Source organism: Undibacterium sp. TC4M20W, assembly GCF_049340245.1.
Classification (GTDB): Bacteria; Pseudomonadota; Gammaproteobacteria; order Burkholderiales; family Burkholderiaceae_D; genus Undibacterium.
In genome coordinates this window covers 113776-171446 of record NZ_JBMPPI010000011.1, presented here as the reverse complement: position 1 = coordinate 171446, position 57671 = coordinate 113776, and the positions used below count along the sequence as shown (strand labels likewise).

Annotated in this window: 54 protein-coding genes (2 of these 54 only partly in view); 25 read left to right on the top strand and 29 right to left on the bottom strand. The window is 52.2% G+C overall.

The window, feature by feature from the left end; all coding sequences use genetic code 11:
• The 3 genes from kdpB to kdpF all read right to left on the bottom strand — a co-directional run.
• On the bottom strand, positions 1-86 hold the beginning of the coding sequence (kdpB, locus tag ACO0LL_RS15620) for a potassium-transporting ATPase subunit KdpB (protein WP_422951779.1). The gene continues 1951 nt to the left of window position 1, outside the view; 86 of the gene's 2037 nt are visible here — the first part of the coding sequence; the start codon lies at positions 84-86; the stop codon falls past the left edge of the window.
• Between the two features lie 217 nt (positions 87-303).
• Positions 304-2112 carry a potassium-transporting ATPase subunit KdpA gene (kdpA, locus tag ACO0LL_RS15615; RefSeq protein ID WP_422951771.1) on the bottom strand — a complete coding sequence of 603 codons (1809 nt, stop codon included), beginning with the start codon at positions 2110-2112 and terminating at the stop codon, positions 304-306.
• Positions 2112-2201, bottom strand: coding sequence for a K(+)-transporting ATPase subunit F (gene kdpF / locus ACO0LL_RS15610; protein ID WP_422951770.1), 90 nt, complete (start codon positions 2199-2201; stop codon positions 2112-2114). Before kdpF ends, kdpA begins: the two co-directional genes overlap by 1 nt.
• A 419-nt stretch (positions 2202-2620) precedes the next feature.
• Here kdpF and ACO0LL_RS15605 point away from each other — a divergent pair, with 419 nt between their 5' ends.
• Positions 2621-5605 carry a bifunctional diguanylate cyclase/phosphodiesterase gene (locus ACO0LL_RS15605; RefSeq protein WP_422951769.1) on the top strand — a complete coding sequence of 995 codons (2985 nt, stop codon included), beginning with the start codon at positions 2621-2623 and terminating at the stop codon, positions 5603-5605.
• Here the strand turns inward: ACO0LL_RS15605 and ACO0LL_RS15600 are convergent.
• Positions 5588-6481: a Dyp-type peroxidase gene (locus tag ACO0LL_RS15600; RefSeq protein WP_422951768.1), complete on the bottom strand. Its 894-nt coding sequence runs from the start codon at positions 6479-6481 to the stop codon at positions 5588-5590. The two genes, ACO0LL_RS15605 and ACO0LL_RS15600, sit on opposite strands and share 18 nt — an antisense overlap.
• Positions 6482-6671: 190 nt before the next feature.
• Between ACO0LL_RS15600 and alaC the strand changes: the two genes are divergently transcribed.
• Positions 6672-7925 (top strand): alanine transaminase, encoded by a 1254-nt coding sequence (alaC, locus tag ACO0LL_RS15595; protein ID WP_422951767.1) that lies wholly within the window; start codon positions 6672-6674, stop codon positions 7923-7925.
• Between the two features lie 20 nt (positions 7926-7945).
• Positions 7946-8524 carry a hypothetical protein gene (locus ACO0LL_RS15590; protein WP_422951766.1) on the top strand — a complete coding sequence of 193 codons (579 nt, stop codon included), beginning with the start codon at positions 7946-7948 and terminating at the stop codon, positions 8522-8524.
• A 63-nt stretch (positions 8525-8587) separates the two neighbouring features.
• Here ACO0LL_RS15590 and ACO0LL_RS15585 read toward each other — a convergent pair whose 3' ends face one another.
• The gene (locus tag ACO0LL_RS15585) at positions 8588-9754 is read right to left on the bottom strand and encodes a mandelate racemase/muconate lactonizing enzyme family protein (RefSeq protein WP_422951765.1); all 1167 of its coding nucleotides are present in this window, start codon (positions 9752-9754) and stop codon (positions 8588-8590) included.
• A gap of 107 nt (positions 9755-9861) precedes the next feature.
• Here ACO0LL_RS15585 and ACO0LL_RS15580 point away from each other — a divergent pair, with 107 nt between their 5' ends.
• Complete coding sequence (locus ACO0LL_RS15580) at positions 9862-10752, top strand: LysR family transcriptional regulator (protein ID WP_422951764.1); 891 nt, start codon at positions 9862-9864, stop codon at positions 10750-10752.
• A gap of 31 nt (positions 10753-10783) precedes the next feature.
• On the opposite strand, the gene ACO0LL_RS15575 is transcribed toward ACO0LL_RS15580, so the two are convergent.
• On the bottom strand, positions 10784-11521 hold the full coding sequence (locus tag ACO0LL_RS15575) for a siderophore-interacting protein (RefSeq protein ID WP_422951763.1): 738 nt from the start codon (positions 11519-11521) through the stop codon (positions 10784-10786).
• A 38-nt stretch (positions 11522-11559) separates the two neighbouring features.
• Between ACO0LL_RS15575 and ACO0LL_RS15570 the strand changes: the two genes are divergently transcribed.
• From ACO0LL_RS15570 to ACO0LL_RS15560, 3 genes are all read left to right on the top strand, one after another.
• Entirely contained in the window at positions 11560-12030 is a 471-nt protein-coding gene (locus tag ACO0LL_RS15570) for a MarR family winged helix-turn-helix transcriptional regulator (protein ID WP_422951762.1), read from the top strand.
• A 174-nt stretch (positions 12031-12204) separates the two neighbouring features.
• Positions 12205-13269, top strand: a complete 1065-nt coding sequence (hisC, locus tag ACO0LL_RS15565) for a histidinol-phosphate transaminase (RefSeq protein WP_422951761.1) — start codon at positions 12205-12207, stop codon at positions 13267-13269.
• Positions 13270-13796: 527 nt separating this feature from the next.
• Entirely contained in the window at positions 13797-15074 is a 1278-nt protein-coding gene (locus tag ACO0LL_RS15560) for a M16 family metallopeptidase (protein ID WP_422951760.1), read from the top strand.
• 186 nt (positions 15075-15260) lie between these two features.
• On the opposite strand, the gene ACO0LL_RS15555 is transcribed toward ACO0LL_RS15560, so the two are convergent.
• Positions 15261-15755, bottom strand: a complete 495-nt coding sequence (locus tag ACO0LL_RS15555; protein WP_422951759.1) for a hypothetical protein — start codon at positions 15753-15755, stop codon at positions 15261-15263.
• A gap of 57 nt (positions 15756-15812) precedes the next feature.
• Positions 15813-16298: an asparaginase domain-containing protein gene (locus ACO0LL_RS15550; protein ID WP_422951758.1), complete on the bottom strand. Its 486-nt coding sequence runs from the start codon at positions 16296-16298 to the stop codon at positions 15813-15815.
• Between the two features lie 147 nt (positions 16299-16445).
• Here ACO0LL_RS15550 and ACO0LL_RS15545 point away from each other — a divergent pair, with 147 nt between their 5' ends.
• Positions 16446-17222: an L-asparaginase gene (locus ACO0LL_RS15545; protein ID WP_422951757.1), complete on the top strand. Its 777-nt coding sequence runs from the start codon at positions 16446-16448 to the stop codon at positions 17220-17222.
• Positions 17223-17361: 139 nt separating this feature from the next.
• Here the strand turns inward: ACO0LL_RS15545 and ACO0LL_RS15540 are convergent, their stop codons facing one another.
• From ACO0LL_RS15540 to ACO0LL_RS15520, 5 genes are all read right to left on the bottom strand, one after another.
• Entirely contained in the window at positions 17362-17802 is a 441-nt protein-coding gene (locus tag ACO0LL_RS15540; protein WP_422951756.1) for a GNAT family N-acetyltransferase, read from the bottom strand.
• A gap of 24 nt (positions 17803-17826) precedes the next feature.
• Positions 17827-18342, bottom strand: a complete 516-nt coding sequence (locus tag ACO0LL_RS15535; RefSeq protein ID WP_422951755.1) for a TlpA family protein disulfide reductase — start codon at positions 18340-18342, stop codon at positions 17827-17829.
• 173 nt (positions 18343-18515) lie between these two features.
• Entirely contained in the window at positions 18516-19103 is a 588-nt protein-coding gene (locus ACO0LL_RS15530) for a YdcF family protein (RefSeq protein ID WP_422951754.1), read from the bottom strand.
• Positions 19104-19173: 70 nt separating this feature from the next.
• Positions 19174-21105 (bottom strand): putative bifunctional diguanylate cyclase/phosphodiesterase, encoded by a 1932-nt coding sequence (locus tag ACO0LL_RS15525; protein ID WP_422951753.1) that lies wholly within the window; start codon positions 21103-21105, stop codon positions 19174-19176.
• A gap of 317 nt (positions 21106-21422) precedes the next feature.
• On the bottom strand, positions 21423-22400 hold the full coding sequence (locus ACO0LL_RS15520) for a D-2-hydroxyacid dehydrogenase family protein (protein ID WP_422951752.1): 978 nt from the start codon (positions 22398-22400) through the stop codon (positions 21423-21425).
• A 383-nt stretch (positions 22401-22783) separates the two neighbouring features.
• Here ACO0LL_RS15520 and ACO0LL_RS15515 point away from each other — a divergent pair, with 383 nt between their 5' ends.
• Positions 22784-24634, top strand: coding sequence for a phosphoenolpyruvate carboxykinase (GTP) (locus tag ACO0LL_RS15515; RefSeq protein ID WP_422951751.1), 1851 nt, complete (start codon positions 22784-22786; stop codon positions 24632-24634).
• A gap of 139 nt (positions 24635-24773) precedes the next feature.
• Positions 24774-25553, top strand: coding sequence for a substrate-binding periplasmic protein (locus tag ACO0LL_RS15510; RefSeq protein ID WP_422951750.1), 780 nt, complete (start codon positions 24774-24776; stop codon positions 25551-25553).
• A 52-nt stretch (positions 25554-25605) separates the two neighbouring features.
• Here the strand turns inward: ACO0LL_RS15510 and ACO0LL_RS15505 are convergent, their stop codons facing one another.
• On the bottom strand, positions 25606-26028 hold the full coding sequence (locus ACO0LL_RS15505) for a DUF2798 domain-containing protein (RefSeq protein ID WP_422951749.1): 423 nt from the start codon (positions 26026-26028) through the stop codon (positions 25606-25608).
• 59 nt (positions 26029-26087) lie between these two features.
• The gene (locus ACO0LL_RS15500; protein ID WP_422951748.1) at positions 26088-26405 is read right to left on the bottom strand and encodes a hypothetical protein; all 318 of its coding nucleotides are present in this window, start codon (positions 26403-26405) and stop codon (positions 26088-26090) included.
• Between the two features lie 159 nt (positions 26406-26564).
• On the opposite strand from ACO0LL_RS15500, the gene ACO0LL_RS15495 reads away from it, so the two are divergent.
• The 7 genes from ACO0LL_RS15495 to ACO0LL_RS15465 all read left to right on the top strand — a co-directional run bounded on the left by ACO0LL_RS15495 (position 26565) and on the right by ACO0LL_RS15465 (position 37440).
• A complete protein-coding gene (locus tag ACO0LL_RS15495; protein WP_422951747.1) occupies positions 26565-27539 on the top strand; it encodes a LysR family transcriptional regulator in 975 nt (324 codons plus the stop codon).
• Positions 27540-27738: 199 nt separating this feature from the next.
• Positions 27739-29748, top strand: a complete 2010-nt coding sequence (locus ACO0LL_RS15490) for a sensor histidine kinase (protein ID WP_422951746.1) — start codon at positions 27739-27741, stop codon at positions 29746-29748.
• 65 nt (positions 29749-29813) lie between these two features.
• Entirely contained in the window at positions 29814-30521 is a 708-nt protein-coding gene (locus tag ACO0LL_RS15485; RefSeq protein WP_422951745.1) for a riboflavin synthase subunit alpha, read from the top strand.
• A gap of 46 nt (positions 30522-30567) precedes the next feature.
• Positions 30568-31002 carry a YybH family protein gene (locus tag ACO0LL_RS15480; RefSeq protein WP_422951744.1) on the top strand — a complete coding sequence of 145 codons (435 nt, stop codon included), beginning with the start codon at positions 30568-30570 and terminating at the stop codon, positions 31000-31002.
• 47 nt (positions 31003-31049) lie between these two features.
• Positions 31050-31604 (top strand): protein tyrosine phosphatase family protein, encoded by a 555-nt coding sequence (locus ACO0LL_RS15475; protein ID WP_422951743.1) that lies wholly within the window; start codon positions 31050-31052, stop codon positions 31602-31604.
• Positions 31605-31719: 115 nt separating this feature from the next.
• Complete coding sequence (locus ACO0LL_RS15470) at positions 31720-32130, top strand: hypothetical protein (protein WP_422951742.1); 411 nt, start codon at positions 31720-31722, stop codon at positions 32128-32130.
• A gap of 156 nt (positions 32131-32286) precedes the next feature.
• Positions 32287-37440 carry an MG2 domain-containing protein gene (locus ACO0LL_RS15465; RefSeq protein WP_422951741.1) on the top strand — a complete coding sequence of 1718 codons (5154 nt, stop codon included), beginning with the start codon at positions 32287-32289 and terminating at the stop codon, positions 37438-37440.
• 446 nt (positions 37441-37886) lie between these two features.
• On the opposite strand, the gene ACO0LL_RS15460 is transcribed toward ACO0LL_RS15465, so the two are convergent.
• Positions 37887-38009: a hypothetical protein gene (locus tag ACO0LL_RS15460; RefSeq protein ID WP_422951740.1), complete on the bottom strand. Its 123-nt coding sequence runs from the start codon at positions 38007-38009 to the stop codon at positions 37887-37889.
• A 29-nt stretch (positions 38010-38038) separates the two neighbouring features.
• On the opposite strand from ACO0LL_RS15460, the gene pbpC reads away from it, so the two are divergent.
• The 4 genes from pbpC to ACO0LL_RS15440 all read left to right on the top strand — a co-directional run bounded on the left by pbpC (position 38039) and on the right by ACO0LL_RS15440 (position 42674).
• Positions 38039-40408 (top strand): penicillin-binding protein 1C, encoded by a 2370-nt coding sequence (gene pbpC, locus ACO0LL_RS15455; protein ID WP_422951739.1) that lies wholly within the window; start codon positions 38039-38041, stop codon positions 40406-40408.
• Positions 40409-40498: 90 nt separating this feature from the next.
• Complete coding sequence (locus ACO0LL_RS15450; RefSeq protein WP_422951738.1) at positions 40499-40825, top strand: hypothetical protein; 327 nt, start codon at positions 40499-40501, stop codon at positions 40823-40825.
• A 103-nt stretch (positions 40826-40928) separates the two neighbouring features.
• Positions 40929-41606, top strand: coding sequence for a DUF2314 domain-containing protein (locus tag ACO0LL_RS15445; protein ID WP_422951737.1), 678 nt, complete (start codon positions 40929-40931; stop codon positions 41604-41606).
• Positions 41607-41735: 129 nt separating this feature from the next.
• Positions 41736-42674 (top strand): hypothetical protein, encoded by a 939-nt coding sequence (locus ACO0LL_RS15440; RefSeq protein WP_422951736.1) that lies wholly within the window; start codon positions 41736-41738, stop codon positions 42672-42674.
• Positions 42675-43079: 405 nt separating this feature from the next.
• Here ACO0LL_RS15440 and ACO0LL_RS15435 read toward each other — a convergent pair whose 3' ends face one another.
• The 4 genes from ACO0LL_RS15435 to ACO0LL_RS15420 all read right to left on the bottom strand — a co-directional run bounded on the left by ACO0LL_RS15435 (position 43080) and on the right by ACO0LL_RS15420 (position 46120).
• Positions 43080-43355 (bottom strand): type II toxin-antitoxin system Phd/YefM family antitoxin, encoded by a 276-nt coding sequence (locus ACO0LL_RS15435; RefSeq protein ID WP_422951735.1) that lies wholly within the window; start codon positions 43353-43355, stop codon positions 43080-43082.
• A 265-nt stretch (positions 43356-43620) separates the two neighbouring features.
• A complete protein-coding gene (locus ACO0LL_RS15430; protein ID WP_422951734.1) occupies positions 43621-43893 on the bottom strand; it encodes a hypothetical protein in 273 nt (90 codons plus the stop codon).
• Position 43894: 1 nt separating this feature from the next.
• Complete coding sequence (locus ACO0LL_RS15425; RefSeq protein ID WP_422951733.1) at positions 43895-44956, bottom strand: serine hydrolase domain-containing protein; 1062 nt, start codon at positions 44954-44956, stop codon at positions 43895-43897.
• 75 nt (positions 44957-45031) lie between these two features.
• Positions 45032-46120, bottom strand: a complete 1089-nt coding sequence (locus ACO0LL_RS15420) for a DJ-1/PfpI family protein (RefSeq protein WP_422951732.1) — start codon at positions 46118-46120, stop codon at positions 45032-45034.
• Between ACO0LL_RS15420 and ACO0LL_RS15415 the strand changes: the two genes are divergently transcribed.
• A complete protein-coding gene (locus ACO0LL_RS15415; protein ID WP_422951731.1) occupies positions 46111-47199 on the top strand; it encodes a GlxA family transcriptional regulator in 1089 nt (362 codons plus the stop codon). The genes ACO0LL_RS15420 and ACO0LL_RS15415 overlap by 10 nt on opposite strands.
• Positions 47200-47213: 14 nt before the next feature.
• Here ACO0LL_RS15415 and ACO0LL_RS15410 read toward each other — a convergent pair whose 3' ends face one another.
• The 9 genes from ACO0LL_RS15410 to ACO0LL_RS15370 form a co-directional block, all read right to left on the bottom strand.
• Positions 47214-48005 (bottom strand): LytR/AlgR family response regulator transcription factor, encoded by a 792-nt coding sequence (locus tag ACO0LL_RS15410; RefSeq protein WP_422951730.1) that lies wholly within the window; start codon positions 48003-48005, stop codon positions 47214-47216.
• 20 nt (positions 48006-48025) lie between these two features.
• A complete protein-coding gene (locus tag ACO0LL_RS15405; protein ID WP_422951729.1) occupies positions 48026-49228 on the bottom strand; it encodes a sensor histidine kinase in 1203 nt (400 codons plus the stop codon).
• A 57-nt stretch (positions 49229-49285) separates the two neighbouring features.
• Positions 49286-50755 carry a carotenoid oxygenase family protein gene (locus tag ACO0LL_RS15400; protein ID WP_422951728.1) on the bottom strand — a complete coding sequence of 490 codons (1470 nt, stop codon included), beginning with the start codon at positions 50753-50755 and terminating at the stop codon, positions 49286-49288.
• Between the two features lie 12 nt (positions 50756-50767).
• A complete protein-coding gene (locus ACO0LL_RS15395) occupies positions 50768-51193 on the bottom strand; it encodes a DUF2141 domain-containing protein (protein ID WP_422951727.1) in 426 nt (141 codons plus the stop codon).
• A gap of 390 nt (positions 51194-51583) precedes the next feature.
• On the bottom strand, positions 51584-52342 hold the full coding sequence (locus ACO0LL_RS15390) for a DUF4304 domain-containing protein (protein WP_422951726.1): 759 nt from the start codon (positions 52340-52342) through the stop codon (positions 51584-51586).
• Positions 52343-52491: 149 nt separating this feature from the next.
• Positions 52492-53235, bottom strand: a complete 744-nt coding sequence (locus ACO0LL_RS15385) for a LytR/AlgR family response regulator transcription factor (protein WP_162044066.1) — start codon at positions 53233-53235, stop codon at positions 52492-52494.
• 19 nt (positions 53236-53254) lie between these two features.
• Positions 53255-54325: a sensor histidine kinase gene (locus tag ACO0LL_RS15380; RefSeq protein WP_422951725.1), complete on the bottom strand. Its 1071-nt coding sequence runs from the start codon at positions 54323-54325 to the stop codon at positions 53255-53257.
• A 150-nt stretch (positions 54326-54475) separates the two neighbouring features.
• Positions 54476-54976, bottom strand: a complete 501-nt coding sequence (locus ACO0LL_RS15375; RefSeq protein WP_422951724.1) for a cupin domain-containing protein — start codon at positions 54974-54976, stop codon at positions 54476-54478.
• A 27-nt stretch (positions 54977-55003) separates the two neighbouring features.
• Positions 55004-55435: a carboxymuconolactone decarboxylase family protein gene (locus tag ACO0LL_RS15370; protein WP_422951723.1), complete on the bottom strand. Its 432-nt coding sequence runs from the start codon at positions 55433-55435 to the stop codon at positions 55004-55006.
• Positions 55436-55749: 314 nt separating this feature from the next.
• On the opposite strand from ACO0LL_RS15370, the gene ACO0LL_RS15365 reads away from it, so the two are divergent.
• The 3 genes in view from ACO0LL_RS15365 to ACO0LL_RS15355 are tightly spaced (at most 34 nt apart) and all read left to right on the top strand, a layout consistent with a single transcriptional unit that may run on beyond the window.
• Positions 55750-56259, top strand: a complete 510-nt coding sequence (locus ACO0LL_RS15365; protein WP_422951722.1) for a TlpA family protein disulfide reductase — start codon at positions 55750-55752, stop codon at positions 56257-56259.
• Positions 56259-56510 (top strand): DUF4266 domain-containing protein, encoded by a 252-nt coding sequence (locus ACO0LL_RS15360; RefSeq protein ID WP_422951721.1) that lies wholly within the window; start codon positions 56259-56261, stop codon positions 56508-56510. Before ACO0LL_RS15365 ends, ACO0LL_RS15360 begins: the two co-directional genes overlap by 1 nt.
• Positions 56511-56544: 34 nt before the next feature.
• Positions 56545-57671 carry the 5' portion of a DUF3570 domain-containing protein gene (locus ACO0LL_RS15355; protein WP_422951720.1) on the top strand. 4 nt of this gene lie beyond the right edge of the window, so only the first 1127 of its 1131 coding nucleotides appear in the window; it begins with the start codon at positions 56545-56547; its stop codon lies off the right edge, out of view.

Below are 57671 nucleotides of genomic sequence, written 5' to 3'. Positions count from 1 at the left end.
CTGCCTACATACACGACAAACATCACCGGGCTACGCAATTGTGTGCGTGGGCTGAGTTTTTTGAATGAATCGATGACGGCAGGCATGATCAGGCTGCTGTCAAACAGCGACAAGCGTGGCTTGCCGCCGGATATGGAGTCGCCAGCTTGTCCAGCGCCAGGTTTGGCGGCTGTATTGACTTTGCTGTCTATCGACTTTTGTACACTGGTACTAGACATTTTAATCCCCTTAAACTACGAGTGAGTCTGAATGACCGCGCCATCAGGCAAGCCGTCATTCAGAATCCACAAATTATTCCGCGCGTTATTTCACTATCAGCTGCAAATGTTCAACCACCGGGCCCAAGGCCAGGGCAGGCACATAATTGAGCACACTGATGAGCACCACCGTACCCACCAGCAGGGCGATGAACATGGGACCATGGGTGGGCATGGTGCCAGCATTGGCTTCCAGCCTTTTCTTGCCTGCCAGTGAACCGGCTATCGCCAGCACAGGCACGATCATGGCAAAGCGGCCAAACCACATGGCGATCGCCAGCATGATGTTGTAGAAAGGTGTATTCGCACTCAAGCCAGCGAAGGCGCTGCCATTGTTGTTGGCGGCTGAAGTAAAGGCATACAGCACTTCAGAAAAACCATGGGCACCCGGGTTCAAAATACCGGCCTTGCCTGCCTCCGACATGACCGCGATGGCCGTGCCCGCCAGCACCAATACTGGAGTTACCAGAATGGCGATGGATGTCATCTTCATTTCATAAGCCTGGATTTTCTTGCCCAAGTATTCTGGTGTCCGGCCTATCATCAGGCCAGCGATAAACACCGCCAGTATCGCGAAGATCAGCATGCCATACAGGCCACTGCCTACGCCGCCAAACACCACTTCACCAAACTGCATGAGTACGATAGGTACCAGGCCGCCGATAGGCATGAGGGAATCATGCATGGCGTTCACTGCGCCGCAAGACGCTGCCGTCGTTACCGCAACAAACAGGCTCGATGCGCTGATGCCGAAGCGGGTTTCCTTGCCTTCCATATTGCCACCGGCTTGCAGTGCTGACGTGGCCTGGTCGATATTCATGCTGGCCAGTACGGGATGAGTCTGCTGCTCTGACAGCATCACAGTCAGCGTCATGGCCACGAACAGGACTGTCATTGCCATCAATACCGCCCAGCCCTGGCGCATATCACCGACCATGTGGCCAAAGGCAAAGCACAGCGCGGCGGGGATCAGGAAGATGGCAATCATCTGCATGAAATTGCTCAGGTAGCTGGGGTTTTCATATGGATGTGCCGAGTTGGCATTGAAAAAGCCGCCGCCATTGGTACCCAGCATCTTGATGGCTTCTTGCGAAGCCACCGGGCCCATGGGCAAAGTCTGGGTAGTCGTCGTCAGGGTTTCCATGACAGGTGCGCCCTTGTCATCTTTTAAAGGCTGCGCATCAGGGCCGAGCTTGGGCTGGCTATAAGTGACAGGATCAATCAACTGTACATCTTTATAGCCAGAGAAATTCTGGATCACGCCCTGGCCCATGAGGAAGACGGCGAATATCACCGACAGTGGCAACAGGAGGTACAAAGTAGAGCGAGTTATATCAGTCCAGAAATTGCCTATGGACGTGGCTGAATGACGGCTGAAACCGCGTATCAGTGCAAACACCACGGCAATGCCGGTTGCTGCGGAAAAGAAGTTTTGCCCGGCCAGCACCAGCATCTGGGTCAGGTAACTCATGGTGGATTCACCGGTATAGCCTTGCCAGTTAGTATTGGCGACAAAGCTGACCGCGGTATTGAAAGAAGAATCCATGCTGACATTGGCCAGGCTCTGAGGATTCAAAGGCAACCAGGCTTGCAGGCGCTGCACTGCATATACCAGCAGCGCGCCAAGGGTATTAAAGATCAGCAGGGCGATGGCATATTGCTTCCAGCCCATACCCGCTTCAGTTTTGACGCCTGCGAGGCGGTACAGGCCTTTTTCCAACCAGCGCAACCAGCCCATGCCTGGTACAGCAGCCTTGTCATCCGCTATCCTGGCGATGAAGCCGCCCAAGGGGTATGACAAGAGCAATAGCGCGACCAGGAACAATACCAATAAAACAATTGCTTGCGTAGTCATCACAGCTCCTCGGCATTCAACAAGGCTGCGATCAGATAGATGAACAGGGCGGCAGCCACCACCGTGCCCAGGATGTAGAAGGGATTCATGCTTTTGCTCCCAGAGTGTCGCAGGCCAGCACTAACGCCCAGACCAGCAGGAAGAAAATTCCCATGCCTGCGAGATATAAAAATTCCATCAGATATTCCATGTTTTGCTCCTTCGTTTTTACACAGTGAAGCATAGTCAGAAGCATGTAAAAAATTCGTAAAGACTTAAACAGGGGGCGTAAACAAAGTGTAAAAATTCAAAATGTAAAAATTCGGCAAAATTCAGCAGAATTCGGCAAAATTCGCAATTCAAAGGCAAATTGAAAGAACGCGGATATTGATCTAAGATTAAGAGAGGCTGTCTTGATGCATTTTTGTCAGGATTAGACGAATGACAAAGAATGTTGACTTATCAAAAGTTAACTAACGCCAATCTTGCTTTGCCGCATAATTGCTCAAGTCTTTTAAAGTCTTTATCCATGTACAAGCCTGAGCAATTTGCCCATACCAGAAATTTTCGCCAGGAAATACGGCTGGGGCATTTTCTATTGATCATGCTGGCCTACTTTGGTGCCGGGCGTATCGGTTTGTCTATTCCCTATGTGAATCCCAGCGTCAGCCTGATCTGGCTGCCAACCGGCATCGCCATCACGGGTTTGCTGCGCCATGGCAGGCTGGCTGCAATCGCCGTGTTTCTTGCCGCCTGGCTGCTGGAAATGTCGGCAGGCTTTAGCGTACTGGTAGCTGGCAGCCTTGCGATAGGCAATACCCTGGGGCCAGTACTGAGCAAATGGCTATTGCGCAAGCAGGGTTTCAGGCGTGATTTTTCCAGGCGGCGCGATGTCATTGGCTTTGGCATGGCTGTCATGCTGGGCATGTGCATATCGGCGACAGGTGGCACGCTAACGCTATGGCTACATGGCCTGAACGCCGATCCGGCGGCAGTCTGGCTGACCTGGTGGGCGGGCGATACAGTAGGTGCCTTGCTGGCAGCTCCCTTGCTGTTGTCTTTTTCATTCAAGTCCCTGAGCGGTCTGTCCAGACGCAGGAAAGAGATTTTTGGTTTTCTGCTGGTGTTTGCACTGGCCAACTGGCTGATTTTTGCGTCCCCTTATAGCCATCTGCACCTGACCTTCATCATGGTGGGCATCATGATCTGGGCAGCCATGCGCTTTGGCATTACCGGTGCCTCTTGCGCAGTATTGATCACTTCTTTGTTCTCGGCCTGGGCCACGTCGCAAAGCATGGGGCCGTTTTATGACGGTGGCCAGGCCAACCTGCTGATACTCTGGGCCTATATGACGACCATGGTGCTGATCACCCTGATCATCACGGCCCTGCAGTCAGAAAGCATAGACGCCACCCGCCAGATACAGGAAGCTTATCAACGTATCAATAAAGTCGCCTCGCGCCTGCCCGGCCTGGTCTTGCAATACCGCATACGGCCCGACCATAGCGCCAGCATTCCTTTCGCCAGCGAAGCCATCGTGCAGATGTTTGAAGTCACGCATGAAGAAGTCAGGGACGATGCCCTGCATTTGTTTGATCGCATAGACCCGCAGGATATAGAAAAGGGCACTGCGTTGATACGTGATGCCATGCGCAACCTGGCGCCCTGGCAAAGTGAATTCCGCATGCATCGCAAGGATGGCACAGTACGCTGGCTGTATCTCGATGGCTTGCCGGAGCCAGAACCCGGCGGCTCGATGTTATGGCATTGCTTTATCACCGACATCACAGAACGCAAACAGGCTGAACAGGATTTGCGCATTGCAGCCTGTACCTTTGAATCACAGGAAGGCATCTTCGTTACAGACGCCAACTGGATCATGCTGAGGCTAAACCAGGCTTTCACCCGCATTTCTGGCTACACGACAGAAGACCTGATCGGCAAGCGCCCGCCCCTGCACAAGACCAAGCAGCAGGACAGGGATTTTTTTGAGCAGATCAATCTCTCACTGGCAGAACACCGCTACTGGCATGGTGAGCTATGGAGCCGCCGCAAGAATGGTGAAATCTATCCGCAAATGGTGACCCTGACAGCGATCACCGATAACCGTGGCGAAGTCAGCAATTACATAGGTTCTTTCAATGACATCAGCCGTCACAAAGGTTATGAAGCAGAGATACGCAATCTGGCTTTCTATGATCCGCTGACGCAGTTACCAAACCGCCGTTTGCTGATGGACAGGTTGCAGCATCTGATCTCCATCAGCAACCGTAATGAAACCCATAGCGCCATCCTGTTTATCGACCTCGATAATTTCAAGACCCTCAACGATACCCGTGGTCATGATGCCGGTGATCTGCTGTTGATAGAAACCGCCAGCCGCCTGCAAACCTGCGTACGCGACAGCGACACCGTGGCACGTCTCGGTGGTGATGAATTTGTCGTGGTACTAGAAGAGCTGAGCATAGAAAAAGAAGATGCCCTGCGCCAGGCTGACCGCATTGCCGAAAAAATACGCAAGTTGCTGAGCGAGCCCTATCAGATCACCGACTTTGAACATCATGGATCGAGCAGCATAGGTGTCTGCCTGTTCCAGGGTGGCGATATCACAGTCAAGGATTTATTCAAGCGCGCCGATACTGCCATGTATGAAGCCAAGACCGCTGGCCGCAATGCGGTGCGCTTTTTTGATCCGGCCATGCAGGCCATACTGGTGGTGCGCATGTTGCTGGAATCGAATTTGCGGGTGGCACTGGCGAATAATCAATTCCAGCTGTACTACCAGGTGCAGGTCAATTCCGAAGGCAAGCTCATCGGTGCTGAAGCTCTGCTACGCTGGATACATCCTGACCGCGGTTTTATTTCACCGGCAGACTTTATCCCGCTGGCAGAAGAAACCGGCCTCATCATCCCTATAGGTTTATGGGTGCTGGAAACTGCCTGTGCCCAGCTCAAGCAATGGGAAAGCAGCAAAGAAACCCGTCATCTGACCCTGGCCGTGAATGTCAGCGCCAAGCAATTCCAGCAAGCGGATTTTGTCGAGAGCCTCAGTGAAATCATACACAGGCACAAGATTGATGCAACACGCCTGAAGATAGAACTCACCGAGAGCACCGTGCTTGACAATGTCGATGCCACCACCGAGAAAATGCATGAATTGAAAAAGCTGGGCATCGCTTTTTCCATGGATGATTTTGGCACTGGTTATTCTTCACTGGCTTACTTGCAGCGTCTGCCGCTGAATCAGTTGAAGATAGATCAGTCTTTTGTACGTGACCTCAGCCATGATGAAAACGATGCGACCATTGTGCGCGCCATCATCTCATTGGGCGTCAACCTGGGTTTGAACGTGATTGCCGAAGGGGTGGAAACCAGTGCCCAGCGGGCGTTTTTGATTGCGCATAACTGCTATGCCTTCCAGGGCTATTATTTTTCCAAACCCTTGCCGCTGGAAGGCTTTCTGGCGTTATTGAAACCACCAGAGATAACGCTGGAATCAGACGAGATTCAATAAACGCACATCAAGCTTGCCACCCTGCATCGGCGGGCACCAGAAATAGCTGCCCGTCTGCGGCATGGTGAACTGGAACAGGGCATCAGTGACACCATCTTCTGCACCCGACATGCGTTTCAACTGCACTTCAAACGGGTAGAAAGAATTGGCGAAAGCAACAAAATACAGGCCCGCCTTGTCCAGCGCAGACCAGGGCATGGAACGCCTCAGCATGAAAGCCTCAGGCGTGAAATCTTCCTGTGCAGTACGCTTGACGTGGGCTGATTCTGGCGCATCTTCGAGTTCTTCATTATCGCTGCGGCGGCGGCCAACTGCATTGTCCTGGTCTGCTGTTGCCATGGCATCAAAGCGATCAAATTTGTGCAGCCATTGCTGGATGGCGACAAAGCTTGAACCTGTCAGGCCGGGCGTGTCGCCCACAACAAAAGCTGCAGCGATGGCAGCATCGTCATGCGGATTTTCTGTACCGTCTTCATAACCGCTGAGGTCACGGCCCTCCTTGTATTTGAAGGCATCAACCTGCTGCTGCAATTCAAATGCCGGGGCCAGTACAGGCATGAGCTGATGTAATTGACGCACCAGGTCACCACGTTCATGCTGGCGCAACCAGCACCACAATGCGGCAGGTGTCGCCGGCAGGCGCATGCGGCTGCCTTCTATGCCGTGGAATTCTTTCATGCCTGCGATCTCGCTGCCCAATACTTGCAAGAGGCTGGCACCGAAACCGATGACCAGATTCTGACCATCGGTTTTTTCTGCGAGATCGCGTACTACCTTCTTGACGCTTGCTGCATCAGTACCTGCCTTGATATTCAGACTGAGATAAACGGCATGGGCAGGGGCTGCCTGCAATATGCCTTCCTGGAATAAGTTCATGTACTGCTCCACTTTTTTCGAATTGATTGAATAGCGACAAATTTGTTTAGCAAGCATAACGCATCTTGCTGAAATTCAGATTGCTCGCTACAATCAAACGCGAGGCAAATCGCTTCAACGTCGCTCGGACGGTTCCGGGCGCCCGTTCTTGCAGTCTTATGGACTGTAAGGGCTACGTACAATTCAGATGATGACAAATACAACTACTCCGCCGGGCCGGGGTTCTGCTGTTGAAGGCTCTTCTACGCCTGCAACAAAGTTCTCTTTCGCTCGTATCAACCGCCTTCCCCCTTACGTATTCAATATCACTGCCGAGCTGAAGATGGCTGCACGCCGTCGTGGCGAAGACATCATCGATATGTCCATGGGTAATCCTGATGGTGCGACACCTGCGCACATTGTTGAAAAACTGGTTGAAGTGGCACAGCGTCCTGACACCCACGGTTATTCTGCCTCCAAGGGCATCCCCCGTTTGCGTCGTGCAATTGCGCACTGGTACAAGAGCCGTTACGAAGTCGATATCAATCCTGACAGCGAAGCCATCGTCACCATAGGTTCGAAAGAAGGTCTGGCGCATCTTATGCTGGCGACGCTGGACAAGGGCGACACCGTGCTGGTGCCCAATCCCAGCTACCCCATCCACATCTATGGCGCGGTAATCGCCGGTGCCGATATACGCTCCATACGCATGAGCCCGGGCGTGGATTTTTTTGCCGAACTCGAAAGAGCGATACGCGAAACTTATCCCAAGCCTAAGATGATGATCTTTGGCTTTCCATCGAATCCCACCGCGCAATGCGTGGAGCTGGAATTTTTCGAGCGCGTGGTCAAGCTGGCCAAGGAACACAATATCCTGGTGGTGCATGATCTTGCCTATGCCGACATCACCTATGATGGCTGGAAAGCTCCGTCCATCATGCAGGTGCCCGGAGCACGCGACGTGGCCGTCGAATTTTTCACGATGTCCAAGAGTTACAACATGGCGGGCTGGCGCATAGGCTTCATGGTCGGTAACAAGGAACTGGTGGCAGCACTGGCCCGTATCAAGAGTTACCACGACTATGGCAGCTTCACGCCCGTGCAGGTGGCGGCGATTGCCGCACTGGAAGGTGACCAGAGCTGTGTCAATGAAATACGCGACCAGTACCAGCGTCGTCGTGATGTACTCGTCAAAGGCTTGCATGAACTGGGCTGGATGGTGGAAAAACCCAAGGCATCAATGTATATCTGGGCACACATCCCTGAGCATTATCGCCATCTGGGCTCGCTGGAATTTGCTAAGCAGGTTTTGGAAAAAGCCAAACTCTGTGTCTCACCCGGCATAGGCTTTGGTGAATATGGCGATGAATATGTGCGCTTTGCCTTAATTGAAAATGAGTCACGCATACGTCAGGCCTTGCGTGGTTTGAAAACCATGTTCAAGGATGATGGAGTGACAAAATAAGCACAATCACTATTGCTGTCTTGCGTGACTTGCTGTCACCCTGGGGAGAGTTGCGCCCGCAAGCAGCAAGTGAATGGCAGGGTGAAGTAGCCCTGCCTGCTGCCCTTGCCAGCTTCTATGAACAGCTAGGCCCCTGGGGTGAAATAGTCCATGAAAAAGTCGGGCCTACTGGTCTATCACTGAGCGCGGGCGGTAATCCTGTTGATATACCGATACTCAAAAACCTGTGGTCCCGCCAGGCTTGCTATCGCTGGCATGGTAATACTGGTGAGAGCCTGCCTGAGTGGCAAGAGCACTGGCTGGTGGTAGCGACCGAAGGCAGCAATCCCTTCATGCTCGATACCATATCAGGGCAAGTGTATTTTGCCCTGGCTGGTGGCAAGCCTGATTTCCAGTTGTTTGCACCAGATTTGCTGACGGCTTTTGCAGCCATCGCCTGCGTCGCGAATACCATGCGTGAACTGGATGAACAGGCTTTTGATGACACTTATGAATTGACAGCTTCTGCGCGTGCGCGAGTCACTCTGGATTTGAATAAACTACTGGCTGGCAGCGCAGATGCGAGTCAGATGCTGGCAGCCTGGCGCTGGTATTGCTAAGCGAACTATCAGTCTAAGGCGCCCGGCAGCCAAATTGTGCTGGCTGCCTCCAACGCCTGCTCTTTATTCCGCAATCTTACGCATCTCCGCATACAAATCTGCCTTACCTTCAAAACCTATGCCCGGCAATTCTGGCAGCATGATGTGGCCGTTGACCACCTTGACACCATCCGGGAAGCCGCCATAGGGCTGGAACAGGTCAGGGTAGGATTCATTACCACCCAGGCCAAGACCAGCGGCAATATTCAGCGACATCTGGTGACCGCCATGCGGGATGCAGCGTTTGGCTGACCAACCATGTTCACGCAGCATATCCAGCGTACGCAGGTATTCGACGAGACCATAGCTGAGGGCGCAATCGAATTGCAACCAGTCGCGGTCTGCGCGCATGCCGCCGTAGCGTATGAGATTGCGGGCATCCTGCATGGAGAACAGGTCTTCACCCGTCGCCATGGGATTGGGGTAGTAATTACGCAAGGTCGCCTGCAATTCAAAGTCCAGCGGGTCACCCGGTTCTTCGTACCAGAACAAGTCATATTGCGAGAGTGCCTTGGCATATTTGATGGCAGTATCGAGGTCAAAGCGGCCATTCGCATCCACCGCCAGCTTTTGCCCATCGCCGAGTACGCTGAGGATGGAGTCAATGCGGCGCAAGTCTTCATCAAGCGAGGCTCCGCCTATCTTTTTCTTGACCACGGTATAGCCACGGTCAATATAGCTGCGCATTTCATCCTTGAGTTTGTCGTGGTTCTGGCCGGGGTAGTAATAACCGCCCGCTGCATAGACAAAGATATTGCGGTCTGGCGTGCCATTGCCGTAACGCTCTGCCAGCAACTGGAATAGCGGCTTGCCCTCTATCTTAGCGACAGCATCCCAGACTGCCATGTCGATGGTGCCGATAGCGACTGAACGTTCACCATGACCACCGGGTTTTTCATTGGTGAACATGCAGTTCCATATCTTGTGCGGGTCCAGATTATCGCTTGCGTCATTGATGAGGCTTTCCGGCTCAGCCTCCAGCACGCGCGGGATGAAGCGTTCGCGCATGAGCTTGCCTTGCCCGTAGCGGCCATTGGAGTTGAAACCATAGCCGATGACGCGCTTGCCATCTCTGACCACGTCCGTCACGACCGCCACCAGACTCAGCGTCATCTTGCTGAAGTCGATGTAGGCATTGCGTATGGGTGAGCTGATGGGCACGGTTTGTTCGCGGATTTCTACGATTTTCATTTGGCTTTATCCTGATAGGTAATGGAGGGCAAACTTTGTATGACTAAAGTCTACTATTCATTCATACTTATATAATTCACTCATATTTAAACCATTATTTACTTCCAGTGAATATTGATATCGCCCCCGAGCTGACTTTTTTCGTGCTGCTGGCCAAGCTGGGTAGTTTGTCGGCTACCGCACGCGAATTGGGTATCACGCCGCCTGCGGTGACCAAACGCCTGATGCTGATGGAGCAACGCCTGGGTGTGCGGCTGGTTAACCGCACCACGCGCCGCCTGAGTCTGACCAGCGAAGGCGAGTCTTATCTGGCGCAGGCAACACAAATCCTGTGCAGTATCCGCGATATGGAAGAGTCGGTTTCCAGCAGTCGCGGCATACCCAAGGGTTTGCTAAGGGTAAATGCCACGCCAGGCTTTGGCCGTACCCATATTGCACCGCTGGTGTCACGCTTTGCCCATCTGCATGCAGAGGTGGAAGTGCAATTGCAACTGACCGACCGCCCCATAGGCTTGGTAGAAGAAGCCTATGACCTGGCGATACGCTTTGGTGAATTGCCGGATTCTCGTCTCGGTGCCCGCAAGCTCATGAGCAACCGGCGCTTTTTATGCGCTTCACCCGCTTATCTGAAACAGGCCGGGCATCCGCAGACTCCTGCTGAATTGCATCATCACCGCTGCATCCTGCACAGGCAAAATGATGATGTGTATGGCACCTGGCGACTAGAAAAAGGGCGCAAGCTGGAACTGGTCAAGGTACGTGGCGCAGTGTCGAGCAATGACGGCGACGTAGTGCTGAACTGGGCACTGGATGGTCACGGCATACTGGTGCGCTCGGAATGGGATTTGAATAAATACCTGGAAAGCGGCAGGCTGCAAATCGTCTTGCCTGCCTACACACTACCAGCGGCTGACCTTTATGTGTATTACCTGAGCCGCCGCCAGCAACCTGCCAAGGTCAGGGCGTTTATTGATTTTTTGGTGGAAGAGTTCAAATGAGAATCCGGCGGTAGCCGGATTTCATCAATGATTAGCTTTCCAGGTTCTCATGATGCGCGATGAGGCCACGCTTCCAGTAAGCAGCCACCCGCATGGCAGTACCAGCATGGCCTTTTTCTTCCGCCAGTATGCGGCGTGTCGCGGCCATGGTCGCAGCTTCACCGGCGCACCAGGCATAGCCATCACCCACTGGCAAAGGCAGGGCGCGCAGCGTATCCAGAAACTCTTGTGCGCTATCTACCCAGACTATGCTGATATCTGCTGCACTGCTTAATTCCCGACGTTCGGCTGGTGGCACTTGCAGGATGACGATGGCGCGCACATCGGCAGGCAATTCCTCCAGGCGTCGCGATATCGCTGGCAAGGCGGTTTCATCACCGGCCAGCAAATGCCATTCATAGTCGGTGGGGATAACTAAAGAACCACGCGGCCCGGCGACCGTGACGCCATGACCAACATCTGCCTGGCTGGCCCAGGCGGCAGCGGGGCCATCACCGTGTATGGAGAATTCCAGCACCAGTTCGCCCTTGGTAGCATCGTAATGCCTGGGCGTGTAATCACGCATGACGACATTGTCACTGTCGGCGCCCAGTATCAATTTAAGGTGATCATCAAAAGATGCACTGATAAAACCCGGCAGGTCAGCACCGCTGAGAGTGATACGGCGGAAGTGCGGGGTCGGGCTTTCAACACGGACAACTTGCAGATTACGGCGTTTGATTTCATGGCGTATGCGTTGTACGCGGCTGGTTTCAGAGGCTATACTCATTTATTCACCTATCAAATTAGTTGACAATATCTACTATAATGCGCAAAACAAATGACAATGTCAACCATTCTCAAGAAAATAATGAGGATGGGGTGCTGGACCTTATCCATACGGTCATGCATCAATACCGTTCCATGCAATACCAGGCCCTGCGCGATGGCCCGCATGACATCACGCATATGGAAGGCAAGGTATTGAGCTATTTTGGCCATTACCCTGGCTCTACCCAGAGTGATCTGGCCAAGCACAGTGGCCGCGACAAGGCGCAACTGGCCAGGCTGATCAAGGGCTTGCGTGACCAGGGCTTGCTTGATGCCGTTGCCGATGAAAGCGACAAGCGCAATGTCAGGCTGACATTGACTACGGATGGGCAAAGCGTATTGACAACATTACGCCAGCAAGCCAAACGCCTGAATACCCTGGCATTGAAAGATATGGCCAGCAATGAGCAGCAAGAGTTGCTGCAACTCTTGCAAAGAGTTAAAGTCAATCTGGATGCTGGGTCTTAAGAAGCTGTTGCAAGTTTAGGGCGACTGCCACCTGGTAGGGTGCGCCGTGCGCACCATTTTTTGGCTATGAGGGCGGTGCGCACGGCGCACCCTACACATTGACTTAGGCGGTATCTGTTTATTTATTTTTCAACAGTCTCTAGAGAAATTTTAGCTAAAAAGAATTATCAGATCATGAGTAAATACTGGAGTGAAGTTGTTCACAAGCTGAATCCTTATACCCCTGGTGAACAGCCAAAGATGGCCAGGCTCATCAAGCTCAATACCAATGAAAACCCTTACCCGCCTTCACCCCGTGTGCTGGCGGCGATACAGCAAGCCACCAATGCTGATCTGCGCCTCTATCCTGATCCCGGCTCGGAACATTTGCGTAGCGTCATCGCAAATTATCATGACCTGCAGGCAAACCAGGTTTTTGTCGGTAACAGCTCGGATGAAGTGCTGGCTCATGTGTTTCAGGCCCTGCTCAAACATCAGCGGCCTTTGCTTTTCCCCGATATCAGCTACAGCTTTTATCCTGTGTATTGCGGCTTGTATGAAATCGCCCACCGCAGCGTACCGCTGGATGCAGAATTCCAGTTGAACGTGGAAGATTATCTGCAAGAAAATGGCGGGATTATTTTTGCAAACCCGAATGCGCCAACTGGCTGCGCCGTGCCGCTGGAAAAAATCGAATTCCTGCTGCAACACAATAGCGACAGCGTCGTTGTCATTGATGAAGCCTATGTCGATTTTGGTGGTGAGACTGCGATTGCTTTGATAGACCGTTACCCCAATTTGCTGGTCGTGCACACGCTGTCAAAATCGCGCTCGCTGGCTGGTTTGCGAGTAGGTTTTGCGGCAGGGCATGCAGATTTGATTGCGGGTCTGAACCGTGTCAAAAACAGTTTCAACGCTTACCCGCTGGACAGGCTGGCAGTAGCTGGCGCGATCGCTGCATTTGAAGACCAGGATTATTTTTTGCAGACTTGCCAGGCAGTGATGGCGACACGCGACAGGCTGGCGACAGATATGCGGGATTTGGGTTTTGAAGTCTTGCCGTCAGCGACGAATTTTATCTTCGCCCGTCATCCTCGTTTTGCGGCAGAAGAAATTGCCATGAATTTGCGTCAGTCCGGCATCATCGTGCGCCATTTCAAACTGCCGCGCATCAATGAATTTTTGCGCATTTCCATAGGCACTGATGAAGAATCCGCCTCACTGGTTTCTGCGTTGAAGCTATTGCTCCATCCCGCCTGACCTGAATACAGGCTCAGTACATTCTTGCTTGCAGACTGCGAATCAGCAGTTCTGCAAATGAGTATTCTCGTCATCACAAAACAGATCACTCCTGTCTCAGAGACTTCACTGTCACGCACATGCAATACGCAAGTTGACAGGAAATATAAATTAATTTTTAAGCATGATTAAAATATATTTTTAACTTTGCGTAACATTTCCAAATATTTTCATTTATGCTACTGCTCAGTGTAAAGGATGTCGAGGCGACTCAGTATGCGTACCGGTTTGCCTGATGTTTGCCTGGTGTTTTCCTTATTACTAGCTAGGCTACAGGGTCTGAACAATTCTGCTCCTTATGAATAGCACAGCTGTTGTAGCCCCGTTTCACTTACCTGGCTTGTAATCAGACCATAAAGCAATTCCAACAATAAATATTTGATGTAATGGACACGATGATTAACTGCAGTTTCACCAAATTTTCCCGGCTATTATTGACGATCAGCTATTTTGTATGTTCTCTTGCGTGTGCGAGAGAGCATTCGGATGTGGATCAAAATATCGATGCAATAAAATTGCAACATGAAGTACAGGGTGTCCGTGAATTTAAATTAAACAATGGAATGGCATTGCTATTCATTCCTGATACCCGTCAAAGTACAGTAACAACTCACCTGATTTATCGCAGTGGCTCCAGCAAGGAAAAATATGGGCAAAAAGGCCTCGCACACTTGCTTGAGCATTTGCTTTTAATTGAGTCAGTGGCAACCGCCAAAAAAAATTCTCAAGGACATATACAAAGTCTCAAGGTGAAAGGAGTTACCAATTTTGATTTTACAGATTATCAAACCTGGCCCGGTTCTGATATAAAAACGCTCAAATTTGCGTTGCAATACAGTTCTTCGATGATGGCGAGTTTCAATGCCACGCCTGAACAGCTGGAGGAAGCAAAGAGCCAAGTTATTAACGAAAGAGAAAATACGGAAGCCGGTCGCTTCAATTTTTTACTACGTGAAGCCACGTCACATCTTTTCACCTGGCATGCCTATGGCAGAGACCCACTAGGAATACCTAGCGATGTGCAAAATCTTACATTGAGCGATATGCGGGAATTTTGGTATCAACACTACAGACCTGAAAATGCGACACTCATCATCAGTGGAAAATATGATGAAGCCGACATGCTCAATACGGTGCTGCAATTATTTGGCCCCATCAGCAAAGCCAGGTATGAAGAAAAGCCTATTGTTACTGTTGAACCACCGCAGAATGGTGAACGTGAAATTGTCTTATTGAGAAAAACCACGGCACCGTATTCAATCATTTCTTACCGGGCGGTGGATATCAATCATCCTGATGCCGCGGCCATGGAATTGTTAAGCAGAGTCCTGAATTCCACAGAAAGAACAAAAAATGATTTTTCTGACCTGGGAAAAATAAAGAGTACCAGAGCCAGTTACATGTTGCTTCAGCAGGCAGGCTTGTTGATGTTTGGTATAGACTTTCAGTACGGGATCAGTGAGGGTATATTCAAAACCAAATTTATTGACGTACTTGAGAATCTTCCAAAACAGCCGATCACTGAGCAAGAGTTTTTAAAAGCAAAGAAAGCTGCTGCCAAGGATCATAAGCACATCACGGAAAATGCAGATGAATTGGCTTTTAAACTCCTCACTTTTATAGCCGGAGGTAATTGGCAGCGCTACTTTACTCTGCAACAAGACATACAAAATTATGACCTGACCCAACTTCAGAAAAAAGGGGAAGAGTGGATTACTTCTTCGAACAGACTTGCAATAACTCTCAGAGAACCTGTCAGGCGCTGATATTGAACATCATGGCAATTATTTTACTAAATGAGTGCTCAAGAATGTTGATCATCAATGTCACAGCATGTGCTAGCTCTACCGTATGGCGCAGCTGTTGACATGCGGGCGACGGTTGCGCAGAAGATGCCGTGTGCCCGAAGCTGATTTACGAGGCCAGTTTCATAATATGGAATTGCCCCTTCTTCACTCTGGCCACAGGGACAACACCAGCTCCTCTATATTATTCGGATCATTGAGTTTCTTTTTAGCCTCTGCCCAGTCGGCAGGGGCGGGTATGGTTTTTTTGGTATGCACGGCAGTATCTATCGCCATCTTGATACCAAATACCAGGATGCCACTTTGTACATCGACTGGCGGGATTTTTTTGATGGTTTCATAAATCTGGTTATCGTAGTATGCATCCACCGCCGGTGTCATGTCCAGCCAGCAGGTGACTTCGCCATCAGAACGTATTGCCACGACAAGATAACCAGCACTAGCCGGCATTTTGACTTTTTTGAGGGCCTTGTAAATCTGCGTTTGCAAGGCACGGGTATAGCGGCCAAAGGTATCAACATTGATGCCTTTTTTTTCCAGCTCAGCTTGCGACTGGAAAAAATAGACAGAATCAAAACGCGTTTCTGCTGCCTGCGTCAGAGTGGAAATACACAGCAATAATGTCGCCAGCAGCAGTTTCATGGTGGTCTCAATTCGTCTCACTTAGTCTCAATTCGTCTCACTCGGTCTTACCGGATTTTACTTATTCACGAATACGCCAGCTTCACGGTTTTTTTGTACGTCATTCCAGGGGAAGACCTTGCCATTCATGGCGACGTGCACACCGGCTGGCAAGAGTTGCGCCGCGCTGCAGGCAAAACCCAGATTGAAGAAGGCATCTGAATTGGCGATTTCGTAAGGGATCATGGCGCCGGTAAATACGATGGTCCTACCCAGATTGGCTGCGCCCAATACTTCTGCCGTTTCACGCATGGTGTCGGTGCCGTGGATGATGACAATCGCTTTTTCTGCGGACTGCTGGCAAGCCTGCAAGACGGTATTGCGGTGGCTGTCGTTCATGTCCAGGGAATCTACCAGCATGCAGACTTCCAGCTCTACCGGTATCGTCAGACGCGCACGCTTCAGCACTTCAGGCAGGTGGCTGTCTGCAAAGCTGAGCTTGCCTGCCAGTTCGTCATAATGTTTGTCAAAAGTGCCGCCCGTGGCGATGATGCGCAAAGTCATGATCTTGTCTCTGTAGATAAAGGATTTGTAAAATTTTAGATTAGACACATTGTAACGCGCATAGGGGGCCAGTGAAAACTGCTACACTAAGCTGTTGCATTTCATCGCATACAGCTTGTTGATACATCCCGGATACACCAGAGATATATGAAACCGATAGCCCCCGGAACCGTTATTTTTCACCGCCATCGTGGATATGGCGTGTTGACTGCCGTGAACCTGCTCAGTGGCTGGGTGGCGGCGCGTTTTGGTGATGAAAAACGCACCCTGGATTTGAACTTATCCACAGATGAAGTCCAGCATGCCGACGGCGAACCCATACTGTTTCGCCGTACCCCGCCAGAACGCATGCCGCATGCGCGTCTGATGGCCGTGGTCAGGGACTTGCATGCTGCCGGTTATCAAAAACTCTATCTGTATAGCTGGCCCAAGGCGTCTGGCCTGCACTGGCGCTGGCAGTTATTCACTGGCCCGCGCAACTGGATGCAAAGACCCTGGCGTGAAGGCTGGTATGGATCAGGTGCCGATTACAATTTCAACCCTGTCATGGGCTGGGGCGATGCCCCCGGTGCCAGCACGGCAGAGCTGATAGAAGCGCTGGCGCGCTTTGATCCGGCTGGCTTGGCGAATGCACTGGGTCAGGATGAAGACCATACGGCCTGGTTTGCCTCAGTCTGTGATGCCTTGCTGCCGAATTATGCCTATAGCCTGGGGGCAGATACCCCAGAACAGCCCTTGCCGCTATACCTGCCCGTAATCGCCGTGCGCCAGCGTCTGCCAGACTGGCAAGGTGAAGGCCTGGCCTATCCACCTGGATGGGAAAAAACCTGGAGCCCCGACAGCCTGCAACGCCGCCAGCAACAGCGCGCCGTGGTCAGGCATGATGTCATACCTACCAGTTGGAGTTTGCCGCTGGAATTTTAAAAACAAGCTTAGTCGTCGCAGGTAACTACGTAGGAGCGGCTTTAGCCGCGAACAACTTGCCGTGTCGGCATTTTAAGTGGCTCAGAGATTCGCGGCTGAAGCCGCTCCTACAAGACACAAATAGTGGGTAGCCGTCAGCTCAGCTTATTTTTTTGGAAAGATGGTGACAACTCAGGTCGAAGCCATTATTCAGATACAGTCTGTGAGCATCGTGCCTTTGATAGCCGGTATCAAGATGCAATTCGCTGCAATTCAAGATCTTTGCCTGCAGTTTTACCCATTCCATCAGCGCTGACCCCAAACCTGCGTTTTTCTTTTGCGGGTGGGTGATCAAGTCATCAAGATAGAGTATCTTGCCCCAGGCCAGATAATGCTGCACGCGATAACCGGCAGCAGCAACTACCTCACCATCCATATAGATACAGGCAATGGTATAGCCTTCAGATACCTGGGTTTGCACACGGCTGACGAACTCTTCTTCATCCAGGTGTGGCCGCAAGTAGCTAAATACGGTGTAGCACTGACGTATATTTTCTGCATGGCTGGTATCAACTATGCTCACTTCGTATTTCATGTCCATGCCGTTTCCCCCTTTAGCCAAGAATCATGAGCCCAGTGATTCCCACAGGTTGTCCCAGTCATTCGGCTGGAAACTGCCTTCGCGCTTCAGGACCAGCTGGCCTTTGGGATTGATCACAAAATGCGTAGGCTGGCTGACGATAGTGCCAAAGTTATCCTTATACCCCGGTGTATTGCGCCAGATGATGGGAAAGCGCTGCTCTGCAGGCACGGCCAGATTGATCAGTTGTACATAAGAATCAAAATCTTTCTTGTCTGCATCTATATTAATCGCCAGCAAAACAAAATTACGTTTCATATTGCCAACATAAAACTCACGCATGAGCTTCAAGTCGCGTGCGCACAGATTGCAACCCGCCGTAAAAAAACTGACCAGCAGTGTCTTGCCTGCGTAATCGCTGATGGCCAGTTTCTTGCCATTCAGCTCAGCCCCTTGAAAACTCATCTGCTGGCTATCTTTGCCTGTCTGTGCGGACACAGAAAAACTGGCCACGGCCAGCGTGGCTGCAGTAAGAACGCTGAGTAATTTTGTTTTGTTCACGATAGGGACTTTCTATAAATGTATATGCTTATACGTGAATAATACGACAGATATAAATTAGTCGTCGCCTTGATCCATCTGCTTACAGAAAATTATTTCAATACTGCCAATGTAGAACTCATTTCATCCTTGATGTGACTCCATGCCTGCTCTGCCCGTACGCAAAAACAGGTTCACTGCGTCTGTGGATTACTGAACGTATACTCAAAATATGCGACCACCTCGCGTACCAGCGAATAGGCATCGCGCACTTCGTAGTGCGTGGAATGGACATGTCCTACCGTCTCAACACCGTATTTTTTCATCGCCAGCTGGAAGCGTGCAATGTGAAAAAACTGGCTGGCCAGCATCGTGGTTTTCCAGTTTTTTTCCCTCATCAGGGCAGCGGTATTTTTTGCCGTGGCAAACGTGGTGATACCCTGATTGTCGGTAAACACAGCCGCATCTGGCACACCATGATCAACCAGGTATTTTTTCATGACGGCAGCTTCATCATGGCCTTCTTCGCCCATGCCGCCACTGACCAGGATGGCTTTGCATTTTTGTGCCGCAAATAAATGCATCGCAACATCAAGACGGCCACGCAAGCGCTCGGATGGCTTGCCATCAGGGTTAACCGTATTGCCTGGTACGACGACCACATCCGCCATCACGATCTGGTCACGCAAACCCAGGGTAGAAATGGCCGCAGCCATGAACAGGAGGCAGATCAGCAAACCCAGGCTGAATTGTTTGATTTTCTTTTGCAGTGAATAAGGCATGGAAGCTAGGGATTAATAAAGACGAACCCGCATGCTAAGCCTTTTCACAGGGGATTGCAAAAAGATGCACTCATGCCGACAACACTGCCCTGCGGTTAATTTGCCAGGATCGCGCCCATTGGTTGAAGACATCGGCAGGCATGGGCCGGCAATAATGATAGCCCTGGGCAATGTCACACCCCATGTCTTTCAGTTGTTGCTCCGCCCTGGTACTTTCTACGCCCTCGGCAACCACCCTGAGATTGAGGTTATGTGCAAGTTGTATCGTCGATAGCACGATGGCACGGCTGCTGGCATCGGTTGCCATGCTGCGCATGAAACTCTGGTCTATCTTGAGTTCATCTATCTTCAGGTCCTTGAGACTGGACAGGGAAGTATGCGCGGTGCCGAAGTCGTCTATGGACAGGCGAAAGCCCAGCTTGTGCAGGCTCAGCATGTTTTGCAGTGCGGTCTCGGGGGTATCGGCAAAGCTAGCTTCGCGCAGTTCGAGGACGATGGCCTCGGCAGGTATATTGTATTCTTTGAGCAGGTCACGCACATCATCAATCAGTTGATGGTCGAGTATGCAGCGCGCTGACAGGTTGACCGAGACAAACAAGTCCAAGCCTTCGGCACGCCACCTGGCAAGCTGGCCAAAGGCTTCGCGCATGGTCCACAAAGTAAAGGCTTTGATGAGGCCGGATTTTTCTGCGATGGGGATGAATTCTGCGGGGGCGATAGGCCCGGATACCGGGTCTATCCACCTGGCCAGGGCTTCGGCACCAATGACGGCACCGGTTTGCAAATCTATCAGGCCCTGGTAATGCAGGCTGAGCGCGTTTTTTTGCAGGGCTTCATGCAGTTGTACAAAGAGCAGTTGCTGCCGGTTGAATTGAAGCTCCATTCTTTCATCGTAAAAAGCCAGACCCTGGTTGGCGAATTGCGCCTGTAACATGGCCTGGGCCGCCTTTCGTAGCAGGGTTTCTGCATCACTTGCGTGGCTGGGGAAACTGGCGACACCTATGGTGTGATCGATATGGACGGCATAGTCATTGATCTTGTATTCAAGGCGAAAGGCCAGTACGTCCCGGATGATCTCGCTGGCATTGATGTCTTCAGTATGCTTGCGGTATATACAGACAAATTCATCGCGTCTGACGCGGGCAAAAATACCCCGTGAACCGACAGTCGCCGTCATGGTCGCGGCGATATTGCGTATCAGTTTATCGCTGGCGTCCGGGCCGATGAGATTGGCGGTCTCAAACATTTTTTTCAGGCGTATATGTGCCACCAGCAGGGTGTGGCCACGCTCCTGGGCGTTGGCGATTTCCCTGCTCAGGATATCCAGCAGGCGCAGGCGGTTCGGCAGGCCGGTGACACCATCCTGGTAGGCTGACAATTCCAGCCTGCTGACATAATCACGGGTCTTGGCCTGCATGCCCTGTTCACTGACATACAGCTTTTCTTCGAGTTGGCTGCGGCTGAAATTATAGGCAAGCGCAATGGCGGAATAAAACAATAACGCTGCACTGGCCTGCAATACGAATTTTTCATCATAGGCATAAGCAAAAGGAAAAATGCTGCTGCCCGCCAGCATGCTGAACGCCATGGCAAGCAGCCACACCAGGCTCCATTGTGCCCCTTGGCGCTGCCCCTTGAGCCATAAAGCCAGGAAAGGAAAAGCATAGATCCACAAGATGCCACTGCCAGCAATCCCCCCCAGCAAACCGAGGGCGACACTGGCCAGCAGGGCAAACAGCAAGAGCAGGGATTCGGCCATGGCCAGCAATTTTTCATGGCTGGACATAAAAAATGCCGCCCCCAGCATGAGCACGGCAGTCATGGCAACGATGATGCCGGGCAGGGGATAGCCGGACTGCAGATAATTGGCCAAAGCCAGCAACAGCGCACCTGGCAAGGCCACATACACAAGCTGCCTGACATGAGGCTTGCGTTGATGGACACTGAGCTCATGCCGGGCCAGCATGCCCAGCACGCCCTTTACTGTTCCTGTATGTGGCATCAATAGTCTCATCGCAAGGCTCTCCCAACATCAGTGGATATGGACGAAGCGCGGGGTTGTAGAGGCAATGTGCAGTTCAGGAATGATAGCTCGGCAGCAATCATCAAAACATTCCAGATGACTGAAATTGAATACCGCGTATATGCACCTGTTCTTTATTCTCTGACCTGACTTTGATGCTAGAGTTTAGTGCATTTTTTACAAAATTAAAGTATTTGCAATGTTATTTTTGAAATATTTTCCCACATGTTGGAAAACAGGCAAATCATGCCGGGCAAGATTTTGTGTGCGACCCGGCATATACCCATTCCTTCAGATTACCCAGCCTGCAAAATATTCTGAGGATTGCCATTGGCAAAATCGACGATGTTCTGGAAAGCAATGCGGAAATACAGTTCATAGCTGCTTTGCTCTACATACCCCAGATGCGGGGTAGCCAGGACATTTTCCCTGTGCAAAAGTGGGTGATCAGGGGAGACAGGTTCACTCTCGAAAACATCAATCGCAGCAAAGCCGGGGCGCCCTGCATCGAGTGCTGCTTCCAGTGCGCCTTGTTCCACCAGTTCTGCGCGGCTGGTATTGACGAACAGGGCATCCGGCTTCATCAGCGCCAGATCAGCCTGGCTGACGATGCCGCGGGTCGCATCGTTCAGGCGCAGGTGCATGCTGATGATGTCGCATTCAGCAAAAAAAGCTTCCTTCGATGTTGCTACCAACAAACCGTCTGCGGCGGCCTGCGCACGGCTAGGTTCGCGTCCCCAGACCATGACTTGCATGCCAAAAGCCTTGGCATAGCCAGCGATCATCTTGCCTATCTTGCCATAGCCCCAGATACCCAGGGTACGCTTCTTCAGGACGCGGCCCAGCTGGTTGTGGGCGGAGTGTAGTGAAGAGCTCTGCCAGACTCCATCCTGCAAGAGTTGTGCGTAATTAGTTAGCTTGCGTGACGCCGCCATGATCAGGGTCCAGGTCAGCTCAGCCGGTGCTGTCGGGTCACCTATGCCCTCGGCGATGGCAATACCCAGTTCGTGAGCAGCGGCAATTTCTATATTGCCTGCGACTTTGCCAGTCTGCGAAATGAGTTTCAGATTCGGCAGCTTTTGCATCAGGGCACGGTTCAGGCGGGTGCGTTCACGTATCAGCACGACGGCATCAAAGGGCTGCAGGCGTATCGCTAGTTGGCCGGTACCAACAGCCGTATTATTGAAGACTTGGACTTCGTGGTCCTTCAATAATTCAAAGCAAGGCAGCTGCCGGACTACGTCCTGGTAATCATCAAGTATGGCTATTTTCATGGTTTGTCCTCATTCGTCCTTATACATTCTTTAAAATCCGGGAAAATCTTTATTCCAGCTTTTATTCAGATTTGCGTTGAAAAATCTTCACTTTCATAAAACGTAAAACAATGATAATGAAACTGAGGCAAAATTCGCTTCCGGCCAGACTCGCGTGTACAATGTTCGCCTACGTAGCTTTTAGATTCTTCCGCCCCGCGCCATCCTGCCGGGCGCAAGCCAGGAGCCAAGACACCCTCTTGTCTTCGTATTATCCGACAGAACCGCCGCTATGGTGTTCGCCTTGCTTGAGCGCTCCTGCGATCGCATCGCCACAATCTAACGACGATCCTGCCGTGCCGCTACACCGATTTTTTTATTGAAATGGCATTGGAGGTAGTATCGTGAATCAACCCATCATGAAAGGTGTGGCTGCATTAAACGCACCCGCTTACGTGAAACATCAGAAATTGATCAACTGGATCGCCGAAATGGCGGCTTTGACCAAACCTGACAATATCTATTGGTGTGACGGCTCGCAAGAAGAGTATGACCGTCTGTGCGCACAAATGGTTGCCGCTGGCACCATGAAAAAGCTTAATGAAGCCAAGCGCCCTAACAGTTACCTGGCTTGCTCCGACCCGTCGGACGTCGCCCGTGTAGAAGACCGCACCTATATCTGCTCGACCAACAAGGAAGATGCAGGCCCGACCAATAACTGGATGGCCCCGGCAGAAATGCGCGCCACCCTGAACCCCATGTTTGATGGCTGCATGCGTGGCCGCACCATGTATGTCGTGCCTTTCTCCATGGGCCCATTGGGCTCACCTATCGCCCATATCGGCGTGGAATTGTCTGACTCGCCTTACGTTGCCGTCAACATGCGCATCATGACGCGCATGGGCCAGGCTGTGTATGACGTACTGGGTACGGACGGCGATTTTGTCCCTTGCGTACATACTGTAGGCGCGCCTTTGGCAGAAGGCCAGGCTGACGTGGCATGGCCTTGCAATAACACCAAATATATCGTGCATTATCCAGAAACGCGCGAAATCTGGTCTTTCGGTTCCGGTTATGGTGGCAATGCGCTGCTGGGCAAGAAATGCTTTGCCTTGCGTATCGCCTCCACAATGGGCCGTGACCAGGGCTGGCTGGCAGAACATATGCTGATCCTCGGTGTCGAATCGCCAGAAGGCAAGAAGCATTATGTGGCAGCAGCTTTCCCGTCTGCCTGCGGCAAAACCAATTTCGCGATGCTGATCCCCGCCATCAAGGGCTGGAAAGTCACAACCATTGGTGATGACATCGCCTGGATCAAACCTGGTGCAGATGGCCGTTTGTATGCGATCAACCCTGAAGCCGGTTATTTTGGCGTGGCACCTGGCACCAATACCGCCACCAATTCCAACTGCATGGCGTCTTTGACGGCCAACACCATCTTCACCAATGTCGGCCTGACCGATGATGGCGATGTCTGGTGGGAAGGCATGAGCAAGGAAGCGCCAGCGCACCTGATCGACTGGCAAGGCAAGGACTGGACACCAGAAATAGCCAAGGAGACTGGCCGTAAAGCCGCCCATCCAAATGCACGTTTCACGGTGGCCGCAACACAAAACCCGGTCATCGATGCAGCCTGGGATGACCCGGCTGGCGTGCCTATCTCGGCCTTTATCTTCGGTGGCCGTCGCTCAACGACAGTGCCTCTGGTGACTGAAGCCCGCAACTGGGTAGAAGGCGTCTATATGGCAGCGACCATGGGTTCTGAAACCACGGCTGCTGCCGTTGGCCAGCAAGGCGTGGTGCGTCGTGATCCATTCGCCATGTTGCCGTTCATGGGCTACAACATGAGCGACTATTTCCAGCACTGGCTGGACATGGGCAAGAAGATAGAAGCCGCTGGCGCGACACAACCAGCGATTTTCTGCGTCAACTGGTTCCGTACAGATGACAACGGCAAATTTGTCTGGCCAGGTTTTGGCGACAATATGCGCGTGTTGAAATGGATGCTGGAACGCATAGAAGGCCAGGCCAATGGTGTGGAAAACATCTTTGGTGTCACCCCTACTTTTGCTGATTTGAACTGGGAAGGTTTGAACTTCACGCAAGCGCAGTTCGATACCATCACATCCATTGACAAGGCCGCCTGGGATGCAGAGCTGAAACTGCATGCCGAGCTGTTTGAAAAACTGGCTTACCATTTGCCAGCCGATCTGGAAGCGACCCGCGTCGCCCTGGAAAAACGCCTGGCGGCATAAGCCATCGTTTTCTGGCAATGACAAAAACGCGGCTACGGCCGCGTTTTGTTTTTTGCACAAGCTGGAAATACTGGCGCAAGGGGTGTATAAATAAGGTCAGCCGCTATTACTCCACGATGCTTATTCTCCCGGAAACCGCATGCGCCTGTCCACCATCTGGCTGTTGCTAATGCTCACAGGCAGCATGCTGCTGTCATCAGTCCCGGCACAGGCTCAGACAAAAAATCGCGAAGAACACAGGCTGGATATATCACTGTCGGACATCAACCGCCCGAGCACTGTCATGGCGCAAAGAGTGTTGAGCAAGGCTTATGAACAACTGGGCATCAAGGTCAATTTCATTGCCACGCCAGCAGTACGTGCCATCAGCATGTGGAATGCAGGCCGGCTGGATGCCATTTCTGCCAAGGTCATAGATACTGGTTTGTCGGACTCCATCAAAGTCGATATACCTATTGTCTATGAAGAAGCCGTTGTGTTTGCGACCAAAAAGAATATCAACGTGGATGGTTTTGCTAGCCTGAAACCGTATGTAGTCGGTTATGTCAACGGCATCCCTTATCTTGAAGACAGGCTCAAAAATGTGCCACAAAAAGAAACTGCACCCGGCCTGGAATCCCTGTTCAGAAAACTCGATGCCGGGCGCACCGATGTTGCCATCGACTCACGCTTCAGCTTTTGCCTGGTGCGCAAACTGGGCCTGAACCGGATACATATACTGGAGCCATCACTGGAAAAAAGGCTGGGCTATCATTTCCTGCATGCCAGACACCAGCAAATCGCGTCCGCCCTGGAGCCAGTACTACGCAATATGGAAAAAGATGGCAGCATTAAAAAGATACAGGAAGAAGTCATGCAGGAGTTTATGGAACAATGCACAGGCCTGACGGATGCCAAAAACAAAAAAGCCGCAGGTTAAATTAATCTGCGGCTCTTCAATAAAACTAACTGACTACATCCATCAACACTGATCAACGATGCACTGGCAATAATGCAGGCTTGCGTTTCAAGCCACTTTTTGCCGTGGCTTCTTCAGAAGCCTGCATGATGCCTCTGGCACTCAGTGCGGCTTCGCTACCGACTGGCTTGCTGAGCATGCGCGCCAGCTTGTTGACCAGGGGCTTGCTGATATAGGCAGCCGGAAAAGCGATAGGCCATACTGTCAGCCAGGCTTCCATCCAGGCAGCCATGAAATCATGTCCATAGCCCATCCACATCAGGCGCAGGACTGCAGTTGCCACCAGACTCACCAGACCTGTTGTCAGTATGGTCGGCAACATTGATGCCAGACTACGGGAACCAGCCACCGCGCGTGGCTGGCGTACCTGTTGTTGCGCTACTACCGTGCTCTGTACAGCAGCACCAGCCATGGAATAAGCAGATGAATGTTGCATAATACCAATTACTTATTTAATCGTGCTATGTTTAGTCAGGGGCGCTTAGTCAGGGGCGCTCAGCCACGTGCAGCCAGGGCACGCAATTCAGCAGCCATGTTAGGCGAGCTGCGGTCCAGGTCATTGGCGATACGGCGGATAGTCAGCATATTGCGCAAGTTACGTGAAGCTGTTTTTTCTTCACGGGATTGTTTTGGGCTGATCACCAGCAAGGCTGCGCGCAACATGCCCATCAGCATAGGTTTGAACACGATCAGCATGGTGGCCAGAATGCCCAGTCCCAGCAATGGACGGGCGGAAGCAACAACGGCGCTGATAGCGATTTGGGAAACTGGCAGTGCACTGGCTGCAGGGAAGGCGATATTCAGGAAAGTCATGATTTACTCCACTCTTTTTTTAAACACTTAAACACTTTGTAATGACGTCATAATATTGCAGTGCATCATATAATTCTAATTTTGATTTACCATATCAATTATGCTGTTTATGAATAATTGTCAGTAAGTATTGGTCATTTATTAACCGGAGCAAATAACGTGAATTTTCTGACATTGGATTTGAATCTTTTGCGTGTCTTTGATGCAGTCATGATCGAGCAGAACCTGACACGAGCGGCAGACAAGCTGGCCATGACCCAGCCCGCCGTTTCCAATGCACTGAAACGCCTGCGTCATTCGCTCGGTGATGAGTTATTGATACGTACAGCCTATGGCGTCAAGCCTACGCCGCGTGCAGAGATATTGTGGCCAGCGATACGCCAGGCCCTGTCCGCCCTCGAAAGTGCGATTGCCCCGACCAGCTTTGATGTATCACAGGCACAAACCACCTTCAGGATGGCGATGTCGGATGCAACTGCGGCGCTGTGGATGCCTACCCTCGTCAACGTGCTGGAAAAAGAAGCACCGCGCGTCAATGTGCGCATGGTACCGCTGACCACGCGGGAGCCGCGCCCCATGCTCATGCGCGGTGATATTGATATTGCTATCGGCTTCTTCCCTGGCGTGGTGGCCCAGCTCACAGGCGGGCAAGGGGCGGCGAATAGCGCGATCCGGCATGAGAGGCTGTATTCCGGCCATTATGTGGTTGTCATGCGGCGTGGTCATCCACTGGCGAATAAAAAACTGACGCTTGATGATTATTGCAATGCCAGGCATTTGCTGGTGAGTTTTTCTGGCCGTGCCCATGGTCTGGTCGATGAAGCCCTGGCCCAGATGGGGCGCGAAAGACGCATAGTATTAACAGTCAATCAATTTTTTACCAGTGGCCGCGTCGTATCCAATTCGGATTTGCTGACGGTATTGCCACGCCATCTGGTTGCCGCAACCGGCATGACAGGCGGCCTGGTCTGGAAAGAACTACCTTTCGCCATGCCAGACGTGCACGTCGATATGCTGTGGCATGAACGTGACAGCCGTAACCCGGCCCACCAGTGGATACGTGGCAATCTGGTTGATATGACGCACTCGAACCTGATTACCGAACTCGAACATGAAATAACACTCGATACCTGAAAGCTGAGAACAAAATCAGATCAAGATAAATTCAGGCAAAACAGTATTATCAACAAGCAAAGATGGAAGAACAGCGGGAATTTGCTTACTATTGTGGCAGCCAGCGTGGCAGCGAGCTTAGCCGGCGACCAATTCTATGCCTGAAACCGGCTGTTACGGTACAGTGCAACATGACATGCATGAGATTTAAGCTATCGATATGAGCACCGTCCGCAACACTTGCTTACGCTTCCTGTTACTGCTCGCAGTTTGCCTGGGCTGTTGTGCGACGTTTGCACATGCCGCAGTCCTCAGGCTTGATGATGGTAAAAATGAAATTCCCTTGGACTCTGCCTTCCAGATATTTGAAGATAAAAGCGCCAGGATGGAAATCGCTGACCTGCTTAAACCATCGAGTAACGCAGAGTTCAAGCCACTGCGCGGCAATCTGAATGTATCGTTTTCCAAATCCGCATTCTGGCTGAAGCTGGATGTGCAAGGCAGCCAGGCCGCTTTGGCGCAGCAATGGCTGATGGAATTGTCACCAGTCATCATTGATGATATCCGTCTCTACCAGGTCCACCCGGATGGCAGCACGACGGTGCACCGCGCCGGTGACCGCCTGCCTTTTTCCAGCCTGGAACTCAAACACCATTACCCGCTGTTCCAGTTGCAATTGCCGGATACCCAAGTACAGCATCTGTATCTGCGCCTGCAAAGCAGCAGTGCGGTGTTCCTACGCGCCAGCCTGTGGGAATCACATGCCTTTGTCGAGCACTCCAGCCAGGTTGCTATGTTCATGGGCATTTACTATGGCGTGCTGCTGGCCATGATCGTATATAACCTGCTGCTGGCCATTTCTTACCGTGATGTAGCGCTGCGCTACTACCTGTTTTTATCTTGCGTGTCCTTGCTGGCAGGCATGAGCCTGAACGGCCATGTTGCGATGTATATCCTGCCTGACTGGCCAGAACTGGCAGATATATTGCCCAGCTTCCTGTCACCGCTGGTGGTCATGAGTTCAACCATGTTCATCGCCAGCTTTTTGCGCCTGCATGAAAAAATGCCGCGTATTAATAGCCTGTTTGTCTTCGCCCAGGTTGTCTGCATATTTGTCTCACTGGCAGTGCTGGCAGGTTATTACCAGCTGGTTGCCCCCTTGATGCAAATAACCGGCTTTGCCCTGATGATGGTGATCTTGCCTGTGTGCCTGCTGGTGGGTTTGCGCGGTTATCGCCCCGGTTACATCGTCTTGCTGGCATCTGCGACCTGGATCACTGGCCTGTCGCTGGTAGCGATACGCAATATGGGATTGCTGGGACCTAACTGGGCGACTGAATATGGTTTCCAGCTAGGTTCAGCCATAGAAGCCATTTTACTGGCTCTGGCCCAGGCTTATCACATCAGCCTAATGAAGAAAGAACACGCCCAGACCCAGGCAAAGCTGCTGGAGATATCACAGCGTACCGAGCAGGAACTTGATGCCAAGGTCAGGCAGCGCACTGCCGAGCTCGACGAGGCAGTTGCCAGCCTGCAAAAACTCGACAAGGACAAGAACGATTTCCTTGGCATTGCCGCCCACGATTTGAAAAACCCACTGACCAGCATCATAGGCATGAGCGACTTGCTGCGCAAACTGCAGCAAAACATGCCGGAAGACCAGCGCCAGAATTATCTGGAGCGCATCAGCAACAGCGGCCAGCGCATGATGCGCATCATCAGCAATTTGCTGGATGTGAATGCCCTAGATTCTGGCCACCTGCACCTGAAGCTGCAAAGCCTGGACTTGTCGAGGATATTGCAGGACGTGGCCCAGCAATATACCGAGATGCTCAAGGCCAAGGACTTGCAGGTCATACTGGATATACAGGAAGGCGTGATGGTCAGGGCAGACTTTGATGCCTGTGTACAAATCATTGATAACCTGTTGTCGAACGCCGTCAAATATTCACCGCTGGGCAAGCGTATCTGGCTCAGTGTCAGCAATACCGGCGGGGTTGGCATGTTCCAGGTCAGGGATGAAGGGCCGGGCCTGTCTGCAGCAGACCAGCAACACCTGTTTGAAAAATTCACCAAATTGTCGAGTCTGCCAACGGCAGGTGAACATTCCAGCGGCCTGGGCCTGTCCATCGTCAAGAAACTCAGTGAAGCCTGCGGCGGCAAGGTCGATTGCGAAAGCGTAGCCGGGCAGGGTTGCAACTTCATGGTGGAATTGCCGCTGGCGGCATAAACATATCGCCAATGCATGAATGGCTTACAATCACAGACATTCCAAGTACCCCAACAAGATAAAACATGTTTACAGGCATAGTACAGGGCATAGCCCGCATTGCAACACTGAATGACAAGACCGGTTTGCGCACTTATCAGCTGGAATTTCCCGATGGTTTTTGCAAGGACCTGGAAATCGGTGCCAGCGTCGCCGTTGATGGCGTTTGCCTGACCGTGACCGCCCTGCATGGCGACAACGCCGCAGAATTTGATGTCATGCAGCAAAGCCTGGCGATTACCACCCTCGGTGAATATGCCGCGGATGGCCGCGTCAATGTAGAACGCGCCGCCAAGGATGGCGCCGAGATTGGTGGTCACCCTCTGTCTGGCCACATCGACTTCAAAGCCCATATCGCCCAGATACGCGAGCTGGAAAACAATTACGTGATACGCATCGCTGTGCCACCAGAATGGCTGCGTTATATCTTTGCCAAAGGTTATATCGCCATCAATGGTGCCAGCCTGACGATAGCCGAAGTCAACCGCCAGGAAGGCTGGTTTGAAGTCTGGCTGATACCCGAGACCCTGCGCATGACCGTCTTTGCCGAGAAAAAAACCGGTGCCAGCCTGAACATAGAAATTGAACGAACCACGCAAGTCGTGGTCGATACAGTACGCAGCATGCTGGCAGAAACCCTGGGGCCGCTGATGCCGGCACTGGAAAGCCTGCTGGCGCAACAAGGCAAGGACCTCGGGCAAATCCTGCAAGCCCAGGTGCCACCGCCCAAATAAGCCTGATCTGCGCTTGCTTCAGCCCTCAACACAATAAAGGACAGCCATGCACAATGAAGGAACCGAGCAAGCCAGCGCAGCAGCCACGAGCATACTGAACAATATCCGGCTATGGCAGGATGCCACCGCTGCCGGGGATGTGGATAAGTTGCTCGATTTGATGGATGAAGAAGTGGTATTCCTGGTGGCAGGCCATCCCCCCATGAAGGGCCGCGAACTATTTGCCCAGAACCTGCGCAATATCTTGCAGACACATCACATCGCTTCCAGCTCACAGATACAGGAAATTGTCCTGCAGACGGATCTCGCCTATACCTGGTCTTATCTGCAAGTCGAGATCATCCCCAAGCAGGCGGGCCAGTACATGAAGCGTGCCGGGAACGTGCTGAGTATCTGGCGCTTGCAGGCAGATGGCAAATGGCGTATCAGCCGCGATGCGAATTTGCTGACGCTGGAAACCCAGAATGAGCCTGAAGCGTGAGCATGGGCAAGCCTGTTAACACATTGCTCCACAGGATATTCACAGGCATGTCCACAAGCTTATCTACATACTTATGCACCGCTTTTCTGGGCTTGTCCACAGCCTTATGTACAAGCTTATCCACAGGTGCTTATGCTCAGAACCTTGATGCACCGAATGTTGTCCCCATCACCGCACAACTGACCAGCTCAGGCCAGCCCACTGCCAAAGCGCTGGAAAGCTTGTCTGCGCAGGGCTATGAAGCCGTCATTTACCTGGCCCCGCCCCATGTCTCAGATGCCGTGCGCGAAGAGAACATCATCGTCGGCCGCCAGAACATGCTGTTTGTGAATATCCCGATAGTTTTCAACAAGCCCGCCGTCAGCGATTACGAAACCTTTGCCGCCATCCTGCAAGGACTGGGAAATAAAAAGGTGCTGGTGCACTGCCAGGTGAATATGCGTGCATCGACCATGGTCTTTCTTTACCGCGTGGTGGTTGGCAAGGAAGACCCGTCCATAGCCTATGAATCAGTCAGCAAGGTCTGGACACCCAGTGGGCCATGGAAGCAACTGATGCTGGATGTTTTGCAAAAGCACAAGATCAATTTTGAACCGTATTGATTTTTAATCGTTGCCTTGACTACCTACTTTGGTAGGCTGTGTTTTGTATTCCACCCCTGTATCATGATCAGATAGCATCTTTGATGAATCAGCTGAAGAACCAGGGTGAAATATTGTGATTGAATACTTCAGCAATGCCATCAAGAACGAGCACATCATTACCTGGGCGCAGGCTGTACGCGCCCTGCTTATCTCAATACCGGTTTTCGTGCTCCTCCTGATCATCTCGACCGTCATCGTGGTTGGCATCGTCGTCCTTGCCGGTTTTGCCGGGCAGGGTGGACATGGCAGCAATCCCGGCAATACAGAATTCTTTCATTCTGCATTTGGCTTTGCCAAAGTGTTTGGGCTCATCACTTTCCTGAGTTCGCTTGCCGTCATACGTGCTATCTGCCTGTGCATAGGTGCCGTGTGCCAGGCGACTTACGGCAAGACCAATATCGCTTTCTTCATCGTCACTGGCTTACTTGCCGCAGCCTTGTTGTTGATGGTGATCTATTTCACTTATCTGCGTCCCACTCCCTGAGTGATGTCATTCTTTGACGAACGTCTGTTGCATTTACCCCCACGGAAGAAATCGTAACACCGGAAGATATCGTAACAAGTGAAAATATTGACAATGTGCATGTCATAATCATTGTGCAAAATTTAAGCAATCCATCCAGATAATCAGGGAAGCACCATGCAAAGCAAATCGTTCAAAATGGCGATGTTGTTCGCCTTATTCATTGCCATCATAGGCGGCGCATACTGGTACAAGAACAAAAGCCCGGGTGGGTCTGGGGCATCTGATGCTGTTGGTGCACTGGAAATCAAGGATGATCCGAATGCGCCGCTGACCCTGGTCGATGCGGCAGACCGTGGCCTTGATGGTGCGCCAGCACTGGCGCTGACCTTCAGCATTCCTCTCGACAGCAGCAAGACCTATGAAAAGTATTTGCAGGTATTCGAGATGCCGCCCTCGGCAGCTGATCTGAAAAAAGCCGAGACCAATAACAACGATGAAGACAATGGCTATGACGACGATGGTCAGCCCAAGAAGGGCAAAGTCAGCACCGTCAGTACCACCGCAGAAGATACCGACAGTAAGGGTGGCAAGCCAGTAGCTGGTGCCTGGGTGGTCGGTGAAAACCCGCGCCTTTTGTACTTCCCGCATATCAAGCCACAGACCCGCTATGTCGTCCAGGTGCAGACCGGCCTGCCTGCGCGTAATGGCAAGACCCTGGGTAGTGAGGCACGTTATTCGATAGTCTCTGCACCGGTTTCCCCTTCTTATTATTTCGCCAGCAATGGCATGGTCTTGCCTGCCAAACAGAATGGCGGCTTGCCGGTCGTCACGGTGAATGTGCCGGAAGTCGATGTGCAATTCCTGCGTGTCAAAAATGATCAATTGCCACGCTTCCTCGACAGCGTCATCAATGGCAAACCGAAAAAAGCCGATGCCGCAAAAACCGATGGTGAAGAAGGCGAAGCTGGCGAGGACTACAACTACGACTACAGGCGCAGCAGCCTGAAAGGTGCTGTGCAGGTTTACCAGCTGGATGAATTGCGCAAGATGTCAGAGAGCGTGTATCTGGGCCGCTTCATGACGGAGCAAAAAGCCAATAAACGGAGCGTCACCTATATCTCGGTAGAAGACATCAAGGAGCTCAAGGACCCCGGCGTGTATGTCGCTGTCATGAGCCAGCCTGGCCGCTTCCGCTATGAATACCAGACCACGTATTTCTATGTCTCCGACCTGGGCCTGCATACGCGTTTGTATGACAAATCAGCCGATGCCTTTGTCAGTTCTCTGACTGATGGCAAAGCCGTCAGCGGTGTCGAAGTATCCTGGATGGATGAAGCTGGCAAAGTACTGGCCAAGGCAGATACCGATGGTGATGGCCATGTGGTTTTTGCCGAACAGCCAAAAGCTGCCAAGGTCTTGATGGCACGCAAGGGGGAGCAGATTTCTGTACTGGCGCTGAAGGAACCTGCGCTCGATTTGTCGGAATACGATATCACCGGTGCGCCTTACAAGGCGACGCGCCTGTTTGCCTATTCTGGCCGTAATCTGTATCGCCCCGGCGAACAATTTGATTTGTCGGTACTCGCCCGCGATGCCGATGGCCGCACTGTGCCTGCCAAAGCGATACAAGCCAGGCTGAAGCGCCCGGATGGCAAGGACCAGTTCACCGCCACCTGGCGGCCAGACCAGCGCTTTGGCGGCTACCTCGTCAAGCGCATAGAATTACCTGCTGATGCACCTACCGGTTTCTGGACCCTTGAATTACGTGCTGATCCTGCCGACAAGGTACCGGGCACGGTATTCCGCTTTGGGGTTGAAGAATTCCTGCCAGAACGCATGAAGCTGGATCTGTCCAGCAAACTGGCAACGCTGGCGGCTGACAGTGACTACAGCGTTGATGTCGTTGGTAATTATCTGTATGGCGCACCGGCAGCAGGTAACCGCCTGTTGGGTGTGGCCCAGTTTGAACGCAATAAGAATCCGCTGGCCAAGCAATACCCCGGTTTTGAATTTGGTGACGTTACTGAAAACGAAGCCAAGACCCGTACTGAACTCGAAGAAAGCAAGCTTGATGATGAAGGCAAGGCCTCTGTCGATGTTGATCTTTCACCTATCGAAAAACGCCGCTCGCCATTCACCGTGCGCACTACCCTGAGCCTGCTGGAAAGTGGTGGCCGCCCAGTCGTGCGCAGCATGGAACGCGTAGTCTGGCCAGCTCCCGTGCTGGTCGGCCTGCGCCCCATGTTCACAGGTGAATATGCGCCTGAAGGCAGCCCGGTAGAGTTTGAAGTCATACGTTCAGACAGGGATGGCAAATTGCAGGCATCACCAACCTTGCCGGTACGCCTGTTCCGCGAAGACCGCAATTACTACTGGCGCTTTGAAGACCAGCGCGGCTGGCAATCTGGCTTTACTGAAACCGATGAGCTGGTAGAAACTAGTGCCGTTGCCGTGCCCGCCAATGGCCGTGGCAAATTGCGCCTGCCAGTGCGTTATGGCCGCTACAGGCTGGAAGTACTGGACCCAGACACCAAGATGCAAGCCGTGTATCGCTTCTATGTAGGCTGGAGCGCCCGCAGTGATGAAAGCCAGGGTGTGCGCCCCGACAAGGTCGCCATGAAGCTCGATAAGCCCGTCTATAAAGATGGTGACACCGCACGTCTGACCTTCACCCCGCCACACAAAGGCGAAGCCCTGATCACGGTAGAAGGTGACAAGACGCTGTGGATAAAACGCATGTCTGTCGGTGCCGATGCAACGACGATAGATATCCCGCTCAACAAGGACTGGAAACGCCACGACCTGTATGTCTCTGCCGTGGTTCTGCGCCCTGGCAATGAAGGTGACAAGGTGACACCGGCGCGTGCACTGGGTATTGCACATATCCCGCTGGACAGGGCGGACCGCAAATTTGCCGTGACTATGGAAGCACCTGTCAAAGTGCTGCCTGACAGCACCGTCAAGGTAAAAATCAAGGTGCCAGAAGCCAAGGGCCAAAAAGCCATGGTAACCCTGTCCGCAGTGGATGTAGGTATTTTGAATATCACCAAATTTGTCTCGCCTGATCCGCACGCCTTCTTCTTTGCCAAATTGCGTTATGGCCCGGACCAGCATGATATCTATGGCCGTCTCATAGAAAAAATGCAGGGCCAGAAAGGCAAGCTGAAATTTGGTGGTGACAACACGCCCAAAGCGACCAAGAGTTTGCCTAAAAAGGTCAAACTCATCGACATCTTCAGCGGCCCTGTGCAACTCAATGAACAAGGTGAGGCTGAAATACCATTGGCCATTCCTGACTTTAACGGCACTTTGCGTCTGATGGCCGTGGTAGCTGGTGGCGAGCGTTTTGGTGCCAAGGACGCCGAGATGACCGTCGCAGCACCGCTGATAGCCGAGCTGGCGACACCACGCTTCCTGTCTTTTGGTGACACTGCCATCGTCGCACTGGATTTGCATAATCTCTCAGGTGCAGTACAAAACCTGAAAATCAGCATCAATGGTGGCGAAGCCTTGAAACTGACAGAAGCTGAACGCAGCCTGAGCCTTAAGGATCAGCAAAAACAAACCCTGCGCTTCCCTATCGAAGCCAAGCCAGTGCCGGGTTTGCATACCATTACCGTCAACATCAGCGGCTCTGGCATCAAGATGGAAAGAAGCTTTGCGCTTACCGTGCAAGCTCCTACACCACAGACCCAGATTACCAAGCGCTTTACCGTAAAAGCCGGTGAATCGCTGGATATCAAGGAAGCTGACCTGGCAGGCTTGCACAAGGCATCGCTGCTGGCGCACATGGTGGTATCGAACAAGGCACCGATCGATATCCGCGCTGCCATCCAGGGCTTGCTGACTTACCCCTACGGCTGTGCCGAGCAAACCACCAGTACTGCCTACCCGCATGTATTCATTGATGAAGAAGCCGCCAAACGCTTTGGACTCAAACCTTATACACGCGAGCAAAGGGTGGAAATGCTGGACAAGGCCATCGCCCGCCTGGCAACCATGCAGGCACCGAACGGCGGCTTCAGCCTGTGGGGTAATGTGTCGGAGTATGAGTACTGGTTGTCTGCCTATGTCACCGGCTTTTTGGTGGATGCACGTGAGCAGGGCTTTGGTGTGCCGGATGCGATGTATAACAAGGCACTCGACTTTTTGCTGCGCGGTTTGCAGGACGGGGTAGCACGCATGCCAGCGAGCCCCAAACCGGTAGCAGCAACGACTACTACTGGCACCAGTAATCTGTGGGAAGAAAACCGCGTGCGTGACAACAGCCATTTCGGTGTACTGGCAGCAGGTGCCTATGTACTGTCACGCCAGAACAAGGCACCACTGGCCACCTTGCGCCAGATGCATGATGCGCGTGGTAATGCACAGTCTGGCCTGGCGCTGATACAACTGGGCATCGCCTTGAAGCAAATGGGTGACAAGGCACGCAGCGATGTCGCTCTGGCCGAAGGTGTCAAGAAAGGCCGCGACAATGGTTACTGGTGGTATGACTATGGCAGCAACCTGCGTGACGCTGCCCTATCGTATGCCTTGCTGGACAGGCACCAGATCAAGCTCGATGGCCGCGATAACCTGATCGGTGTCATCGCCAATGAGATGGAAAAACACCGCTACTACAGCACCCAGGAAAAACTTGCCCTGTTCCTGGTAGGCCGTTCTTACAGCACGGGAGAAACAGCGCCATGGACAGGTACCCTGGCCGTTGCAGGCAAGACGGATGAATTGTCAGCCAAGGCCACGCTGTTCCGTGAATTGCAGGCCAGTGAACTGGCTGGCGGGGTCAAGCTCAGCAACAATAGCAAAGACAATCTGTATGTGGAATTGTCCATGACTGGCAACCTGGTCAAGCTGCCACCTGCGAAGACTGATGTCATAGAACTGAGCCGCAAGATGTATGCACCAGATGGCACTGAAATCGGTAGCCGTGCCTTGAAGGTAGGCGAAACCATCATCATGCGCATCACTGCCCGCAGCCGCAACGCCATGGGCACAGGCATGATCGTCGATCGTATCCCGGCTGGCCTGGAAATCGAGAACACCAACATCGTCCAGGGTGAACAAATGGGTGTGGTTACGATAGACAAACTGAACCCCGCAGAAGCCATGCAAGACCCGCATATCAAGCATGTAGAGTTCCGTGATGACAGGTTTGTGGCAGCAGTACGCATGGACTGGAATGTATTGAACCTGTTCTACCGCGTGCGGGTAGTGACCCCAGGTAAATTCGTGATACCGCCGCTGTATGCAGAAGATATGTACAGGCCGGATTTGTATGGGCAAACCGGTGGGACGGATGTGTTGACTGTGGTGGAGAGTGGGAAGTAATTATGGTGCTGGTCGCATAGATCGTAGGTTGGGCTACGCTTCACCAGCCCAACACTGGGCCTCTGAATAAGGTATTCGTTTATCAAAACCTGCCCTACGACCACTCACCACAGAGGAAAAGCGGAGAAGTGCAAGTCGAATGAACGGCAATTATAAAGACGTCGCTCCAGCGAAGGCTGGAGCCCAGCGGCGTTCGTTGCATTACCGTACTTCGACTGAAAAGATTGCCCTTCGCAGATACCAGCCGGGTCTCGGCCCGGCGGCCGAATTCCTTTCTTTGCTTCGCCAAAGAAAGGAATCAAAGAAAGGCGACCGCAGACTTGCCCTTCGGGTGCTTGCGCTGCGCTCCAGCACAATTTGCGCATCACAAAAAATGGGAAAGCTTCGAAACTCGCTACGCTCAAACAACGAAGCTTTCTGATCCATTTTCTGTGAAGCACAAATTGCTACGTCCCAAGCGGTTGAAGATCAAGAGAAAAATCAAAGTCAAAAACAACAGCAACACCAAAAACAAGATCAATTCGACCACCATCCACATTGCTCGTTTGCCGTCTATTTGATTTTTTCATATCCGAGATTAATAAAAAATTTCCACCGCATGACGCTCAATCTCAAGAAGTACGCCAACTTCACCTACCTGCGCAAAGCCTTGCTCACCCACAAAAAAACCTGGGCAGCAATCATCATCGTCGCACTGACTTTCATCGTCGCCGACCTCTGCTTCCCCCTGCCCAAACCCGGTCGCGATTCCCCTTACGCCATGGTAGTCCTGGCCCGTGACGGCACACCTTTACGCGCCTTCCCGGACAAAGACCACATCTGGCGTCACGCCATCAGCCTGCAGGAAGTCTCGCCCTACTATGTCGATGCACTGACGCAGTATGAAGACCGGGCATACTGGTGGCACCCCGGTGTCAACCCACTGGCATTGACGCGGGCAGCGTGGCAGTGGCTGCACAATGGCAAGATCGTGTCCGGTGGTTCCACCATCACCATGCAGGTGGCGCGCATCATAGACCCCACTCCACATACCGTGCGTGGCAAGCTCAAGCAGATTGCCCGCGCCCTGCAACTGGAAGCGCATTATTCGAAAAAAGAAATCCTGACCCTCTACCTCAACTACGCCCCCATGGGTGGCGTACTCGAAGGTGTGGAAGCAGCCAGCCGCGCCTACCTTGGCAAACCTGCCAGCCGCCTCACACATGCAGAGGCAGCACTGCTGACGGTGTTGCCGCAATTGCCCTCGATCTTGCGACCAGACCGTTATCCACAACGTGCCCAGGTGGCGCGTGACAAGGTGATACGGCGCATGGATGGCAACTGGAGCAAGGACATCATTGCCGATGCGCTGACTGAACCCGTGACTGCGCAGGTCGTGCGTGAACCTCTACTCGCTCCCTTGCTGGCACTGCGCATGAAGCAGCAGGCCAGGCGCAGCAAAAACCAGCAAACCGTGATCCAGACCACGGTCGATACAGCAATCCAGCAAACGCTGGAAACCCTGCTGGCCGACCGCATACGACAATTGCCGCCACATGTATCGATGGCTGCGATGGTGATGGACAATGCCACGTTTGAAGTGCTCGGTTATGCCGGTTCGGCAGACTTCAGTGACCGTGAGCGTTTCAGCGATGTCGATATGGTGCGGGCTGCGCGCTCACCAGGCTCTGCCTTGAAACCCTTTTTGTATGCATTTGCACTCGATGAAGGTTTGATCCATTCAGAATCTTTATTGTCCGACACGCCGCAATCTTTTTCTGGCTATCAGCCTGGCAATTTCCAGCAAAATTTCAGTGGCCCGGTCAGCGTCTCTGAAGCACTGGTGAAATCCCTGAATGTACCTGCGGTAGAAGTACTGGAACAATTGGGTTCATCTAACTTTGTCTCCATGCTCAGGCGCGGTGGCTTGAAACTGGAATTCCCGCGTGGCGCCACACCCAACCTGAGCGTAATACTTGGTGGTGCAGGCGCCAAGCTCGAAGACATGGTCGGTGCCTATTCATCCCTCGCACGCAAAGGCATGGCCGCCGTACCGCGTATGACGCCAACAGCGCCGCGCAAGGAACAGAGGATGATGAGTGAAGGCGCTGCCTTCATCGTGCGCGACATACTGGAAACCGGTGGGCCAGTGGCACGCGCCGTTGAAGGCAATGGCAGCTACCGCGGCATCGCCTGGAAGACTGGCACCAGTTTTGGTTTCCGCGATGCCTGGGCAGTCGGCGTCAGCAATCGTTACAGCATAGGCGTCTGGGTAGGGCGGCCAGATGGCACGCCCAATCCCGGCTTCTTTGGTGCGAATGTCGCCGCTCCCTTGCTGGTGGATATCTTTACCGCCATACCCGATGGCCGCAACACCAGCCCGGCTGCGCCACCAGCCACCGTCAGCCAGGAGAAAATCTGCTGGCCGCTGGGCACACGCGCCAGCGAACAGCCAGAAAAACTCTGCCCGCTACAGCGCACGGCATGGATATTGAATGGCGCAGCCCCACCAAGCTTTGCCGACCGCCTCAAAACCGCCTCGCCGATATTCACTTACTTTGTTGATAGCCAGAGCGGCTTGCGGGTCGCCCCCGAATGCAGCAAACGCCCTATGGATAAATTGCAGGCCGCCCGCTGGCCATCAGCCCTCGAACCCTGGCTGGACGCAGGCCTGCGCAAGGTCGCCCTGCCACCCGCCTGGGCAACAGAATGCGCAGCCATCTACAATGCCGATGAAAGCATCAAGATAGTCGGCCTCAGCGATGGCGAAATCCTGCACAGGGCCAGCGGCAAGGAAGTACCCAAAGCCAGGCTGGAAATCCGTGGATCTCAGGCAGAAGTCAGCTGGATGGTGAATGGCCATCTTGTATCGAGCAAGCTGGCGAACCAGTCGCAGATCATAGAATTTCCTGAGGCCGGGCGCTACGATATTACTGCCTTTGATGCGTATGGGCGCTATGACAGAATAAGCGTGAGCGTAACAAAGTAAAGCTATGTAAAGAAGCGGCTATCTTCACTTTTCCTCCATAGTTTTTGCTTAAGATCTATCCTGTCATCAACACCCTTGAAAGGAAACAGGATGAAAAATTTACTCAACCTGGCACGTGCCAGTATCTTCATGGCGGCATTGGCTGCCAGTCTGTTTGCACATGCCCAGCCACCCGGCGGTGACCAAAAGAAACCGCCAGAAGCAGGCAAAGACGACAGGCCACCGCGTGAACCACCACCACAGGCCTATGAAGATTGCAAAGGCAAGAAAGAGGGCGCCGTAGTGCAAATCACGACACCACGCGAAGGCAAGATTTCTGCGACTTGCACCAATTCACCCAAGGGCTTGTTTGCCAAACCAGAACGGCCACCACGCCCACCGGAAGGCAAGGACAATAATCCGCCACCCAAGAAATAAATTGTCACAATAAAATTTTTCTTTGTGTCGATAATTTCCATACACAACGGATTGCCAGAGTAGAATTTCCTGTTCTGACAATCCTGCGTGCGATGGAATCTACATGAGTGAAGAAAATTTAGTTCCCGTTTTTATCCCGGCGCTGGTCGCTATTCTGGTCAATGTAGAAGACAAGAAAGGCAGCCCCTTAAGCTATGACGAAGTGATAGAAATCCGTGACAATGCCAGTGTCATCATGATGGAAAAACCCGATGCTGGCGAACTTGCCGGGTCACGCGGCTATGACGATATCGATCCAGAAAATTGCTGGTATGACTGGCAAATGTACAGGAGAGATATGGGCCGCAAGCCTGATCTCGACCCCGGTATAAAAATCACCATGAGCAATTCAAACGATGCAAGCATGCAGCAAGCTTTTGCAGATGCCCAGCAATCATTGCCACACTTCAGAAAGCTTATCCACAGCAATACTGAGGAAGAATTTTTCCCTCTGATCAAAATCAAATTTGTACTTGCCACTGGCAATATGTTTATGTGGTTGAGAGTGATTGAAACCAGCGATACTGGCTTCACAGGCGAGTTATTTGAAGTACCCGCAGAGCTGCGTGATTATGAAATTGGCAACACTTTCAATCTTGAAGATACAGCGATCATCGACTGGATGATCAATCACGATGGCGCCATGCATGGTGGCTATACCATCAGGGCGCACAGAGAAACGCTGGATGTTGAAGAGCAAGCGAAGCTGGACAGGCATTTGGGTGTCAGTCATTATTTGTGACTGGAAAATCTATCTAGCGAATTAACCACTCGTAATCGCCGGAGAGTTTGGAAATATATGATTATGAGACTTAACTCCAGCTTTTTTGTAGATGAAATACTTTAATAAAAAAAACAGGATATGTTGGTGATGACGAATAATGCTAAGTATTGGTTTCGCTTTCCACCTGTCGTAAGTGGCTCAAATCCTGATTGTTTCTGTGTCAAGGACGGATGGCCTGATGACGCCGCCGAGGTATTTGAAAAAGGAAATTTTGAAACTTTAACTATTCAGGATTTCGATGAAAAAGGCGTGAATATTCCACATCTTGGATTGGCTGCGCTAAAGGTACGAAGACTGGAACTACAAGCTTCGGGACAAATTAGTGGGTTAGAACAATTTATAAACGTTGAAGTTATTCATGAAGATTTCATTCCGAAGAATGGATTGAACCTTCATTTCTTTCCACATTTAAGGAATTTGATTTGCAATTACGAAAAGGGAATGGAGTGGATATTTTCTTTTCAATCTCTCTGTGAACTCAGTATTGAAAATTTCACTATGAAAGATTGTCAATCGTTCGGTTCACTCATTAACCTCAAAAAAATTAGCTTCGGCGGTGGTAAGCTCGTAAATTTACAGGGTCTAGAGAAGTGCGAACATTTGACGGACATATCACTTGGCGCAATAAAAACCTTAGAAAATTTAGATGATCTGAAAAATATTAAACACCTTTCAAACCTGCATTTAAGTGAATTACCAAAGCTCAAGGAATTCATCGACCTAAGATATGTCAAGAATATACAAACTTTAGATGTGTCCGGTCTACAAGTTTCAGTAGATTTTTCTCATATTCAAAGTATGGTCAAGTTAACGAAGCTCATATTAAAAAAAGTATCGTATATAGGATTAGATTTGGATATTTTGATTTCTATGAAAAAATTAGAATTTATTTGTCTTCCAATTAGTGAAGAATTTAATGTGGAAAAACTACATATAAGTGCCCAGAAACACCAACGTACAATTAAATATATAGGAACTATGGGAACAGGAAAAAGTAAAGTTGCTCATGTAACATTTGAGAAGTGAAATGAAGGAGGTCAAGCTCACGTAGGTGCGATTAGTGTAACGTAATCGCACGCATGTCTAACCTGGAAATACTACTTGTCATTTATTTGCTCATCAATCTGTCGTACAGAACGCTGGCAAAACCCCTGCCCGTATCCACAAACATATGGACGAAAATTTCCTCGCTTTTGATCTGGTAAATGACTCTTGTTCGTCCCGCCGGGCGCTGGCGATAAAGGACAAGGCCAAGCGCTTCAATTTATTCAGAAACAGAACCGGCACGCGGCATATCAGCGATCTGCTGTAGCGGTTTTTTGAAATCTGCTTCAACAGTCATTCATATTTAATCGCCAAATTTTCTCTTCACAAAGCCTCGCATCTCACGATAATCATCTTTGGCATAAGCAAGGACTTTGACTTTGTGACTCATTGCTGATCGTCCTTCTCCATTTCAGCAAAAAAATCTTCAGTGTCTTGAAACTTGCCTTCTTCAATTTGTTTATTGCCAAGCGCGAGGATTTTGAGCAAAGCCACGGTCTCCTGCTGTTTCTGATAGCTGTCGATGTCCATGACAACCATTTTCGCTTCCCCGTTCTGGGTGATGATCAGAGGATCGCCATGGTTCTCACTGAAATTCCTGGCGATCTCGGCGGCGTTTTCTTTCAAGTAGGAAATGGGTTTGATTTGTTCGGAAAATTTCATGATCACTCCAGATGAATAATGGACTAGAAGTCCAAATATAGCCCAAATATGGCCTACGCTCGTCTTTAAGAATCATGCGTGCGAATACGCAAGCTATTAGCACCTACGTGAATCAGCCTGTGGATAACGCAGATAGTAATTATCAAACTCCGCCGCCTTGCGTAAAACAAAGCCATGCCTGAGATAAAAACGGTTGGCGTCACTACCACGCAGTGCACCAACATGGATGACCTTTCCGAGTTCATCGGCTTCTGCCAGTACTAGCTTAATGACCGCGTTGCTGAAAATCCGGATGCAGGTAAAAGTGGTCAAGCAAGAGATCCTTGTCCTGCGGACGCAGTACTAAAAAGCCTGCCAGCAATCCATCCAATTTGATGAGCCTGGTATATTCGGCTGCAAAATTTTGCAACAAACGCTGCCGTGCTCTTTCTGCATCAAAGCGGCCTATGCGTTCAAGACTGGGGCGCATGGCGATGCCGCGCAGTTCAGCCAACTGCGCGGCATCATTAAGCGTGCAAGGTTCAAGTTTTAAATTCATATCACGAACAATTTTGTGTCAGCAATTTCGCCATGTGGATAAACGCATTTTTACCCACTTTAGGCACATCCCACTTGCCATCGACAGGTACGCGGCGCTGGTGGGCGATGACCATGTCCTGCTTGGGGATAACCAGCAAGTATTGCCCATGCAAACCCCAGGCCATGTAGGCGCCTTGCAGTGGTGAATCTACGGGTTCTTCGAATACCCACCACATATAGCCATACGCGACATGGCGGGCTGCGGTGCTGGCCGGGTGCATGTCGGATGAGTGGGTGTAGATGCTGGTCGTCAGGCGCATCCAGTCTGACGGTATCAATTGCCTGCCATTCCAGTTACCTTCATGCAGGGCGAGCAGTCCTATGCGGGCCATGTCCCTGGTGGATAAAAGGAAATGATAAGGCAGGTGCATGGATTTGCTGCTGTCGCCAAATTTCTTTTGGGCGCTAAGTTTGTAGTCTTGCAGTTGCAAAGTCTGTGCGATGTCTTCGTCAAACAGTTGATAAACACTTTTGTGGGTGGCGTTTTCCAGTGCAGTGCCGGCTGCATTGAAGTCCCAGTTGTTGTACAGAAAATAGCTGCCGGGTGTTTGCGTGCCACGCGCGGGTGCATTGGCGAGATCATCGCCGCTGTTGGCTGCGACATGGAAAACGCCCGAGCGTGCGGTCAGCAGGTCGCGCAGCCTGGCTTGTTTTTCTGTGGGCAAGAGGCCGCCGATATCATCGATATTTGAGGCCTCCAGAGTCTGGTCGAGATTGATAGCTCCATTGGCGACGTATTTGCCATACAGCATGGACAGGATGCTTTTGCGTTGTGATTCTATGATGCCCGGTACTTCCACAGGGCCATGGCTGTACAGGATGCGGCCATCCTTGATGGCGAACAGGGCTGTAGTAGCCTGTTTTTGCACATAGCTATCGAGCTCAGCCTGGCCCTGTTTGCATTGCGCCGTGGTGCTGGCAGTCACCTCCCATTCTTTGCCAGGAAAAACTGTGGCTGCATTGGCCGCCAGTGCAAAGCCCATCAAGAGTATTGCCAGCAATTTGAATCTGTAAGCAAACATGGTCGTCCCTTTGCGTTAACACAGCAATACTTGACCAGTTTACAATGAGTTGGTTCAGCTTCAAGATGTATCTTACTATTGCGGATATTCCATAAAGGCACTGACCATGGCCCTGGTCGCCAGCCCATAGGCCTTGCCTATTTCTTGCAGAGCCTGGTCCATGGCTCTTGCCGGAGCTATCTCTGTCAGCCAGTTGTGTTCTTTTTTGATCCTGTCCATGCCAGTTGCATCTGCCACGGCATCTGGCAGCAGTTGCAAACCATACCGCGACTTCACAGCCTGCATGCTGCTGGCATAGGTTTTGACTTGCGAGCGGTAGGTGCGCGACCAGGCATCGGCATACAGGGCCAGGGCAATGTCGTTGATACCGGCACTCAGGGGCAGGGCGATTTCTTCATGTGACCAGAAACGCAGCCAGTTGCCTGCAATGGTCGTCGCATGGACAAAACTCATTTTGAATTGCTGGCTGTCATGTGTGGATAAGTAATTTTTTATCCCCAGCTCATTGGCCAGTGCAGTGGCACGCTCGTGACCTGCAATGGAAGCGACCAGGGCCAGTGACGCAGGCAGGGATGCAGTTACGCCTGTCGTGGTGATGATCTTGCCATCGGCGAGGTAACGCTGGTTGCGCACCCAGGTCGTATTTGGAAATTGTTTTTGCAGGCCATCCATAGAATACCAGAAACCCACAGCACGGCGTTGCTCCAGCAAACCCGCATGCGCCAAAACCCAGACGCCGTCACAGATACCAACGATGATGGCACCTTTGGCGGTCTGCGCCCTGACCCAGTTTTGCAGTACCGCCGCCTGCACATTATGCAGAGCCGGGACGATGACATAGTCCGCGCCTTGTGGATAAGTATGGTCAAATCCTGCCATTGTCGTTTCTGCCTGCATCTTGAGTGCAGGGTAGAGATTGACCACGCCGCTGCCGGTTGCCACGGACAAGACTTGCGCCGCACCTGATGCCTTGAGCACGGCATAGGGCACGACAAAATCGGTGAGCTCGGTCATTTCATTGTCGGCGACCACGGCGACGACAGGCTGTGTGCGGCCAAAACGGGGCTGATAGTCAGGTAAAGGCGTGGGCAAGGTATCAGCGATGGCCAGGGAAAGGCTCAAGGTCAGGAACAGGAACAGGAAGAGCAGGATTTTTGTTTTCATCAGTACACCGGGGGATTTATCCACAGGCACACTATAATCATCAACATCTTGGCCGCAGTGCCAATCTTGTCGCAAATTCTGCCATGGATCACAATACCCGCATCATCGTCTTCATTACCCTGGATGGAGTACAAAGCCTGGACCTCTCCGGCCCCATGGAAGTGTTTGCAGTGGCCAACCAGCACAAACCATCAGTCTTGCCCGCCTATCGCCTGATAGTCGCCAGCCCGCATGGTGGTGTCATTACCACCCACGCCGGGCTGGAAATACATGGGGTATGCGCACTCAGGGATTTGCCAGCAGAGATTGATACCATCATCACCACTGGTGGCAGTGAGGCCGCCATGCGCGAAGCTGCGGCGGAGAATATCCTGCTGCCCTGGCTGCAAGAGCGCAGTAAAAATACACGTCGCATTGCCAGCGTTTGCATAGGTGCACTGGTGCTGGCCGCTGCCGGTCTGCTGAATGGCCGCCGTGCCACTACCCACTGGAATAGCTGCGCACTGCTGCAAAAGCTCTTCCCTGAGGTCAGGCTCGATGCTGATGCGATCTTCACGGCCGATGGCCCCATCTACACCTCGGCTGGTGTCACCGCTGGCATAGACCTGTGCCTGTCGTTACTGGAAGCTGACGGTGGCCCGGCACTGAGCCTGGCGGTAGCGCGTGAGCTGGTGCTGTACATGCGCCGCGCCGGTGGACAATCGCAATACAGCCACACCCTGCAAAGCCAGGTCTCATCACAAAGCCAGAGCAACTCGCGCCTGCAGCAATTACTCAACGAGATCATGGCCCAGCCTGCTGGTGACCTGCGCACACCAACACTGGCGGCGCGGGTGCACATGAGTGAGCGCACATTTTCGCGCATCTTCCAGCAGGAAACTGGCAGCACACCGGCGCGTTTTGTAGATGCCGCCCGATTGGAGTTTGCCAAGAACTTGCTGATCACGACCAGTTGGCCACTGGCCAGGATAGCCGACCATTCAGGCTATAGCAGCCTGGATACCCTGCACCGCAGTTTCACGAAGCATCTGGGGACAACACCGGGATTTTTCAGGGACAGGTTTGGAGGCGCTGTTTGAGATCAGGCAACTGCCTACATTTGCTTGAACAAGTGCAGATAAGCACGGCTGACGAGTAATTCTTCGGGCCGCTCTTTGAGCTTGAGCAGGGTGCGGCCACGAAAGTCACGCGTGGTGCCTGCTATGTGTTTGACGGCGACTATCGTGCCGCGATGTATTTGCCAAAAGCGGCTGGCATCGAGGCCATCCAGCAATTCTCTGAGCGGCATGCGTATCAGTGACTCATGCGTGGCTGTGAAGACAGATACGTATTTGTCATTCGCCTCGAAATAAATCACTTCATCGATAGAAATCAGCCGGATGTCATTGCCATGTGCGGCGCGTATCCATTCCAGGCGGCCCGGTGTGGCAGCAGGATTCGTCGCTGTCATGGATGTCATGGCGGACATCAGCCTGGCAAGTACATCTGCAGCAGGTGCTGTACCGTCTGCTTCTGCCGCAGCTAGCTGGCGCTTGAGTTTTTCTACACAACGGCCCAGCCTCTCTCTGGTCGGAGGCTTGAGCAGATAATCGACAGCCTCGCGCTCGAAGGCATCGACCGCATACTGGTGGTAAGCAGTCACAAAAACCATCAGCGGTGCAACCTTTGCAGCTTGCAATTGGCTGGCCAGTTCCAGCCCGCTCATGCCCGGCATGCGGATATCCAGAAAGGCGATGGAAGGTGAGAGTTCGTTGATCAGGCGCAAGGCATCTGCACCGTTGTAGGCCTCGGCGATAATCTTCAGCTCAGGCCAGAGCACTGCCAGCTCGGCTTTCAAAAAATTGACGAGGGTGATTTCGTCGTCTGCTATGAGTGCGGTAGGCATGTTTTTATCGTGACGTAAATTCAGGTGTGCGTTCTGGCTGTTGATGGCAAGGGCAGATGCAGGCTCACGCTGACGCCGCCTGCGGCATTTTCCGTAATGTTCAAACTGCCTTGCTTGCCATACAGTGCTGCTATGCGTTCACGCAAGTTAGCCAGGCCTACCCCGCCACCTGGCTTGCTGCTGGCAACAGTCTGGAAACCAACGCCGGTATCGCTGATAGTGACATGCAGATGATCTTTCTCTACGTGCGCTTTCAACAGGATTTCGCCACCCTCTATCTTGGGCTCCAGGCCATGACTGATGGCGTTTTCAACGACAGGCTGCAAAAGCATGGGCGGGATGGACAGGCTGGCAGCTTGGTCTGACATTTCTATGCGGTAGCGCAGGCGTTCACCCATGCGCAGCTTCATCAGCTCCAGATAAGCGCTGATCGTATCGATCTCGCCCTGCAGCAGGGTATCGCTGTCACGGCTGGCCGACAAGGTCGCGCGCAGGTAGTCGATCAGACGTTCCAGCAAGAGGCGGGCACGCGCCGGATCAGGCTGTATCAAACCTACCGCATTGGCCAGGGTATTATACAAAAAATGCGGCTCCATCTGTGCCTGCAACATGCGTAACTGCGCCTCAAGCGCACGGCGCTCTGACTCCAGGGCGCGTCGCTGTTCTGTCGCGATTTTTTCCTTGTCGCGCAGTTCACGTTCCCTGACCAGATAAGCAAACACGAGCACGCAGGAAACCAGTACGGACACGATGCCAAAGTTCAGGATAACGCTGGTCTTGAAATAATCCAGGCGCAATGCTGCAGGATTGATAAGCAACACCGCCAGGAAATAACCCACAAAGACACCACAACTGGGCACGATGAGGTAATACGCCGTCCACTTCCAGCCACGTATATTCTCTATCCATGGCCGCAGCAAAAAAGAACTGAGCGCAAACAGGATATGGATGGAATACGAAATCGACATCGCGATGACCAGATTATTCCAGAGCTGCGCAAAAAAAGTTTCACGCGACAGGTTATACGCATACAGGGCGAAAAAGAACAGGGCAAAGCCCAGGCCCAGTATGAAGGTATAGACGAGGTCGCGCAAAATACCCGGCTGCCAGCGGCGAAAAAAGGCTATCAAGGCGAGGGGATGGTCATCGGCCCCTTGCTTGCCAGGCGAAGTGCTGACTGGCTTGGCCGGGATGGCCGGTTCGGCAGGCATAGGTTTCATCATGACAGTCTAAATAGGTGGACGGGGGCTGGCAAGTCTGGCCCCCGCTTAAGGGCAGACTCAGGCCGCCAAAAAATTACCATGAAAACATAGCGGTGCCGCATAAGGCAGGCGTGCCCTGGCCACCGGGCCTTGCGATAAATGTGCACCGTCAAACACGCTCAGCGCCGTCTGCGACTTTTTCACATCGTAAGCCACACCGAGCAACCATACCCCCTTGCCACCCTGCTTGGGTACAGGTATGTGTTCTTCAACTACCCAACCCTGGCCATAGTTGTATCTGTCATGACGGCCAGTTTCCATGTCGATGCTGGCGATGCCTGTCATGCCAAATTCTGGCGATTTGTCGCCGGTAGTCACGAACAGTTGACGGTTGCGCAAACCCATATCGACTGGTGATACGCGGGGAAATTCTGTCACGCTCATCAGTTTTTCGCTGCGTGACGTGCCCTTGTTCAGGTCCAGGGTGATAAGTAGCGTATCAGCATTCTGCAGCTTCCCGGTGTCGCCACGCATGATGCTACCGAGACCCCTGAGGCTGCTGTCGTCTGCCGCCATGCTGGCATCCAGGCGTATGGTATTGCCTTCGTCCCAGCCATTACCGGAGTGAAAGACCATGCCTGCGGGCATTTCTATAATGCGGCGCAGGCTGAAATCTGCACGATCTACCACCACTGCACGCATGGGGCGCTGGCCATTCCATACATGTGAGCCCAGATAGCTCTGGTCCGGCGAATTGCGCAAATCAAACGGTGGTACCAGGAAGACCATGTACTTTGCCGTTAACACGAAATCATGCACCATGGGCAATTGCGGTACATTGACCATGCCGAACTTGCCCAGACTGCCGTCGGCATCTATGCGCCACAACAGCAGTTTGTTGGCACCCGCTGCGACACCAAAATTCCACAGCACACCATCTGGTGAAATCCTGGGATGGGCAGAAAATGGCATGGCAGCCAGATCATCGCGCCAGGTCTTGATACCCTCGGTCGCCAGGTTAACCGGATTGAGCTCTGTGGCCGAGCCGCCTTCCCACAAGGCATACAGCTTGCCTGCATGTGGCACGGCATTAGTGTTGGCGGTATTGACCGTATCATTATTACCTACCGGACGGCGGCTAAAGCCGGTACTAAAAGCAGGATACAGAAACTGCCCAGCGGCAGACTCTTCGACAAATTTTTTGGTACGCACGAAATGCGCCTGATGCCGTACCCGGCCTTGCTCCATTTGCCACGCATGTACCATACCGTCGCCGTCAAACCAGTGGTGATAGCGCTCATCACCGAGCTCAAAGCGCGCCGGGCCATTGCGGTAGAAAGTGCCGTTGAGCCCGGCAGGCCAGCGGCCTTCAACCACTGCCGCGCCGCCCGGCAAGTCGGATTCCCGACTCTTGAGCGCAGCCAGGCGCTGGTGGGCTGGCAGGCTCGCCATAAAGGCATCCCTGGTTTCATCTGCATATGCTCCGGCTGGCAGTGCTAAGGCTGGCAGTGTTGCCAATGCGCTGCGCAAAAAATGGCGCCTGTCCATGATGTTTATCCCTTAACGCAGTTTGATGGAAATGAGCTTGCCAGCATCCGGTACTCGCACCTGCGACTGGGCAAAGCTAGGTGGCCCGTAGCTGCCCGCGGCATCATTGCTGAAGCCATAAGGCTCGACCGGCATGCCTATGAGATTGGTATCGAGCTTGCCATTGCTGTTCTCGTCCTGGAATACGCTGAGCGCATAATCGCCAGCCGGTAAACCGGCAATCAACAGTTTGACCTTGTCAGCCTGGGCATCGACAGCCGCTACCTTGTAAGGCTGTTTCAGGAAATTTTCTGATTTGTCATACACAGCGACCATAACCTTGCCTTTGGCGCTCTTCAGGCCTGTCACTTCTACCGTCAGCTCTGCTGCCTGCGCCATGCCTGTCACTGAGGCCATTGCCAGTGCCGCGAAAATAATGGATGGAAAATAGTGTTTCACAGTTTGTCTCCTGTAGTTTGCATCGCCACTTGCGATACACGTATCTTGCCGCGCTTGCGGCGGGCTTGCCGGGGTATGCGACGAAGGCAGACCCGGAAGGCGCGAATTGCTTACCTGGTTCGCGAACTGCTGCAGGACTAGGAGAAACCATGCCCGTAGGAGCGGCTTTAGCCGCGAATGGTTGATACAGACGGGGATACGTCGTGGTACGGAGCATTGTTCGTGACTGAATTTATCCTAACCGTCTCTTTGTAAGCGGTGAGCTAGGGACGTAATTTTCAGGAAGATTACGTCGCAGATGGATCGGTTACGCAGTTATACCCATTGCTATCGGTCGCGATCGGCAAAAGCAGACGGTTCACCTTCTGCCATGTCGGGTGTATTACTCGGTTATGTACCGGATGGCCAAGGCACAGTAGGAGAAACTGGAATACCAGACGGGTCGAAACCATTGTCTGTTATCCATTTTCGAATCGCAGTCGCCTTAGCAACAGGCAACTTCCCTCCAACTTCGGCGATAACGCGGTTACTGGCCTCCCGGTCGTTAAGCAATATCGCTGCCGCAATTCGATCGGCAAAGGACGGGCCGATGAATGCTGACTGGGTACCATCGCGTAATACCTTCAGGTCGCTCCTGAGTTCAAACCATGGAAACGCGTGCGAGACGATAGCTTCAGACAACTGTAGTGCGACCAAGTCCAGCGAAGTACCGCTCTTAATATTGATTTGGCGATGCTTTGCCAAGTCGGTCTCTACTATTTTGTTTCCAGAAAAGAACCCGTGGAACAGTTTTCTCGGTAAAACCCCTTCGAGGCGCTCTCGATACTGACCACTAGACTCGTGCGGTTTTTCGGCCCAGTCGGCGATCCATTCGTAGCTTTGAATTTTTGATACTTCGCGACAGACGCAAGGGAACTGCACTGACAGGTTAACAAAGAATGCGCCATAGGCCCCTTCGTTCCACTTGTTTCCTTGCAAGTTTATGATGTGCCAACTCATGTCGGGACCTTCACCAATGGTGGCAACCAAGTCTCGCCCCTTCCTGGTATAGCCATGAGGCGCCAAAGATAGCCCTAATAGCTTGGCGACGTAGTCGATCTTCTTACCGATCTTATCATCGTCTTGCGGTGGAGAGAGGACACGGGCCATAGGCTCTGAAATGCAAAGATAATGCCGATTTATAGCATATGTGTTGTTGATCGTGCTGGAATTGTAACGGGGTTAGGCGGCGTTGATAATAACGCCGCTGGCGCACCGCTTACTTTCCCTTGAAGCAGGAGGGGCAAAAGCCCCAAAACTCAGATGGACATATCCCGCAACATGCGCGAAGCCTCGCGATTCGCCAGCAAGACACTGCCATCGCGCATATGCAGGCGTAATTGTGATTGCTCGTCAGCCTTCATGGATTCGACAAAATCCAGGTTTACCAGCAGCGAGCGGTGTATGCGTATGAAGCGTGCCGGGTCGAGGCGGGTTTCGAGTTCGGTAATGCCCAGCCTGACCAGGTGGGTACGGTCACCGACGATGATGGCGGTGTATTTGGCATCGGCCTTCAGGTAGGCGATGTCGTTCACATTGACCGGGAAAATATGGCCACGGTCGCGCACCAGTATGCGCTCAAGCCTGCTGGTTTCACGGCCTGCGGCGAGATTCAAGGCATGTTCCATGGCTTGCATTGATGGCGGGGCATCCAGCAGGCGATCTACTGCCGCATCAAAGCGCTCACGGGTAAAGGGCTTGAGCAGGTAATCCACCGCATGCAGTTCAAAGGCGGTCACGGCATACTGGTCATAGGCGGTCGTGAAGACGATTTCTGGCAAATGGCTGAGACGGCGCAAGACTTCAAGACCCGTCATTTCGGGCATTTGTATGTCCATGAAGACGACATCGGGTTTCAGCAAATTAATTTGCGCAAGGGCCGTAACGCCATCGGCAGCTTCACCGATGAGGCTGAGTTCTGGCCTGTCGCTGACGGCATCGCGCAAGACTTCGCGGGCCAGGGGTTCATCTTCTGCAATGAAGGCGGTTTTAATTTTACTCATGATTTGATACGTTCAAGCGTCACATCGAGGAGATAGGAATGGTCAAGCATATTTCAAAACCTTGTCCAGGTGCGGTATTTATGCTGAAACTGGCGCGCTTGCCATATTCAAGCTGCAAGCGGCGCTCTACGGTTTTGACACCTATGCCGCTGGAGGCATGAACATCGGCCAGCTCCGCGCCGGGGCCATCATCCCGGATGGTGATTTCCAGCTCGCCATGCAAGGCCTTGAGCCTGGTCTTGATGAGCAGATTACCCGGCTGGCTGCGCGGGTTGAAGGCATGCTTGATACTGTTTTCTACCAGTGGCTGTATGGTCAGCGGCGGGATGCCAAAGCCACCCGCCATGTCATCAAGCTGCCAATCGACATTGAGCCTGTGGCCAAGGCGCAGGGCTTCCAGATTCAGGTAATCACGGACGAAATTGAGTTCATCTTCGAGAGCGACATGGGTAGTACCATTTTTCTCGGTATCAAGCACATAGCGCAGCATGTCAGAGAAGCGGAACAATGCGGCCTCAGCCGCCTTGCCATCCTTGCGCATGAGGGCGATGATGGAATGCAGGGTATTAAACAGGAAATGCGGATTGAGCTTATTGCGCAGGCTGGCCAGCTCGGCCACCACCAGCAAACCCTGGGCCTGGGTCGCAGCCAGCACCTGCACGCGACGCGCTTCGCTGGAACGCACGGTATGAAAAATAGCCGCGACCACGCCATACATCATGAGGCTGTACAGGAAGGGCCAGATATAGGCACTCAGGGGCCGGACTGCTTCGATTTCCCTGACGTGCACGATCATTTGCATGAAACCACTGACCGCGTAGTGCCAGAAAAACCCGAATACTACCGACAACAGGATATGGGTAAACACAATACTCAAAGGCCGCAAACCCTTGCGCTCCATCAGGCCGGTCATGGGCCAGATCAACGCCAGGGTCAGGGCTGCAGGCAAGGTATTGATTTCTGAATACATCGCCAGTTGCAAATCAAACTGGCCTTTGGACAAGCCGTCAATCTGTATTGCGAAGGCAATCAGTATGGAATACGCTATCCATGCCAGGGTATAAAAAAGCCACATGCGGCGCATCGTCATCCTTTCCATCAAGCTGATGCAATGACAGGAGTATCCGGCAATTCTTGCCAGACTGCCACTGTCATGACACCAAATGAGGAATTAAGGAGCTTAAATGTACTTAAGGGCGCTTAAGGCGCTTAAGTCGTTTAAGTGCATGCCTGCCTGTGATTAATCCTTCTCACGTTCCCAGTATTCCAGCGTGGCTGCCTTGTCATAGCCCTCGCCAGCCAGCACCACACTGATGCGGTTGCTATCGGGATACACAATCACATCATGCGGATTGCGTTCGCCTATAACCAGGTAGCGGCATACTGCATCGGTATGATTGAACAGGCTGTGACCAACCTTTTGCCCCGCCGGGAATACCATGTAGTCACCGGCTTTCATGATGTAGGTCTGATCGCCCATGCGCAGGGTCAGGCTGCCGTCCAGCAGCATCATCTGTTCTTCTTCCAGATAATGATAATGGTTGGGGCAGGCAAGTTTGCCGGGCGATAATTCTTCCAGGCTAACGCCTACATGCTGGCAGCCGCCATATTGGCCTAGCTGGCGATAACGTGAACCAAAACTCTGGCCGTGGGAATATTCATCCCATGGCACATCGTCCACCGCAAACGGACGGGTTATCCCGTCTTCAGTGAGTGCGATGGCTTTTCTTTTCTCTGTCATATCTGCTTCCTCAGGAATATCAGGTGGCTATACGTGATCCGGCTGGTATGCGTCTACTTTTCCCATCTCCAGCAAGACTTCGTGGGCGGAGCGGTAAGCGTCGATCGCCAGCGGCATGCCGCAATACACACTGGCATGTAATAGTACTTCTTGTATTTCTTTCATGCTCGCGCCGTTATTGACGGCACCGCGTACATGGCCCTTGATCTCGTGTGCGCGTCCCAGGGCGGTCAGCATCGACAGCGTGATCAGGCTGCGGGTTTTTAAATCCAGGCCATCGCGACACCAGACCGTGCCCCAGGCATTGCGGGTGACAAATTCCTGTAGCGGTGCGGTAAAGGCATCAGTATTGCTGAATGCCTTTTCGACAAAGGCCTCGCCCATGACTTGCTTGCGTATTTGCAGGCCATCGTCAAATTGTTGATCTGTTTGCTGGTTCATCGTTGTTGTAAACTCCATTGTTATCTTCCATGAAAGGAATGCTAGCCAGATCAGTAGGTAAGGTCAAAACAGCAATGTAGTTTGTTGTTTTTAGGCTGTCATATTGTTTTCAATAGACAATATATTAATTTAGCAACTTGTTTGAGGGCAGACTTGTTTTAAGTACATTTCCCCGTTACAGTTCATTACAGAAAACCCGCTATCTTTACCAAAGCCAGGATTTATTTGTCCTGCGCTGGGCTTATGATGGATGTAAAACACCAGTTGCCTGCGCTCATGCTGATCCCAAGCTGAGATGGCACTGGCAAACACTTATCCTGCAAGGCAGCTCCATGACATTGTTGAAAATGAAGATAGCAGCAGCGGCCGCATCACTGGCTATCGTCACTGGTACCAGTCTGCCAGCGCTGGCGCTGGAAACCGGCAAACCCGCGCCGGCATTCAGTGCCCAGGCTGGGAAGGGCAATGTACAGCTGGCTGATTATCGCGGCAAAGTGGTCTATCTTGATTTTTGGGCATCCTGGTGCGGGCCGTGCAAGCAATCCTTCCCGTGGATGAATGCCATGCAAAGCAAATATGGCGCACAGGGCTTGCAGGTAGTGGCGATCAACCTCGACAGCAAACCCGAGGAAGCACAGGAATTTCTGAAATCCACGCCTGGCAATTTTCAGATAGCCTATGACCCCAAGGGCATCATGCCGCGTCAATATGAAATCAAGGGCATGCCCAGCAGTGTATTGATAGACAGGGATGGCAAGATCATTTCGCAACACGCAGGATTTAACGAAGCCAGCAAGGCAAAAATTGAACAGGCGATCATCAGCAGTCTGGGGAGTAAATGATGAAACAATTCATAACCAAGAAATTTCTGGGCAAACTTGCCCTGCTGGGCCTGGTCCTGTCCTGCAGCGCCTGCGGCAATATGCAACTGGTACAGGCGGTGCAACCCTGGGAAAAAGGCAAGCTGGCAAAAAAAGAAATGACGTTTGACCACGACCTGCTGGAAATCAAGTTCGCCGAGCACACCTATTCGAGCAAGGAATCTGCCTTTGGCGGTGCAGGCGTTGGTGGTGGAGGCTGTGGTTGCAACTAAAGCATAAGACATAAAGCATAAGGCATAAACAAGCATGAAAGCGCCCACTTCCAAGACTCCTGACAATCTCGCCAGCACCTTGCTGGCCGCTGCACTTGCCTTGCCGATGATGCAGGCAGCGCATGCAGAATCAGCGCCGGACAAGGGTCTCATCAGTCTCAAATTACTTGATTACAAAGACAGCCAGCCCGGTGAAGACCGCGTCAAGGTGCAGGCCAGCGCGCTGAAGATCATGGCGCCCTTGTCGGATGAATGGTCGGTCGGCGCGACTTATGTGACGGATAGTATCTCCGGTGCCTCGCCCGCCTTCCATAGCTATGGCCTGGTCAAGCTCAGGGATTTTCGCCGTGCACTCGATGCTGAAGTCACCCGCTATTTCGCGCACCATACACTGACCCTGGGTGCCAGTGCATCGAGCGAATCCGATTATATTTCGCGTGGCATGTCGCTGCAGGGCAGCCAGTTCAGTGAAGATAAAAATACCACCTGGACTGCGGGCCTGGGTTTTGCCAATGACACTGTCAGCGCTTCGACAGGCAGGATCAAAGGACAAAACAAGCAGGTGACTGATGCCCTGCTGGGCCTGACTCAGGTCATGAGCATGAATGATATTGTGCAGGTCAATTTCAGCCTCGCGCATGCCAAGGGTTATTTGTCTGACCCTTACAAGGCTTTTGACAAACGCCCGGATGAGCGCAACAGCTATACATTGCTCACCCGCTGGAACCATCATTTCGATGGCACGGGCGGTAGTGCACGTGTCAGCTACCGTTATTTTGGTGATAGCTGGAAAATCAGATCCCATACCTTCAATCTGGAATATACCCAGCCTTTTGGCAAGGGCTGGAGCGTGACGCCGCTCGTGCGTTTTTACAGCCAGAGCGCAGCCAGTTTTTATGTAGATGCGCAGCCTGACATTTATCCATTTGCCCCCAACCCGCCAGATGGTGCACAAAATTATTCTGAAGACCAGAGGGTCTCGGCCTATGGCGCACGCACTGTCGGTATCAAGCTGGCCAAGCAGATCAATGAAGACTGGCAGGTTGACGTGAAATTTGAGCAATACCAGCAACGTGCTTCTTACCGTTTGTTTGGCAGTGGCAGCGCGGGACTATTGCCGTTTGATGCCAAGACCATACAGCTTGGTTTGTCGCGTCAGTT

Excerpts from the sequence above, each read along its gene's own strand:
- kdpA (WP_422951771.1), bottom strand. The coding sequence starts at position 2,112 with ATGACTACGCAAGCAATTGTTTTATTGGTATTGTTCCTGGTCGCGCTA.
- kdpF (WP_422951770.1), bottom strand. The coding sequence starts at position 2,201 with ATGAATCCCTTCTACATCCTGGGCACGGTGGTGGCTGCCGCCCTGTTC.
- ACO0LL_RS15605 (WP_422951769.1), top strand. The coding sequence starts at position 2,621 with ATGTACAAGCCTGAGCAATTTGCCCATACCAGAAATTTTCGCCAGGAA.
- ACO0LL_RS15600 (WP_422951768.1), bottom strand. The coding sequence starts at position 6,481 with ATGAACTTATTCCAGGAAGGCATATTGCAGGCAGCCCCTGCCCATGCC.
- alaC (WP_422951767.1), top strand. The coding sequence starts at position 6,672 with ATGACAAATACAACTACTCCGCCGGGCCGGGGTTCTGCTGTTGAAGGC.
- ACO0LL_RS15585 (WP_422951765.1), bottom strand. The coding sequence starts at position 9,754 with ATGAAAATCGTAGAAATCCGCGAACAAACCGTGCCCATCAGCTCACCC.
- ACO0LL_RS15575 (WP_422951763.1), bottom strand. The coding sequence starts at position 11,521 with ATGAGTATAGCCTCTGAAACCAGCCGCGTACAACGCATACGCCATGAA.
- ACO0LL_RS15570 (WP_422951762.1), top strand. The coding sequence starts at position 11,560 with ATGCGCAAAACAAATGACAATGTCAACCATTCTCAAGAAAATAATGAG.
- hisC (WP_422951761.1), top strand. The coding sequence starts at position 12,205 with ATGAGTAAATACTGGAGTGAAGTTGTTCACAAGCTGAATCCTTATACC.
- ACO0LL_RS15555 (WP_422951759.1), bottom strand. The coding sequence starts at position 15,755 with ATGAAACTGCTGCTGGCGACATTATTGCTGTGTATTTCCACTCTGACG.
- ACO0LL_RS15550 (WP_422951758.1), bottom strand. The coding sequence starts at position 16,298 with ATGACTTTGCGCATCATCGCCACGGGCGGCACTTTTGACAAACATTAT.
- ACO0LL_RS15545 (WP_422951757.1), top strand. The coding sequence starts at position 16,446 with ATGAAACCGATAGCCCCCGGAACCGTTATTTTTCACCGCCATCGTGGA.
- ACO0LL_RS15540 (WP_422951756.1), bottom strand. The coding sequence starts at position 17,802 with ATGGACATGAAATACGAAGTGAGCATAGTTGATACCAGCCATGCAGAA.
- ACO0LL_RS15530 (WP_422951754.1), bottom strand. The coding sequence starts at position 19,103 with ATGCCTTATTCACTGCAAAAGAAAATCAAACAATTCAGCCTGGGTTTG.
- ACO0LL_RS15525 (WP_422951753.1), bottom strand. The coding sequence starts at position 21,105 with ATGCCACATACAGGAACAGTAAAGGGCGTGCTGGGCATGCTGGCCCGG.
- ACO0LL_RS15520 (WP_422951752.1), bottom strand. The coding sequence starts at position 22,400 with ATGAAAATAGCCATACTTGATGATTACCAGGACGTAGTCCGGCAGCTG.
- ACO0LL_RS15510 (WP_422951750.1), top strand. The coding sequence starts at position 24,774 with ATGCGCCTGTCCACCATCTGGCTGTTGCTAATGCTCACAGGCAGCATG.
- ACO0LL_RS15505 (WP_422951749.1), bottom strand. The coding sequence starts at position 26,028 with ATGCAACATTCATCTGCTTATTCCATGGCTGGTGCTGCTGTACAGAGC.
- ACO0LL_RS15500 (WP_422951748.1), bottom strand. The coding sequence starts at position 26,405 with ATGACTTTCCTGAATATCGCCTTCCCTGCAGCCAGTGCACTGCCAGTT.
- ACO0LL_RS15490 (WP_422951746.1), top strand. The coding sequence starts at position 27,739 with ATGAGCACCGTCCGCAACACTTGCTTACGCTTCCTGTTACTGCTCGCA.
- ACO0LL_RS15485 (WP_422951745.1), top strand. The coding sequence starts at position 29,814 with ATGTTTACAGGCATAGTACAGGGCATAGCCCGCATTGCAACACTGAAT.
- ACO0LL_RS15480 (WP_422951744.1), top strand. The coding sequence starts at position 30,568 with ATGCACAATGAAGGAACCGAGCAAGCCAGCGCAGCAGCCACGAGCATA.
- ACO0LL_RS15475 (WP_422951743.1), top strand. The coding sequence starts at position 31,050 with ATGTCCACAAGCTTATCTACATACTTATGCACCGCTTTTCTGGGCTTG.
- ACO0LL_RS15465 (WP_422951741.1), top strand. The coding sequence starts at position 32,287 with ATGCAAAGCAAATCGTTCAAAATGGCGATGTTGTTCGCCTTATTCATT.
- ACO0LL_RS15460 (WP_422951740.1), bottom strand. The coding sequence starts at position 38,009 with ATGAAAAAATCAAATAGACGGCAAACGAGCAATGTGGATGGTGGTCGA.
- pbpC (WP_422951739.1), top strand. The coding sequence starts at position 38,039 with ATGACGCTCAATCTCAAGAAGTACGCCAACTTCACCTACCTGCGCAAA.
- ACO0LL_RS15450 (WP_422951738.1), top strand. The coding sequence starts at position 40,499 with ATGAAAAATTTACTCAACCTGGCACGTGCCAGTATCTTCATGGCGGCA.
- ACO0LL_RS15445 (WP_422951737.1), top strand. The coding sequence starts at position 40,929 with ATGAGTGAAGAAAATTTAGTTCCCGTTTTTATCCCGGCGCTGGTCGCT.
- ACO0LL_RS15440 (WP_422951736.1), top strand. The coding sequence starts at position 41,736 with ATGACGAATAATGCTAAGTATTGGTTTCGCTTTCCACCTGTCGTAAGT.
- ACO0LL_RS15435 (WP_422951735.1), bottom strand. The coding sequence starts at position 43,355 with ATGAAATTTTCCGAACAAATCAAACCCATTTCCTACTTGAAAGAAAAC.
- ACO0LL_RS15430 (WP_422951734.1), bottom strand. The coding sequence starts at position 43,893 with ATGAATTTAAAACTTGAACCTTGCACGCTTAATGATGCCGCGCAGTTG.
- ACO0LL_RS15425 (WP_422951733.1), bottom strand. The coding sequence starts at position 44,956 with ATGTTTGCTTACAGATTCAAATTGCTGGCAATACTCTTGATGGGCTTT.
- ACO0LL_RS15420 (WP_422951732.1), bottom strand. The coding sequence starts at position 46,120 with ATGAAAACAAAAATCCTGCTCTTCCTGTTCCTGTTCCTGACCTTGAGC.
- ACO0LL_RS15410 (WP_422951730.1), bottom strand. The coding sequence starts at position 48,005 with ATGCCTACCGCACTCATAGCAGACGACGAAATCACCCTCGTCAATTTT.
- ACO0LL_RS15405 (WP_422951729.1), bottom strand. The coding sequence starts at position 49,228 with ATGATGAAACCTATGCCTGCCGAACCGGCCATCCCGGCCAAGCCAGTC.
- ACO0LL_RS15400 (WP_422951728.1), bottom strand. The coding sequence starts at position 50,755 with ATGGACAGGCGCCATTTTTTGCGCAGCGCATTGGCAACACTGCCAGCC.
- ACO0LL_RS15390 (WP_422951726.1), bottom strand. The coding sequence starts at position 52,342 with ATGGCCCGTGTCCTCTCTCCACCGCAAGACGATGATAAGATCGGTAAG.
- ACO0LL_RS15385 (WP_162044066.1), bottom strand. The coding sequence starts at position 53,235 with ATGAGTAAAATTAAAACCGCCTTCATTGCAGAAGATGAACCCCTGGCC.
- ACO0LL_RS15380 (WP_422951725.1), bottom strand. The coding sequence starts at position 54,325 with ATGACGATGCGCCGCATGTGGCTTTTTTATACCCTGGCATGGATAGCG.
- ACO0LL_RS15375 (WP_422951724.1), bottom strand. The coding sequence starts at position 54,976 with ATGACAGAGAAAAGAAAAGCCATCGCACTCACTGAAGACGGGATAACC.
- ACO0LL_RS15370 (WP_422951723.1), bottom strand. The coding sequence starts at position 55,435 with ATGGAGTTTACAACAACGATGAACCAGCAAACAGATCAACAATTTGAC.
- ACO0LL_RS15365 (WP_422951722.1), top strand. The coding sequence starts at position 55,750 with ATGACATTGTTGAAAATGAAGATAGCAGCAGCGGCCGCATCACTGGCT.
- ACO0LL_RS15360 (WP_422951721.1), top strand. The coding sequence starts at position 56,259 with ATGAAACAATTCATAACCAAGAAATTTCTGGGCAAACTTGCCCTGCTG.